This is a genomic window from Umezawaea endophytica, assembly GCF_025061645.1.
In the GTDB taxonomy this organism is placed as follows: domain Bacteria; phylum Actinomycetota; class Actinomycetes; order Mycobacteriales; family Pseudonocardiaceae; genus Umezawaea; species Umezawaea endophytica.
Window position 1 is genome coordinate 56,984 of sequence record NZ_JANYMP010000025.1, and the last position, 55,357, is coordinate 112,340.

Below are 55,357 nucleotides of genomic sequence, written 5' to 3' on the forward strand. Positions count from 1 at the left end.
TTGTCGACAGTCCGCGCTCTGCTGCCCGCTTTGGAGATGGCGGGACTGGCGGAACGGGTCGATTCCGGGTGGAAACGCTCTCATGCCCAGGACAGGTGTGGCGATGCTTGACCAAGGGCCACCGAAGGCGCAGCGTCATGGCCTATGTCCCTGCCGCCGCCCGCACGGACTCGTCGTGTCGACCTCGTCCGGTCGCGTGCCGAGCTGCCCGAGGACGTTCGCGCGGCCCTGGACTCGTACGAGCGTCACCTGGCTTCGGAGCGTGGTCTTTCGCCGCACACGGTGCGTGCTTACCTGGGTGACGTGGTGGGTCTCGTGGTGCACGTGGCCGCGGGGGACTCCGCTGACGCGACCGTCGAGTCGATCGACCTCGCCGCGCTCCGCTCCTGGCTGGCGGCGCAGCTCGCGGCGGGGGCCAGCCGCACGACGATGGCGCGCCGAGCTGCGGCTGCCCGCACGTTCACCGCCTGGGCGACCCGCGCGGGCCTCCTCGCGGAGGACCCCGGACCGCGGCTTTCCGCGCCTCGTCCGCACCGCACGCTGCCCGCCGTGCTGCGCCAGGACCAAGCCGAAGCTGCGATGACCGTCGCAGATTTTGCAGCGGAGAATGGTGATCCGGTTGCGCTGCGTGACCAAGCCGTGGTGGAGTTGCTCTACGCAACGGGCGTTCGAGTCGCCGAGTTGTGCGGTCTCGACCTCGACGACGTGGACTACTCCCTGAGGGTGATTCGAGTTCTTGGCAAGGGCAGTCGCGAACGCGCCGTGCCGTTCGGCGTTCCGGCCGAACGTGCGGTACGGCGTTGGGTGGAACGAGGCCGATCGGCGCTGGTCAGCGCCGATGCGTCGAAAGCGCTGTTCCTGGGGGTCCAAGGTCGACGTCTCGATTCCCGTACCGCCAGGCGGGTTGTTCACGATGTAGTGGGTGCGGTACCAGGTACGGCCCCGCTCGGGCCGCACGGACTTCGCCACTCAGCGGCGACACACCTCTTGGAAGGGGGAGCGGACCTGCGCACAGTCCAAGAACTCCTTGGTCACGCTACGCTCGCAACAACTCAGCTCTACACACACGTCACTGTCGAACGGCTGAAGGCGATCCATGACCGAACCCACCCCCGTTCCTGACGTCGCAGGGGGAGGTTCGCGGACCGCAACCGTGAACTCCCCGACTGCCGCGCACGTCGGAACCACGTCGGAGGCGCACACCCCGGCGGGGACCAACGGTCACCGCATCGACGGTGACCCCCTCCCAAACGGGAGTGCCGTGGCGAACGGCCATGCCGTCATGCTCGCGCCCGCGACGCGCAACGGCTCCCAGCGCCCGGCTCACCCGGCGTCCGAATCACGCACCGCGGACGACGTCGAAGCCGGGATCATCGCCCTCTGGCAGAAGTACGGGAAGTCGCACGAGCAGGTCGTCCGCGACCGACTGGTCCTGCACTACGCACCGCTGGTCAAGTACGTCGCCGGCCGAGTCGGCACGGGCCTGCCCGCCCACGTCGACGTCGGCGACCTGATCCAGTCCGGCATCTTCGGGCTGGTCGACGCGATCGAGAAGTTCGAGTTCGAACGCGGCCTGAAGTTCGAGACCTACGCGATGCAACGCATTCGCGGCGCCATCCTGGACGACCTCCGCTCCCAGGACTGGGTTCCCCGTTCGGTCCGCTCCCGCGCGCGGGACGTGGAACGCGCGCTGGAACGCCTCGGCGGCCAGTTGCAGCGCACACCGACGGACCGCGAACTGGCCGTCGAACTCAAGATCGGCCTCGCGGAACTGCGCGAGCTCTACGCCCAGTTGCAACTCACCAGCGTCGTCGCGCTGGACGAACTGATCGCCGCAGGCCGCGGGGGTACCGGAGCAGGCGCCTCCTTAGCCGAGTCAATACCCGACAACCACGCGGAAGACCCGGTCGCGACCCTCGTCGACCTGGACAGCCGCCGCCAACTGGCCGACGCCATCGCCCAGCTCGCCGAACGCGACCGAGTGGTGGTCACCCTCTACTACTTCGAGAACCTGACCCTCGCCGAGATCGGCAAGGTACTGGGCGTCACCGAAGTCCAGGGTTTGCCAACTGCACACGCGAGCGGTGCTCCGCCTCCGCACCAAGCTCAACGAGCAGACGGACTGACCACCTCCGGTGATCACCGCTAGTCGACTGTGGCCGGAAGCCCACACTTCCGGCCACGACCAGCTCCACCACCGGGAACCACGGAGTTCCCGTCGCGCACCAGGCCTCTGCTCGACCGACCTCGCTTAACCCTTTCGTTCGGCGACTGACGTCGCGCTCGACATCGTGGTTCTGCCTCACCCTTCGTGATCGTGTCCTCGGTTGAGCTGGACGTGCCGAACTTGCCGTGGTGGTGCACGACCAGGTGTTGCCGCAGGTGGGAGTGGTAGCAGGCGGATTCGGCCGGGGGAGACCAGTCTGATCGGGTTGAGGTAGACCTGGCCTCGTCGGGCGCCCCAGTGCAGGCAGGCTGGGATCGGACAGCCCTCGTGACCTGGCAGGAGGGTGCCGAGCGGTTCGCCGCGCCTGATCGGATCGCCGGTGCGGACTGTCGGGCTCACCGGCTCGTACGTCGTGCGCAAGCCGCCGCCGTGAACCACCGACACCACCGGCCGGTCGCCCACCTCCCCTGCGAAGAGCACGGTGCCGTCACCGGCTGCCAGTACCGGCTCACCTGCGGATCCGCCCAGGTCAACGCCTCGATGGCCAGGACCATATGGGGTTGTTGGCGCGCTGAACGCGCGGAGGACGGGGTGCGGTGGCGCGAGTGGCCAGCCGTAGACGCCTCGACGGGCTTGCGCCGAGGTCGGGGGTGCCAGCGACGCCACGAGAACACCGGCCAGCAACGCCACGAGCACGCTGGCCAGCGGGGATGGCAGCACGGACGTGGTCAGCGGCCCGGTCAGCGGTCTGACCGGAGGGTTGGGCAACGGCCCAGACAGTGGCCTGGTCAGAGGGTTGGGCAGCGGCCCGGTCGGCAGCCTGGCCGGAGCCCCGAGCCGTGGGCGAACCACGTCGGACTGGACCGCAGGCCACATCGCTGAGCGAACTAAGTCGGATTGGGCTGCGGGCCACGTCGCGGGGCGAGCCAGGTCGGATTGGGCTGCGGGCCACGTCGCGGGGTGAACCAGGTCGGACTGGACTGGGGGCCACGTTGCGGGGCGAGTCAGGTCGGACTGGACTGGGGGCCACGTTGCGGGGCGAGTCAGGTCGGACTGGACTGGGGGCCACGTTGCGGGGCGAGTCAGGTCGGGCTGGACCGCAGGCCACATGGCCGGGCGAACCACGTCGGGCTGGACCGCAGGACACATCGCTGAGCGAACCACGTTGGACTGGACCGCAGGCCACATTGCCGGGCTAGCCAGGTCGGACTGGGCTGCGGGCCAGGTTGCTGGGCGAAGCGCCGACCTGGCTGTTGGTCGACTTGGTAGTGCGGCAGGCGGGCTGGATGTCAGTCGGGTGGCTAGTCGAGTTGCCAGGTGAACCGTGCTGGACAGTGCGAACCGGACCACTGGCCAATCCGCCAACCCGGTTGTTGGCTGGGCCACTGGCCAAAATGCCGACCTGGTGCTGCGGAGCCGAGCGGGCCGAAGCGGTGGCTCGACCGCCAACGTGACCGCTGGCGAGGTCGTAAGCCGGGCCGTCGACCGACCTGTCAGCCAATGGAGTGTTCGGGCTGCGAGTAGCCGGGCGAGCCGGAGCACTGACTGCTCCGCCAACCCCCCGGCTCGCGGCAAGCGCCGACAACGCCCCACCGCACCCCTAGTCTGGAGCGGTCCGAGCGGGTGGCGGGCGGGTGATGTGCGCATGGGTTCACGGTGCGGTGTGGGCTGTGTCGGTGCCAGCGCGAATATCGGATCTGTGGACAACCACCCGGCCTGTGGACAACCGGAGGCCCCGGTTCGGAGATCGGGCCTCTTCGGCGTACACTTGTTTCACGCCCCGTCTGCGTACGGGACGACTTCGCGTGCCACTGCTGATCCGATCCCTTTCGAGTGTGGTCGAGTCACGGCGTCCGGCGGTCCCAAAGGTCAATTTTCTTCGGGTCTGGACGGCGGCAGGGCACTAGGGCGGTGTGCCATCCCGGCTCGCCGCGACAACCGGAATACGCGCGCCGGCCGGTCCGGTGCGCCTGATCGAAAAGGTGCGAACCCGGCTATGGCCGTCGTCACCATGAAGCAGCTGCTCGACAGCGGCGTGCACTTCGGGCACCAGACCCGTCGCTGGAACCCGAAGATGAAGCGCTACATCTTCACCGAGCGCAACGGCATCTACATCATCGACCTCCAGCAGACGCTGACCTACATCGACCGGGCGTACGAGTTCGTCCGCGAGACGGTCGCGCACGGTGGGTCGATCCTGTTCATCGGCACCAAGAAGCAGGCGCAGGAAGCGATCGCCAGCGAGGCGCTCCGCGTCGGCATGCCGTACGTGAACCAGCGTTGGCTGGGCGGCATGCTCACCAACTTCTCGACGGTGCACAAGCGCCTCCAGCGCCTCAAGGAGCTGGAGTCGATGGAGCAGACCGGCGGTTTCCAGGGTTTCACCAAGAAGGAAATCCTGATGATGAACCGCGAGAAGGACAAGCTGTCCCGCACGCTGGGCGGCATTCGCGACATGGCCAAGGTGCCCTCCGCGGTGTGGATCGTCGACACCAAGAAGGAGCACATCGCCGTCGGTGAGGCGCGCAAGCTGCACATCCCGATCGTCGCGATCCTGGACACGAACTGCGACCCGGACGAGGTCGACTTCCCGATTCCGGGCAACGACGACGCGATCCGCTCCGCGGCGCTGCTGACCAAGGTCGTCGCCGAGGCGGCCGCCGCCGGTCTGATGGCCCGCTCGGGCGCGCGCAACAACGCGGCCGACGGTGACGACAAGCCGGAGCCCGGCATCGACGAGCCGCTGGCCGAGTGGGAGCAGGAGCTGCTGACCAGCACCACCCCCGAGGCCGCGGAGGCCACCCCGGCCGCCGAGACCGCCGAGGCGCCTGCCGAGCAGCCCGTCCAGTCCTGATCCAGCGGGTGCGCCACGCCCGTGTGAACAACGGGCGTGGCGCGCTCAGCACCAACTCGCGCGTAACCCACGTCGGCCCCGGCCGACATCGGACCGCAGAAGGAACGGAAATCGCACGATGGCGAACTACACCGCCGCTGATGTGAAGCGCCTCCGCGAGCTCACGGCCGCGGGCATGATGGCTTGCAAGAACGCGCTCGAGGAGACCGACGGCGACTTCGACAAGGCCGTCGAGATCCTGCGGATCAAGGGTGCGAAGGACGTCGGCAAGCGCGCTGGCCGCACCGCCACCAACGGTCTCGTCACGTCCGAGGACGGCGTGATGGTCCAGGTGCTGTGCGAGACCGACTTCGTGGCCAAGACCGACGGCTTCCAGGAGTTCGCCGCCACGGTCCTCGCGGCCGCCAAGGCTTCCCGCGCCAACGACGTCGCGACCCTGCTGACCAGCGAGATCGACGGCAAGACCGTCGCCACGGTGGTCGAGGAGTACTCGGCGAAGCTGTCCGAGAAGCTGGAGGTCGGCAACGTCGCCGTGTTCGACGGCACCGTCACCACCTACCTGCACCGCCGCTCGGCGGACCTGCCGCCCGCGATCGGCGTGGTCGTCGAGTACACGGGTGACAACGAGTCCGTCGCCGCGGACACCGCGAAGCAGATCGCGGCCATGCGGGCGAAGTACCTGACCCGCGAGGACGTCTCCGACGAGCTGGTCGCCAACGAGCGCCGCATCGCCGAGGAGACCGCTCGCGAAGAGGGCAAGCCGGATGCCGCGATCGCCAAGATCGCCGAAGGCCGCGTGAACGGCTTCTTCAAGGACGTCGTGCTCCTGGAGCAGGCCTCCGTGAAGGAGTCCAAGAAGACCGTCAAGGCAGTGCTGGACGAGGCCGGCGTAGCGGTTACCCGCTTCGCCCGGTTCGAGGTCGGCCAGGCCTGATTCGCGTGAGGGCGGGGTTGCAGCGCATCGCAACCCCGCCTTCGCCGTGTCCAGACCCCCAGCGCCGCGAGGAGGACCTGTGAGCGAAGACGTTGATGGTTACAAGCGCGTGATGCTCAAGCTCGGCGGGGAGATGTTCGGCGGCGGTGACGTCGGCGTCGACCCCGACGTCGTCACCGTCGTCGCCCGCCAGATCGCGGCCGTGGTCGGCACCGGAGCCCAGGTCGCCGTGGTGATCGGCGGCGGCAACTTCTTCCGCGGCGCCGAACTCCAGCAGCGCGGCATGGACCGCAGCCGCGCGGACTACATGGGCATGCTGGGCACCGTGATGAACTGCTTGGCGTTGCAGGACTTCCTGGAGCGCGAGCACGGCATCGACACCAGGGTCCAGACGTCCATCACGATGGGCCAGGTCGCCGAGTCCTACATCCCGCGCCGCGCCATGCGGCACCTCGAGAAGGGCCGCGTCGTGATCTTCGGCGGCGGCGCGGGCATGCCCTACTTCTCCACCGACACGACGGCCGCGCAGCGCGCGCTGGAGATCGGGTGCGAGATCGTGCTCATGGCGAAGGCGGTGGACGGCATCTACACCGCCGACCCCAAGATCGACCCGGACGCGCTGATGTTCGACAACATCACGCACCGCGAGGTGCTGGAACGCGGGTTGAACGTCGCGGACTCCACGGCTTTCAGCCTGTGCATGGACAACAACATGCCCATCATGGTGTTCAACCTCCTCACCGAGGGGAACATCGCGAGGGCGGTGCGTGGTGAGAAGATCGGAACATTGGTGAGCACCCCCGGTGGTCGCCCGTCCTTCTAGACCCGCTGGGTCCGGGCTTCGCGCCCGCCCCGGCTCGCACTAAGGAGTAGCCGTGATCGACGAGACCCTCCTCGACGCCGAGGAGAAGATGGAAAAAGCGGTGTCCGTGGCGAAGGACGACCTCGCGGCCGTGCGCACGGGCCGTGCTTCACCCGCCATGTTCTCGCGCATCGTCGTCGACTACTACGGTTCGCCGACCCCGCTGAACCAGTTGGCGAGCATCGCGATCCCCGAGGCGCGCATGGCCGTCGTCAAGCCGTACGACGCGAGCCAGCTCAACGCCATCGAGAAGGCGATCCGCGACTCCGACCTCGGCGTGAACCCCAGCAACGACGGCTCGATCATCCGCATCGTCATCCCGCAGCTCTCCGAGGAGCGCCGCAAGGAGATGGTGAAGGTCGCGAAGACCAAGGGTGAGGACGCCAAGATCACCATGCGCAACATCCGCCGCAAGGCGAAGGAAGAGATCGAGCGCATGGTGAAGGACGGCGAGTCCGGCGAGGACGAGGGCACTCGCGGCGAGAAGGAACTCGAATCGGTGACGCAGAAGTACGTGCACCAGATCGACGAGCTCGTGAAGCACAAGGAAGCCGAGCTGCTCGAAGTCTGATGGTGACGTGGGAGTCGTGATAGGAGCACAGCAGGTGCCAGGCGGTGGTGAGCAGGACGCGCAGGCGCCGTCCGGCAGCGTGGACGGCGCCAAGAAGCCGTCACGGGCGGGGCGGGACATGCGGTCGGCCATCGCCGTCGGCGTCGGTCTCGGTGCCGTGGTCCTCATCTCCCTGTTCACCGTGCGGCAGGTGTTCATCGCCGTCGTCGCGGCGGCGGTGGCGGTGTCGATCTTCGAGTTGGCGCGTGCGCTGAAGACGAGCGCGGGCATCCAGGTCGCACTGGTGCCCGTGCTCGTCGGCGGCCAGGCGGTCCTCTGGCTGGCCTGGCCGTACGAGCGCGGTGGTGTGCTCAGCGCGTTCGTGATCACCATGCTCGTGTGCCTGGTCTGGCGCTTGAAGGACGGCGCGGACGGCTACCTGCGGGACGTGACGGCGTCGATCTTCACGGTCGCGTACGTCGCCGTGTTCGCGGCGTTCGCGGTGATGCTGGTCGTGCCGGAGGACGGCACGTACCGGGTGATCGCGTTCATCCTCGGCGTGGTCCTGTCGGACACCGGCGGCTTCATCGCGGGTGTCCTCTTCGGCAAGCACCCCATGGCCCCGACCATCAGCCCGAAGAAGTCCTGGGAGGGCTTCGCCGGGTCGATGGTCGCGGGCATGGCGGGCGGCGCGCTCACGGTGAGCCTGCTGCTCGACGGCCAGTGGTGGCAGGGCGTGCTGTTCGGCGCGGCCCTGGTGGTCAGCTCCACCACCGGCGACCTGATCGAGTCGCTCATCAAGCGCGACCTCGGCATCAAGGACATGGGCACGCTGCTGCCCGGCCACGGCGGTCTGATGGACCGGATGGACTCGCTGCTGCCGTCCGCCGTCGTGAGCTGGCTGCTGCTGCACCTGTTCGTGCCGTAGCCGCTCAGTCGTCGTACGGGTCGTCCACGTTCGCGCCGATCTCGTCCTCGGACAGCGGTACGGCGCGGGACGGGTCGACCACCGAGAACGTCGAGCCGTCGTGGTCGCGCACCTCGGTGACGCGGCCGTACGGCGTGTCGTAAGGCTCGACCGTGACCCGCCCGCCCAGTTCGAGCACGCGGTTCGCGACCGAGTCCGCGCCGATCTCCGGCGACGCCGTCAGGTAGATCATCCAGTGCGCGGGCACGGACGGCGGGAACGAGCGGCGCCCCATCCGCTGCCTGCCCAGCACGCTCTCGCCCTCGACCGACCAGACCGTGTAGTCGACGGTGTGCCCGTCGCCGATCTGCATCACGTCGTAGTGGCACAGCTCCCGGAAGAACGCGTCCGCCGTGGCGCCGTCGCGCGTGTTCAGCTCGGCCCACGCGTACGCCCCGTGGCCGGTCGTGCCGAACCGCCAGTCCGGTGGCACGTGCCGGAACCCGAGCACACCACCCGTCGGGTCGCTGATCACGGTGGTCTGCGTGTGGTCGGCCTCCACGCTCGGGTTCCGCAGCACCTGCCCGCCGAGCGCGAACACCTTTTCGGCCGTCGCCCGAGCGTGTCTGGTGTGCAGGAAGAGGGTCCAGTCCGTGTACTGCTCCGGCAGCGCGCGGCCGACCGGCAAGCCCGCGACGGGCACGCCGTCGAGCACCGCGACCGCGTAGCCCTCGTCGTCCTCGTACCGCCAGCCGAAGAGGCCTGTGTAGAAGTCCTTCGCCGCGGCCAGGTCGGTGACGGGCAGCTCGACCCAGCACGGCGCACCGGCGTGCAGTTCGGCGAGAGCGGGGGAGTTCGGCGTGATGGACAAGGACGCCTCCTCAGAAAACACTGTCTTGATCACGCTACGCCGAGGTCGGCTGGAATAGCACCGTCCGATCGACCTGAGCCCTCTATTGTCGTGGAGTGAAGGGATTCGTGCGTGCGGCTTTGGCGGCCGTTCGGCCTGCCGACGTGCTCCCGAGCCCGAACATCTGGCACTGGCCGGAGGTCTACCAGGTCGAGAACCGGGCCCAGGACGCCGACGGCGACCTGTGGCGCGCGCTGCGCGAGGACTGCGACTGGGCTGGGCTGGACGTCGTCGACGTCGGCTGCGGTGACGGGTTCCACCTGCCGGTGTTCGCCGGGTCGGCGCGCACGGTCACCGGGGTCGAGCCGTACGCGCCGCTGGTCAAGCGGGCCAAGGCCCGTGTCGCCGGACTGCCGAACGTCACCGTGCACGCCGGTCCCGCGCAGCGGCTGCCGCTCCCGGACACCAGCGCGGACCTCGTGCACGCCCGCACGGCGTACTTCTTCGGCCCCGGCTGCGAACCGGGGATGCGCGAAGCGGACCGGGTCCTGCGGCCCGGTGGCGCGCTGGCGGTCGTCGACCTCGACGGCGCCGCGGCCCCGTACGGGCCGTGGCTGTGCGCCGACGAACCCCGCTACGACCCGGCCGTGGTGGCGGAGTTCTTCGCGGACAACGGGTTCAGCGTCCGGCACGTGACGGCGCGGTGGGAGTTCACCCGGCGCGAGGACCTGGAATCGGTGCTGCGCATCGAGTTCTCCGCGAAGGTCGCGCAACGCGCCATCGACGAAACGCCCGGTCTGTCGTTCCCCGTCGGCTACCGGCTGCACGTGCGCCGCAAGCCGTCCGGTCTCGTCCTCCCCTGAGGCCGTCCGGGCCGTTCGACCGTAGGATTTCGTTCGTGGAGAACCGGAACGCGAACAGGATCGGACGCCCCGTCGGCGTCATCGGGCTCGGCTGCTGGCAACTCGGAGGCGACTGGGGGCAGGTGGAGGAGGGCGACGGGATCGCACTCCTCCACGCCGCCGCCGACGCGGGTGTGACGTTCTTCGACACGGCCGACGTGTACGGCGACGGGCGCAGCGAGAAGCTGGTCGGCCGGTTCCTGCGGGAACGGGACGACTCCGGCGTCTTCGTGGCGACCAAGATGGGTCGTCGGGTCGAGCAGGTGCCGGAGAACTACACCCGCGAGAACTTCCTCGCGTGGAACGACCGGTCGCGGGCGAACCTGGGTGTGGACACGATCGACCTCGTGCAGCTCCACTGCCCGCCGACGCCGGTGTACTCGACGGACGAGGTGTTCGACAGCCTCGACGAACTGGTGCAGGCGAAGCGGATCGCGGCCTACGGCGTGAGCGTCGAGACGGTCGAGGAGGCGCTGCTGGCCATCGCCCGGCCGAACGTGGTCAGCGTGCAGATCATCCTGAACGCCTTCCGCCTCAAGCCGTTGGAGCGGGTGCTCCCGGCGGCGGCCGAGGCGGGCGTGGGGATCATCGCGCGGGTGCCGCTGGCGTCCGGCCTGCTGTCGGGGCGGTACACCGCCGCGACGACGTTCGGCGAGGACGACCACCGCACGTACAACCGCGGCGGTGAGGCGTTCGACCAGGGGGAGACGTTCTCCGGCGTGCCGTTCGACGTGGGCCTGGAGGCCGTCGAGCGGTTGCGCCCGCTGGTACCCGCGGGCGCGACGCTCGCGCAGTTCGCGCTGCGCTGGATCGTGGACCAGCCGGGTGTCACCGTCGTGATCCCCGGCGCGCGCAACGCCGACCAGGTCCAGGGCAACGTCGCGGCGGCCGACCTCGCGCCCCTCACACCCGAGGCGCTGGCCGAGGTCACGGCCGTCTACGACGAACTGGTGCGGCCGCACGTGCACGACCGCTGGTAGTCACTCTGCGGGGCTGTCGGTGTCCTCTTCGACGTCCAACTCGCCCAGGATCGCGTAGATCTTGCGCCTGGTCTCGTTGAGGACCTCGACGGCCCTGCCCTTCTGCTCCCTGGTGCCCGCGTGCGCCATCTGCTGCATCGCGGACCCGAGGTGCCGCGACGCCGTGCGGAGCTTCGCCGCGACGACGTCGACCTCGTCGTTGACCTGCTCCCACGGGGTCGCGCCCTCGCTCTTCGCGGCCTCCGCCGTGCCCGCCTCGGTGAGCGTGAACAGCTTCTTGCCGCCCGCTTCCTCGGTGGCCGTGATGAGGCCCTCGTCGGCCAGCATCTGGAGCGTCGGGTAGACCGAGCCGGGGCTCGGCCGCCACACGCCGTCCGTGCGCTGGCCCAGTTCCTGGATCATCTCGTAGCCGTGCATCGGCCGTTCCGCCAGCAGCGCCAGCAGCGCCGCGCGGACGTTGCCGCGCCGCTGCCTGCCGCCGTGGTGCGGCCCGCCGCGCCTGCCGCCGCCGCGACCCCACGGGGGGCCGGGAGGGAAGGGCATCTCGGCGTCGGGCGGGAACGGGGGAGGCGGTGGTCCGCCGAAGCCGCCGCCGAAGCCGCGGCGCGGGTCGTCGAACCCGCCGGAACGGTGGTGCCGGTGACCGTGGTGGTCGTGGTTGAAGGGGTTTCGCATCTGACTGCTCCTCGCACTGGTATCGGTAGGTACGAGCTAACGATATATCGGAACGTATCGCGATGCAACGGCGATTATCGGTCAGGGCACCCATCCGGTCGTGGGACACTGGTAGGTGCTATGACTGCCCTCCCCCTCGTCTTCGACGCACCCAAGCGCGGCCTCCCCCCGCGCCACCTGGCCGACCTCTCCGCCGAAGGGCGTCGAGAAGCCGTCGCCGCGCTGGGCGAAAAGCCCTTCCGGGCCGCGCAACTGTCGAACCACTACTTCGGCAGGCTCACGGTCGACCCGGACGCCATGACGGACATCCCGGCCGCCACGCGCGCCGCGCTGGTCGCCGACCTCATGCCGCCGCTGTTCACCGAGATCCGCTCGGTGGCCTGCGACGACGGCACGACCCGCAAGACCCTGCTGAAGGCGCACGACGGCACGCTCGTCGAGAGCGTCCTCATGCGCTACCCGGACCGCGCGACCCTGTGCATCTCCAGCCAGGCGGGCTGCGGCATGGCCTGCCCGTTCTGCGCCACCGGCCAGGGCGGCCTCCAGCGCAACCTGTCGACGGCGGAGATCGTCGACCAGGTCCGCCGCGGCGCCGCGGCCATGCGCGACGGCGAACTGCCCGGCGGGCCGGGGCGGCTGTCGAACATCGTCTTCATGGGCATGGGCGAACCGCTGGCCAACTACAAGCGCGTGATCGAGGCCGTCCACCGCATCTGCGACCCCGCGCCGGACGGCCTCGGCATCTCCCAGCGCTCCGTCACCGTGTCGACCGTCGGCCTCGTGCCCGCGATCCGCAAGATGACCGAGGAAGGCCTGCACGTCCGCCTCGCCGTGTCGCTGCACACGCCGGACGACGAGCTGCGCAACACGCTGGTGCCCGTCAACACCAGGTGGGACGTGGCCGAGGTGCTGGAGGCGGCCCGCGGGTACGCCGACAAGACCGGCCGCCGCGTGTCCATCGAGTACGCGCTGATCCGCGACATCAACGACCAGGGCTGGCGCGCCGACATGCTCGGCAAGAAGCTCCGCAAGTACCTGGGCCCGCTGGTCCACGTCAACCTGATCCCGCTGAACCCCACGCCGGGCTCGAAGTGGGACGCGTCGCCGAAGCCCGTGGAACGCGAGTTCGTGCGGCGGGTCGAGGCGCAGGGCGTGACGTGCACCGTGCGCGACACCCGTGGGCAGGAGATCGCGGCGGCGTGCGGGCAGTTGGCGGCGGAGGGCTGAGTCCTCCGGCTCGGTGACCGGTCCTGAGGGCGTCTTGATGGTCCGACGTGGAATGTCCTCGGGATAGCATCGCCCCGTGGTCGAGTCGTCGAAGCTGGTTGCGGGCAGGTACCGCACGCTGCGGGAACTCGGTCGTGGGGGCATGGGGGTCGTCTGGCTGGCCGAGGACGTGGTCATCGGGCGGCGGGTCGCGGTGAAGGAGTTGCGGACGTCGTCGGCCGTCGAGGCCGAGCGGGTGTTGCGCGAGGCGCGGACGGCTGGGCGGTTGAACAGTCCCAGCGTGGTCGGTGTCCACGATGTGATCATCGAGGCCGGGGTCGCGTACCTGGTGATGGAGCTGGTCGAGGCTCCGACGCTCGCGGACGTGATGCGGCGGCGGGGTGCCCTGCCCGCCGAGCAGGTCGTGGCGATCGGGCTGGACGTGCTCAGCGCGTTGGAAACGGCGCACGCGGCGGGGATCGTGCACCGGGACGTGAAGCCCAGCAACATCATGGTGCTGCCCGGCGGCGGTGCGAAGCTGGCGGACTTCGGGATCGCGCGGGCGATGGACGACCCGCGGCTCACCGCCACCGGCAGCATGATGGGGACGCCCGGCTACATGGCGCCCGAGCTGTTCACCGGCCAGGTGCCGTCGCCCGCGACGGACCTGTGGGCGCTGGGGGCGACGCTGTTCCACGCCGTCGAAGGGCGGTCGCCGTTCCAGCGGGACACGACGGCGGCGACGGTGCACGCGGTGCTGTACGAGCCGCCGGTGTTGCGGGTCGGGTCCGGTCCGCTCGCCGCGGTGATCGCGCGGTTGCTCACGCGCGAGACCGCCGACAGGCCGTCCGCCGCGCAGGTGCGGGAACTGCTGCGCAAGCCCGGTGAGGCGGACACGGTGTTCATCCGGCCGGTCACGGGGTACGCCACGCGGCCGGTGGAAGCGCCGTGGCCCGACGAGCCCGCGGACGAGAAGCCCAAGCGCCGCAAGGTGTTCCTGGTCGCGGGTGCCGTACTGGCTGTCGCCGTGCTGGCCGGGCTGTTCCTGGTCCGGCCCGACGACAAGGACGAGAGCCGCGAGGCGTCACCAGGCCCGGTGAGCACGGCGGCGTCGAGCGGGCCGTCCACATCGACACCGCCCACGACGACACCGCCCACGACGACGACCGTCAGCGAAACCGCCCCGCCGACCACGACCGAGACACCGGTTCCGCCGCCGGAATCCGTTGCGCTGCAACGCTTCCGCAACGCTGAGGGCTTCCACTACTCCGGCACGGACAAGGTCGCGCCCCCGGCCGGGTTCACCGTCGAGGGCGGGATCGGCAAGCTGCTCGCCAACGCCATCCCCGGCACGAAACCGCTGTACTCCTGCGCCATCACCAACTCGCAGGACCGCATGTCGTCGCTCTCGGCGGACTGCGAAGGCCAGTCCGTGCACGGTTTGCTGGGCCACGTCCTGGTCGACCGGCCGACGGACCTGCCCTCGCTGCCGTTGTTCCGCTGCAACTCGGGCGCTCACCACTTCGACTCGGTCGCCGCCGACTGCGAGGGCCAGACCGTCGAGTTCCAGTTCGGCTGGGTCCTCGAGCAGTCGTAGCGGAACCGTCGCACGGTCATCGCGTCCCGCGGACACCGGCCGAGCACGGTGGTCCCATGCGAAGCACACCCCTGCTGGTCGTCGCGGTCCTGGCCGCGCCCCTCCTGAGCGCCGCGCCCGCGCTCGCCGTCGTCGGTGGTACCGAGTCGACGTCGGCGTACGAGTTCGCCGGTTCCTTCCAGCCGGCCTCCCCGAAGCCGCCGCGGCCCGACGGTCACGGCTGCGGTGTGGAAGTGCTTGCGCCGCAGTGGGTCCTGACGGCGAGCCACTGCGCGGGCAAGAACCCGACCGGGGCGAGGAACGGGGTCCCGCGTGGTTGGAAGGTGCGGATCGGGTCGTTGGACACCACCTCCGGCGGTGAGGTCGCGGAGGTCGACCACTACTACCGCCTGGCGACCTCCGGTGACGAAGGGGGTTTCTGGGGCAAGGACCTGGCGCTGCTGCACCTGCGCACGCCGGTCAAGGCCAAGCCCGTGCGGATCGCCTCCACCACCCCGCCGGACGGCACGCCCGCGCGCATCCTCGGGTGGGGCATGACCTGCGCCGACAGCAGTGGTCCCGAGTGCTTCCCCAGCAGGCTGCACGAGGCCGACACCGTCGTGCAGCCCCTCTCGACCTGCACGGCCGCCGCGCCCGTCGGTGAGCTGTGCGTGGGCAGCCGCGACGGCAAGGTGGCCGCGGCCAACATGGACTCCGGCGGGCCCGCGCTGGTCCGCGACGGGGACGAGTGGACGTTGGCGGGCGTGGTCAGCGGCCCCAGCGGTGAGGGCGAGCCGGTGCTGTACACCGACGTCACCAGGCACACCGACTGGATCGACGGCATCGTCTCCGGCACCGACGTGCCGCCGGACGACGTGATCCCGAACGTGGAGGGCACGGTCGGCCTGAACGGCTGCGTCGGCTCGGTGGTCCGCCCGCCGGGCGCCGCGCCGGGGGCCGAGGCGCTGCTGCTCACCAACGGCCACTGCGTCCAGGGCGAACGGCCCGCGCCCGGCTCGGCGCTGGTCGACCAGCCCGCGGACCGCGAGGTCGCCATCGCCGATCGACAGGGGTACCCGCGGGCCACGGCCCGTGCGAACCGCCTGGTGTACGCCACCATGACCGGCACCGACATCGCGCTCTACCGGCTGGACAAGACCTACGCCCAGCTCGCGGCCGAAGGCGCCAAGGTCTTCCGGCTCACGTCCAAGCCCGTGCGCGCGGGTGATCCGCTGACCCTGGTGCGCTCCGGCGGCCGTTCGGACTGCGTGGCCGAGGCCGTGGTCGATCGCCTGCGGGAAGGTGGTTACGAGATGACCCGCTCGATCCGCTACGCCACGACCGCGGGCTGCGCCCCGTCGCAGGGCCACTCGGGGTCACCGCTGCTGGCCGCCGACGGCGTCACGGTCGTGGGCGTGCACAACACCCACAACGTCGCCGGTGCCGTGTGCACCGACGACAACCCCTGCGAGGTCGGGCCGGACGGGACCACGACCGCCGTCCAGGGCCGCGCCTACGGCCAGCAGGTCCACCTGCTCGCGGCCTGCCTGGACCGCGGGACGCGGCTGGACCTGGACCGCCACGGCTGCGCCCTCACCAAGCCCTGAACCCCGCGTGCCCGCCCTCGATCCGGGGGCGGGCTCGGGGCGTCACACGACCTCGTTGAGCTTCCCGGTCGCCACGTCGAACACGAAGCCGCGGATCGAGTCCTTCACCGGGATGTACGGGCTGTTCTTGATCCGCCCGATGGACTGGCGCACGTCGGTGTCCAGGTCGCTGAACGCCTCGGCCGCCCACGACGGCTTCACGCCGACCTCGTCCTGGATGGACTGCTTGAAGCCGTCGTCGGTGAACGTCAGCATCCCGCAGTCGGTGTGGTGGATCAGGATGACCTCCTTCGTGCCGAGCAGCCGCTGGCTGATGGCGAGCGAGCGGATCTCGTCCTCGGTCACGACGCCGCCCGCGTTGCGGATGACGTGCGCCTCGCCCTCGTTGAGGCCGAGCACCCGGTAGACGTCGATCCGCGCGTCCATGCACGCCAGCACCGCCAGGTGCTTGGCCGGTGGGAGGGGGAGGGGGCCGGTGAACCGGTCGGCGTAGGCGGCGTTGTTGGCCAGGAGTTCGTCCGTGACGGACATGGCTGGGCATCCTGTCTGGAGTGGGTGTCCGCTCCGCGGCAACCGGAGCGGTTGGCACGCGAGAGGCCGTGGCCGGGAGTGGACTCCGGGCACGACCTACCGACAGAACTCGTCGAACAGGCGCCCACGCCTGCTAGGCCAAAAGGCCTCCAGCTCCTGCTGCTGCACGGGTGCGAGTCAACTGACCCATGCCCACCTGCGCAACAGTGCCCACCAGGTGAAACAAGTCGCCGAAAAAGGGCTGTAGGACCAGTTCAGCGCACTGGAACCGTTTCCACGTCGGCCGTCACGTCGTACTCGACGCGCGCCGACTGGATCAGGTCGATGTGGTGCTCCGACCAGTCGCGCAGGGCCCTGAGCGGCGCGACCAGGCTCCGGCCGAGCGGGGTCAGCTCGTAGTCCACTCGAAGGGGGACCGTGGGGTACACCGTTCGGGTGATCAATCCGTCGCGGGTCAGCGTGCGGAGGGTCTGGGTGAGCATCTTCTGCGTGATGCCCTCGACCTTCCGCCGCACTTCGCCGAACCGCTGCGGCCCGTCTTCGAGCGCGCCGATCGTCAGCGCGGTCCACTTGCTCGCGACCATGTCCAGCACTTCGCGGCACGGGCACTGCCTGAGGTACACGTCACGGGTGTCAGAGGTGCAAGGTGTGTCCACGATAGTGTTGTACCACGTCATCGCTAGTTTCCCAGAGGTACCTAGGGCAGAAAAAGGTGCCTGATTGCGAATGGGTACCAGGTGGCTGACGATGAACGGCATGAAGGCAATCACGCAGCAGGCGGTCGGTGGTCCGGAAGTACTGGTCGTCTCGGAGGTCGACCGCCCCACCCCGCTGCCCACGGAGGTCCTCGTCCGGGTGCACGCCGCGGGCGTCAACCCCGTCGACTGGAAGACCCGCGCGGGCGGCGGCATGGCAGGAGTACTGGGCGAGCCGCCGTTCACGCTCGGGTGGGACGTGTCCGGTGTCGTCGAGGAGGTCGGGTTCGGCGTCACGACGGTGAAGCCCGGTGACGAGGTGTACGGGATGCCGTGGTTCCCGCGCGCCGCGTCCGCCTACGCCGAGTACGTGACGGCCCCCTCCCGCCAGTTCGCGCTCAAGCCCACGACCCTCACGCACGTCGAGGCGGCGGCGCTGCCGTTGGCCGTGCTCACGGCGTGGCAGGCGCTGGTGGACACCGCGCACGTCGAGGCCGGTCAACGGGTGCTGGTGCACGCCGCCGCGGGCGGTGTGGGGCACCTCGCGGTGCAGATCGCGAAGGCCAAGGGCGCGCACGTGATCGGCACGTCCAGCGCCGAGAAGCACGGGTTCCTGCGGTCCATCGGGGCCGACGAGGTCGTAGACTACCGAACGACCCGGTTCGAGGACGTCGTGTCCGACGTCGACGTCGTCATCGACCTGGTCGGCGGGGACAACGCGATCCGGTCCGTGAAGACGCTGAAGCCCGGCGGGCTGCTGGTGGCGATCCCCAGCGGCTTGCAGGACGGCGTGGCCGAGGCGGCGGTGAAGGCGGGTGTGCGGTCGACGCCGTTCCTCGTCGAGCCGGACGGGGCCGCGCTCGCCGAGATCGCCGCGCTGGTGGACGCCGGGAAGATCCGCGTCGAGATCGAGGCCGTGCTGCCGCTCGCCGACGCGGGCAAGGCGCACGAACTGGGTGAGGCCGGGCGCAGCACCGGGAAGATCGTGCTGTCCGTGGTCGGGTGAGCCTGCTCGGGACGGGCCACCGCGGCCCGTCCCGGAGGAAGTCCTAGCGGCGCCAGGAGGTGCGGCTGCGGACCTGGTCGCGGACCAGCATCGCGATCATCGCGACGCCGATGAGGACCAGGAACAGGTTCTCGGTGCGGCCGTGGTGGTTGCCGATGAGGAGGCCGAAGACGCCGATGGTGGAGGCCCAGCCCGCGATGCGGACGGCCTTCGGGAACGACCCGTGCCAACCCCACTCGGCGGACGGCTCGTCGTGGACGTCGACAGCCGGACGCCTGTCCAGCTCCGAAGACGAAGACACAGCAGCCACGACCTTCCTGATCCGGTGTTACCGGGGGATTTTCGCACACGGGGGCAGGTCGGGCCGGAGGTGGTGGCCAGTGTGACCGGGGTCGCCGCGCCGCGACGTGATCGGTCAACTTTCGTCGTGCGGCGAAGCGACCAACGAGCGCCGACAGGGCGGGCCTGATCTCGTACGTTGGGGGCGTGACTACCGTTGTGCAGCGCTTCCTGCCCGACCTCGTCGGGGTTCGGGAGTGGCCGGTGGCCTTCCTCCGGGACGCGGCCGAGCGGGTTCGGCGGGTGACGCCGTGGCGGGTCGGCTGCGAGGTGTTCGGCCTCGCCTGGGTGCTGCTGCTCGACCTGCTGCCCGGCTGGCTGAGCGACCAGCACCCCGCCGGGTGGGAGCTCGCGGGGATGGCGGTGCTGTTCGCGGCGCTGTACCTGCTGAGGTTGGCGTTCCCCGCGTTCACGCTGCTGGTCGCGCTGCTCGTGGTGTTCGGCACCGACAACGGCGGCGTCACGCTGATGGTGGTCGTGGCGTACTCCGCGGGCCACCGGATCGTGTCGTGGCAGCGGGCGCTGCTGACCGCCGTGTTCGGCCTGGCGCTGCACATGCTCCAGTGGGAGGGCGGGGTCCCCGGCCTCACCGGGTTCTTCGGCTCGTTCGTGATGCTGACCGTCTACGGCATGGTGGTCGCGCTGCCCTTCCTGGTCGGGCGGTACATCGCGCAGCGCAACGCCCTCGTCGCCGCGCTCCAGGAGCGCGAGGAACGGATGCGGCGCGAGCGGGCGATGCTGACCAGGCAGGTCCGGCTGCGGGAGCGGAACCGGATCGCGCAGGACATGCACGACAGCCTGGGGCACCGGCTGAGCCTGATCTCCGTGCACGCCGGGGCGCTCGCGCTCGACGGCGAACTGGGGGACAAGCAGCGGGAGGCCGTCCAGGTCCTGCGCAGCGCCGCGCTGACCGGCATGGAGGAGTTGCGCGGGGTCATCGGCGTGCTGCGGCGGGACGACCCGCCGGAGGAGGACCTGGCGCGGCGGACCGTCGAGGCGATCGACGAGCTGGTCGACGGGGCGCGGCGGGCCGGGGTGCGGGTCAGCCTGGTGCGCGGCGGGCTGGCGTGCCCGCTGCCGTCGAAGGTGAGCCACGCCGCGTACCGGGTGGCGCAGGAGGGGCTGACCAACGCGAACAAGCACGCGCCGGGGGCGAGCGTGCAGGTGACGGTGAAGTACGAGCCGGACGCGCTGGTGGTGGAGGTGCGGAACAACCCGCCGCGGTCCGGGTTCGTCGTCGGCGGTCCGGGTGTTGGCCTGATCGGGCTGGGGGAGCGGGTGCGGGTGGCCGGGGGGCTGCTGCACGTCGGGCCGCTGCCCGCGGGCGGGTTCCGGATCGCGGCCGTGCTGCCGTACGAGGACACCACGGTGGCCGAGGAGCCGGACGACAGCCACGAGGTGCAGGTCGCCGAGGGCGCGATGGCGCGGTCCGGGGTGCGGAAGTGGGCGGGGGTCGGGTCGATCCTCGCCGCCGGGCTGGTGGTGCTCGTCGTCGTCGGCGGCTACACGTGGATCGGCATCCAGCCCGTGACGAACGTGGTGCAGCGGTCGTTCTACGACTCGGTGTACATCGGGCAGCCGGAGGCGGAGGTGCGGGCCCAGTTGAAGAGCGGGACCACGGCCGCCGCGATCGGGGACCTGCGGAACAAGTCGGCGCCCGAACCGCCGGGCTCCTCGTGCGAATACCGTCTGTCGGACCAGCAGACGTACACCTCCGGCGGCCAGTTGGTCCTGCGGTTCTGCTTCGCGGGCGGCAAGGTCGTCGAGAAGAACTCCCACCTGCAGAGGATCTGAGTGAGCGTGATCCGGGTCTTGATCGCCGATGACGAACCGCTGATGAGGGCGGGTATCAAGGCCATCCTCGGCACCGCGGCGGACATAGAGCTCGTCGCGGAGGCCGGTGACGGGCGCGAGGCGGTGCGGATCGCGCTCGAACGGCGCGTCGACGTGGCCGTGCTGGACATCCGCATGCCGCGGATGGACGGGCTGGCCGCCGCCCGCGAGCTGAAGTCGGTGGCGCCGTCCGTGCGGGTGGTGATGCTGACCACCTTCGGCGAGGACGACAACATCGTCCGGGCCCTGTCCGACGGGGCGGCCGGGTTCCTGCTGAAGGACTCCGCGCCGGAGGAACTGCTGCGGGCCGTGCGCGCGGTGCACGTCGGCGAGGCGTACCTGTCGCCGATGGTCACCAGCCGGGTCGTCGGGATGGTGGCGCACGCCGGGCAGCCGCGGCGGCAGGAGGCCAAGCGGCAGGTGGAGGGGCTGACCGAGCGCGAGGTCGAGGTGCTGGCGCTGCTGGGCCTCGGGATGTCGAACGCGGACGTCGGGCAGCGGCTGCACATGAGCGAGGCCACGGTGAAGACGTACGTGAGCAGGCTGCTCGCGAAGCTGGGGCTGACGAACCGGGTGCAGGCCGCGCTGCTGGCCAGGGACGCCGGGCTCGCGGGCTGAGGCCTTGCAGAGGGTGGGTACGCGAAGAGGGCCGCCCCCGGTGGGGACGGCCCTCGTTCACGTGTGTGGGGTCAGGCGTGCGCGCGCCGACCGGTGACCAGTCGGTAGATGCCCAGCAGCACCAGCGAGCCGAGGATGGCCAGCAGCCACGTGCTCAGGTCGAAGAAGTTGTTGATGTCGCTGTTGAACAGCGCGCGGCCGATGAAGCCGCCGAGGATGGCACCGACGATGCCGATCAGCATCGTGACGATGATGCCGCCGGGGTCCTTGCCCGGCATGATCGCCTTGGCAATGGCACCCGCGATAAGACCCAGGACGATCCAGCCCAAGATGCCCACGGGGGCTCTCCTTCCAGCGGGCCGCGATGGGGCTTTTCCCCCGCGGCGTTCGAGGGAGGAGTGCCCTGGTTCTGATCGACCCACTCCTGATTTATCATTCCGTTACCTGAGTACCGCCATGCGGTCCATCAGGTCGCTTCCGGAACAATGGACGGTGATGGACTCCTCCGCGAACTCCCCACGACCGGCGTCGCAGCTCAGCACGGCTCCGCGCTCGGTGCTCCTCCTCGGTTCGACCGGCTCGGTCGGCACCCAGGCGCTCGAAGTGGTCGCCGCCAACCGCGACCGGTTCACCGTCGCGGGCATCGCCGCGGGTGGGGCCGACCCCGCCGCGCTGGCCCGCCAGGCGATCGAGTTCGGCGTCGGCGCGGTCGCGGTCTCCCGCGCCACGGCGGCGGAGGACGTCACGCTGGCCCTGTACGCCGAGGCGCAGCGCCGGGGCTACGCCAAGGGCGAGTTCCGGATGCCGCGCGTCTTCGCCGGGCCGTCCGCCGTGCTCGACCTCATCGACTCGACGCCCGCCGACGTGGTGCTCAACGCCATCACCGGCTCGCGCGGCCTGGAGCCGACGCTGCGCGCGCTGGACACCGGCGCGCTGCTGGCGCTGGCGAACAAGGAGTCGCTGATCGCGGGCGGCTCGCTGGTGCTGAACGCCGCCAAGCCCGGCCAGCTCGTCTCCGTCGACTCCGAGCACTCCGCGCTCGCGCAGTGCCTGCGCGGCGGCCGGGCCGACGAGGTGGACCGGCTGGTCCTCACCGCGTCCGGCGGCCCGTTCCGCGGTCGCACGCGCGCCGAGCTGGCGGGCGTGACCGCGGCGGACGCGATGGCGCACCCGACGTGGGCGATGGGCCCGGTGATCACCATCAACTCGGCCACCCTGATCAACAAGGGCCTGGAGCTGATCGAGGCGCACCTGCTCTTCGGCATCCCCTACGACCGGATCGACGTGGTCGTGCACCCGCAGTCGGTCGTGCACTCCATGGTCGCGTTCACCGACGGCTCGACGCTGGCGCAGGCCAGCCCGCCGGACATGAAGCTGCCGATCGCGCTCGGCCTCGGCTGGCCGGACCGCGTCCCCGGTGCCGCCAACCGGTGTACTTTCGAAGTACCGACGGCGTGGACGTTCGAGCCGCTGGACGACGACACCTTCCCGGCGGTCGAGCTGGCCCGGCACGCGGGCTCGACGGGCGGCTGCCTGCCCGCGGTGTACAACGCCGCGAACGAGGAGGCGGTGGACGTCTTCCTCGACGGCAACACGGCTTTCACCTCCATCGTGGACACTGTCTCGCGAGTGCTCGCCGAGGCGGATGGATGGGCGCACGAGCCCGCGGACGTCGCCGAGGTCTTGGCGGCCGAGGACTGGGCGCGCGCACGGGCACGGGAACTTGTGGCCACTTCGGTGGAGTCTGGAAGGGACTGAACGTGGTCGTCAACATCCTGGGCATCGTGTTGTTCGCGCTGCTCATCGGCGTCTCCATCGCCTTGCACGAGTTCGGCCACCTGCTGACCGCGAAGGCGTTCGGCATGAAGGTGACCCGCTACTTCGTCGGGTTCGGGCCGAAGATCTGGTCGTTCCGCAAGGGCGAGACCGAGTACGGCCTCAAGGCCATCCCCGCGGGCGGGTTCTGCGAGATCACCGGCATGACCGCGCTGGACGAGGTGCACCCGGACGACGCCCCGCGCGCCTTCTTCAGGCAGAAGACGTGGAAGCGCGTCGTGGTGCTCTCGGCGGGCTCGATCACGCACTTCATCGTGGGTTTCGTCGTGCTCTACGTGATGGCCGCGACCATGGGCCTGCCGAACCTCAAGAACGAGCCGATCATCGCGTCGGTCAGCGACTGCGTGCAGAGCGGTCCGACGACGGACGCGTGCGTCGCCGGTTCCCCTGCCCCCGCGAAGAGCGCGGGCATCCAGCCGAAGGACGAGATCGTCGCGGTCGCGGGCCAGGCCACGCCGACCTGGCAGGACCTGCTGGAGAAGACCCAGCAGCGCAGCGGGCCGACCGAGTTCACCGTCCTGCGGGACGGCCAGGAGCTCAAGGTCACGATGGACGTCCCCAAGGTCACCCGCGAGTACCGCAAGAAGGACGGCTCCACCGAGAAGCGCGAGGTCGGCGCCATCGGCGTCGGGTGGATGTCCAACTTCGAGTACAACCCGGTCACCGCGATCGGCGGCGCGACCGCGTTCACCGGCACGATGTTCGCGAACACCTGGGAAGGCCTCCTGCGGTTCCCGGAGAAGATCCCGGCCGTGGTCAAGGCGATCGGCGGCGGCGAGCGCGACCTGGAGTCCCCGGTGAGCGTCGTCGGGGCCAGCAGGCTCGGTGGTGACGCGGCCGAGCAGGGCCTCTGGCAGTTCTTCCTGCTGATGCTCGCCGGCCTGAACTTCTTCGTCGGTGTGTTCAACCTCCTGCCGCTACTTCCACTCGATGGTGGGCACATCGCGGTGAACCTGTACGAACGGGTGCGAGACTGGCTGCGCAGGCTCCGCGGCAAGCCCGCCGGTGGACCCGTGAACTACATGCGGCTCCTCCCGCTCACCTACTTCGTCATCTTCATCGGTGGCGGCATCACGCTGTTGACCGTGACCGCGGACCTCGTCAACCCCATCAGGCTTCCCCAGTGAGAGGTGCTATTCCATGACTGACGGCGTAATGCTCGGTATGCCGGCATTGCCGCCGCCGGTGTTGTCGGAGCGTCGCAAGACCCGGCAGCTCATGGTGGGCTCGGTAGGCGTCGGCAGCGAGTTCCCGGTGTCGGTGCAGTCGATGACCACGACCCTGACGTCGGACGTCAACGCGACGTTGCAGCAGATCGCGGAACTCACCGCGTCCGGCTGCGACATCGTGCGCGTGGCGTGCCCGTCGCAGGACGACGCGGACGCGCTGGCCGCCATCGCGAAGAAGTCGCAGATCCCGGTCATCGCGGACATCCACTTCCAGCCGAAGTACGTCTTCGCGGCCATCGAAGCGGGCTGTGCGGCCGTTCGGGTGAACCCCGGCAACATCCGCAAGTTCGACGACCAGGTCAAGGAGATCGCCGCCGCCGCGAAGGACCACGGGACGCCGATCCGCATCGGCGTGAACGCGGGTTCCCTCGACCCCAGGCTGATGGCCAAGCACGGCAAGGCCACGCCGGAGGCGCTGGCCGAGTCGGCGCTGTGGGAGGCGTCGCTGTTCGCCGAGCACGACTTCCACGACATCAAGATCTCGGTCAAGCACAACGACCCGGTCGTGATGATCCGCGCGTACGAGATCCTCGCGGAGCAGTGCGACTACCCGCTCCACCTCGGCGTCACGGAAGCCGGTCCCGCGTTCCAGGGCACGATCAAGTCCGCCGTCGCGTTCGGCGCGCTGCTCCGCCAGGGGATCGGCGACACCATCCGCGTCTCCCTCTCGGCCCCTCCGGTGGAGGAGGTCAAGGTGGGCATCCAGATCCTCCAGTCGCTCAACCTGCGCCCGCGCAAGCTGGAGATCGTGTCCTGCCCGTCCTGCGGTCGCGCGCAGGTCGACGTGTACACGCTGGCCGAGCAGGTGACCGCGGGCCTCGAAGGCATGGAGGTCCCGCTGCGCGTGGCCGTCATGGGCTGCGTCGTGAACGGCCCCGGTGAGGCCCGCGAAGCCGACCTGGGTGTCGCCTCCGGCAACGGCAAGGGCCAGATCTTCGTGAAGGGGAAGGTCATCAAGACCGTTCCCGAGCACCAGATCGTGGAGACCCTGATCGAGGAGGCCATGCGCCTCGCGGAGGACATGGAACCCGTCGAGGGCTCGGTGCCCGCGGTCAGCGTGAGCTGACGGAACGGTAGGTCCCGGAACGGCCACGCGCACCCCGCGTGGCCGTTCCTCTGTCGAACCCGCCACGGAGCGGGTGCGCCGATACACCGGTCGACGGTGATCAGGCCCCGGTCAGCACGCCAGGAGACCAGACGGGGGCAAGCGCGATCCACCGTTCATCTGGCAGGCTGGGAGACGTGCTCAGGTTGGCCGGTGCGCGGCTGTTGGACGGACGGGACTTGCCCGAAGTGCTCGGGTTGTTGGAGGCCGATCCCGTGGCCTCGTGCATGGTCGCCGCTCGCGTCGAAGTGGCGGGCCTCGACCCGTGGCGCCTCGGCGGCGAGGTGTGGGCCTGCGACCACCGGGCGCTGCGCGGTGCGCGGGTCGACGGCCTCTGCTTCGCGGGCCCCAACCTCATCCCGCTGAGGGGCAACCCCTCGGCCCTGCGCAGCTTCGCCGACCGGGCCAGGCGCCGGGGCCGCATGTGCTCCTCCCTGGTGGGCCCGGCCGAGCAGGTGCTGGGGCTGTGGCAGGAGTTGCAGCCGGACTGGGGTCCCGCGCGGGAAGTCCGCGACGACCAGCCGCTCATGGCGCTGGGCAAGGCGGCCGACGTCGCCCCGGACCCGCTGGTGCGCCCGGTGCGGCCGGACGAGCTGGACCGGTACCTCCCCGCGGCCATCGCCATGTTCATCGAGGAGGTGGGCGTGGACCCCTGCGCCGAGGACGGCGGCACCAGCTACCGGGCCAGGGTCTCCGAACTCATCGCGGGCGGACGGGCGTTCGCCCGGTTCGAGAACGGCGAGGTCGTCTTCAAGGCCGAGATCGGCGCGCTCTCCAGCAAGGTCGGCCAGATCCAGGGCGTGTGGGTCCGGCCGGACCGGCGGGGTCAGGGCATCGGCACGGCGGCCACCGCCACGGTGGCCGACCGGCTGGTCCGGGGGCTGGGCCGGACCGCCAGCCTCTACGTGAACGGCTACAACGACGCCGCGCGGGCCGCGTACCGACGGATCGGCTTCACCCAGGTGGGCCAGTACGCCACGGTGCTCTTCTGACGCGGTGCGGCATACTGCCGCCGTGCGGGTGAACCCTGAGTTGACCGTCGTGTTGAGCGCCCTGCTGGTCGTGACCGGCTGTGGCCTGTTCGAGTCGAGGCCTGGTCCCGACCAGATCACCTCGGACTTCGTGGCCCGCCTCTCCAGCGGTGACACCCAGGCCGCCGCGGCGCTCACGGACGATCCCGGCCAGGCCAAGGACGTCCTGGACAAGGTGCGCACGGCGCTGAAACCCGAGTCGTTGGCCGTCAAGGTCGAGCAGGTCCGCAACGCCGCCGGTGAGGGCTCCACCGCCGAGGCGACCGTCACCTACGACTGGAACGTGGGCCACGGCCACGTCTGGAACTACCAGAGCAAGGTCGAGCTGCGCCGGGACGACGACGACTGGAAGGTCCACTGGCTGCCGTCGCTGGTGCACCCGAAGCTGGCCGCGCAGCAGAGCCTCGCCGTCGCCGAGCTGACCCCGAACCTCGCGCCCGTCCTGGACCGCGACGGGGAACCGCTGCTGGCGCCCGAGGCGGTCGTGTCGGTCCTGCTGGACCGCAAGGAGGCCACCGACCTGCCCGCCGTCACCGCGGCGCTGGCCACCGCGTTGACCCCGTTCGACAAGGCGATCACCCAGCAGTCGATCACCGACGGGGCGGCGGGCGTGCCAGAGGGGCAGGTTTACCAGGTGGCGGCCCTTCGCGATGCGGACTACCAGGCGGTGAAGCCGCAGATCTACGACCTGCCCGGCGTCCGGTTCACCAGCAGGACCAGCCTCCTGCCGCCGGTGAAGAACTTCGGCTCCCAGATCCTCCCCGCCATCCGCAAGTCGGTGGAGGAGCAGGTCGCGGGCCGTTCCGGGTTCCGCGTCTACACCGTGGCCGCGGGCGGTGACGAGCTGGAAGGCCTCTACGAGAAGGCTTCCGAGCCCGCGCAGGCGGTGAAGTCCGCGCTCGGCAAGGCCATCCAGGTCGCGGCCGAGGACGCCGTGGAACCGGTGGCGGAACCCGCGATGCTGGTGGCGATCCAGCCGTCGACCGGCGACGTCCTCGCCGTGGCGCAGAACGGGCCCGCCGACGTCCAGGGGCCCATCGCCCTCACCGGCCAGTTCGCGCCCGGCTCCACGTTCAAGATCGTCTCCGCGGTCGCGGCGCTGGAGGACGGCAAGGTCCAGGGCGACACCCCCGTGCCGTGCCCCGGCAAGACCACCATCGACGGCCGCCGGGTCGTGCCGAACGACCACGACTTCGACAAGGGCACGATCCCGCTGCACAGCGCGTTCGCCTTCTCCTGCAACACGACGTTCGCCGAGATCGCCGCGGCCCTGCCCGCCGACGGCCTCACCAAGACGGCGGGCAAGCTCGGCCTGGGCGTCGACTTCGAGATCCCCGCCATCACCACGATCACCGGGTCCGTTCCCCCCGCGACCGACGTGGTGGAACGGGCCGAGGACGGCTTCGGCCAGGGCAAGGTCCTGGCCAGCCCGTTCGGGATGGCCATGGTGGCGGCCACCGTCGCGAGCGGCAAGCAGCCCGTCCCCTCCCTGCTGCGCGGCCAGGAGACCAAGGTCGACCGACCATCGGAGACCATCCCGCCGACGGTGCTGGAGCCGGTCCGCCAGATGATGCGCGAGGTGGTCGAGGTCGGCACCGCCCAACTCCTCGCCGACCTGCCGGAAGCGCGCGGCAAGACCGGCACGGCCCAGTTCGGCGACGGCGTCAACTCCCACGGCTGGTTCGTCGGCTACAAGGGCGACCTGGCCTTCGCCACCCTCGTGCTGGGCGCCAACTCCTCCCTCCCGGCGGTGGAGGTGACCGGGAAGTTCCTGCGGGCGTTGGGCTGACGTGTAGTTGCCGCCTGGTGGGACGACGTCCTGACCACGTGACACGCGTCCGGTATCGCGCCGTACTGTGGAGGGCATGTCCGTGCGTGCCGTCCTGAAGCCAGGTGAGCTGTCCCCCCGCCGTTCCGTGCCCGCCTCGATAGCCCGCCCCGAGTACGTGGGCAAGCCGGGTCCGACGCGGGGCAACGAGCCGTGGGTGCAGCCGCCCGAGGTGATCGAGGCCATGCGGGTCGCGGGTCGGTTGGGCGCGCAGGCGTTGCAGGAGGCGGGCAAGGTCGTGGTGCCCGGTGTGACCACGGACGAGATCGACGCGGTGGCGCACGAGTTCCTGTGCGACAACGGGGCGTACCCGTCGACGCTCGGCTACCGGGGCTTCCCGAAGTCGTGCTGCACCTCGCTGAACGAGGTCATCTGCCACGGCATCCCGGACTCCACGGTGGTGGAGGACGGCGACATCGTGAACATCGACGTGACCGCCTACATCGGCGGCGTGCACGGCGACACGAACGCGACCTTCCTGGCGGGCAACGTCAGCGAGGAGAACCGGCTGCTGGTCGAGCGCACGCACGAGGCGACGATGCGGGCGATCAAGGCCGTGAAGCCGGGGCGCCAGTTGAACGTGGTGGGCCGGGTCATCGAGGCCTACGCGAACCGGTTCGGCTACGGCGTGGTGCGCGACTTCACCGGGCACGGCATCGGCCGGTCGTTCCACAGCGGCCTGGTGGTGCTGCACTACGACGCGCCGCACGTGCCGACGGTGATCGAGACGGGCATGACGTTCACGATCGAGCCGATGATCACGCTCGGCGGGATCGAGCACGACACGTGGGCCGACGACTGGACGATCACCACCAAGGACAAGAGCTGGACCGCTCAGTTCGAGCACACGATCCTGGTCACCGAGGACGGGGCCGAGATCCTCACAGTCTGCTGAGCAGCGCCACCAGCGCCGCGGCGACCTGCTCCGGGTGGGTCGCCGCCGCCAGGTGGTGCAGGTCCAGCTCGCTGACCGGCCAGCCCAGTTCCGCCGCCGCGGTGGCCGCGTCGGTGTACTCCGCGCTGAGCCTCAGGTACGCCGAGGGGCCCGACCACGGCACGGACGGCCGCTGCTCCTTCAGGAACTCCAGCGGCACCTCTGGCGCCTCCTCCAGGATCTCCGCGAGCTGCGCGGGGTCCGGGATGAGCGCGGGCAGCACCTCCGGCGGGAACCAGCGGTCCCAGCGGGGCATGACGTCCTCGCGGGAGATCTTCCGCATGTGCGCCATCAGTTCCGGCGAGAACGTCTCGCGCCAGCTCCTGCCGGGCGTCGGCAGGTGGGCGTCGAGGTAGACGAGGGCGCCGACCGGGGTCTCCAGCGCGTCGGCGAACGCGGGCAGCAGCGGACCGGCACCGCTGTGGCCCACGAGGACCACCTCGCCGTCGACGTCCGCGTCGTCGACGGCGTCGGCGAACTCGCCGATCATCCGCTGGTGCACGGGCGCGGAGTTGACGCTCACCCGCAGGTCGAGCAGCACCACCGGGTGGCCGTGCGCGGTGAGCGCGTCGGCGAGGGGCCGGAAGGTGGCGGGTCCGAGGAAGGGGCTGTGCACCAGGACCGTGGTGGCGGGAACGTCGACCATGGGGGGAATGATGTCAGTCTGAGCCGGTGGACGGGGGGAGTGCGGTCGTGACGGGTGCGCTGCTGGTGGCCGGGACCACCTCGGACGCGGGCAAGAGCGTCCTGGTGGCCGGGCTGTGCCGCTGGCTGGCGCGCACCGGGGTCCGGGTGGCGCCGTTCAAGGCGCAGAACATGTCGAACAACTCGGTGGTCACGCCCGACGGCGGCGAGATCGGCCGGGCGCAGGCCGTGCAGGCGGCGGCGTGCGGGCTGGAGCCCAGCGTCCGGTTCAACCCGGTGCTGCTCAAGCCCGGCGGCGACCGCACGTCGCAGGTCGTCGTGCTGGGCCGCGCGGTCGGCGAGGTGTCCGCGCTGTCCTACCGCGAGCGCAAGGCCGACCTGCTCCGCACGGTGCTGTCCACTTTGGACTCGCTGCGGAACGACTACGAGGCCGTGGTCTGCGAGGGCGCCGGGTCGCCGACCGAGATCAACCTGCGGGCCAACGACATCGCCAACATGGGGCTGGCGCGGGCGGCGGGCCTGCCGGTGCTGGTCGTCGGCGACATCGACCGCGGGGGTGTGTTCGCGCACCTGTTCGGCACGCTCGCGCTGCTCGACCCGGCCGACCAGGCGCTGGTGACCGGGTTCGTGGTCAACAAGTTCCGCGGCGACCCGGCGCTGCTGGAACCGGGGCTGCACCAGTTGCGGGCGCTCACCGGCCGTCCCGTGTACGGCGTGCTGCCGTGGCGGGAGGAGCTGTGGCTGGACGCCGAGGACTCGCTGTCCTACAGCGCGGACGGCGTGATCGGCAGGCCGCGTCCACCCGTCGGCGAGCAGTGGCTGCGGGTCGCGGTCGTGCGGCTGCCGCGGATCTCCAACGCGACGGACGTGGAGGCGCTGGCGTGCGAACCGGGCGTGTCGGTCCGGTTCGTCACGGAGCCGTCGCGGATCGCGGACGCGGACCTGGTGGTGCTGCCCGGTTCCAAGGCCACCGTGGCGGACCTGGCGTGGCTGCGCTCGACGGGTCTGGCCGACGCGATCACCTCGCACGCCCGGCGCGGTCTGCCGGTGCTCGGGGTGTGCGGCGGGTTCCAGATGCTCGGCGCGCGGATCGAGGACGCCGTGGAGTCGCGGGCGGGCACCGTCGACGGTCTCGGCCTGCTGGACCTCGACGTCCGCTTCGAGCCCGCCAAGACGCTCCACCGGCCGACGGGCACGGCGTTCGACGAGCCCGTCACCGGCTACGAGATCCACCACGGCCAGGTCGCGCGGCGCGGTGACCTCGACACCCTCGTGACGCTGCCCGACGGGACGGGCGAGGGCGTCCTGACCGGGTCGGTCGCGGGCACGCACTGGCACGGCCTGCTGGAGAACGACGGGTTCCGGCGGGCGTTCCTGCGCTGGGCGGCGGACAGGTCGGGCCGGGACGGCTTCAAGCCCGCCGCCGACGTCGACTTCGCCGCGGCCCGCGCCGCCCAGCTCGACCTGCTCGGCGACCTGGTCGCGGACCACCTGGACACCGACGCCGTGCTCCGCCTGCTCGCGAGCGGCGCACCCGCGGGGCTGCCGTTCGTGCCGCCCGGCGCGCCCGCGTGACGCACCAGTTTCCCGAATCGCGCCACCGGGAGATCGACGATCACCACAATGGACGAGTGTGCCCGAGTTGATCTCGGACTAGACAGGAACCTTCGACCGAGGAGGTGGGATGACCGGACAGGACTTCGTCGTCGACACCGCGCGCAGCCTGGTGGAGGACCTCGCGCCGGACGAACTCGCGCTGTTCGAACCCGTCAGCCGGGCGTACCTCCGCGACCCCAAGAAGGTCCTGTCCGACCGCGAGCGGCCGGGCGCGATCCTGGGCTCGGGCATCGACGTCGCCATCGCCCTGCTGTCGCCGGTGGCGCTGGGCGTCGCGACCGCGGTGTACGAGCACCTGCTCGACAAGACCGGTGAGGCGATCGTGGAGCGCGGCGGCAAGCTGGTCAAGCGCCTGCGCCGCTCCAAGGAGGCGCCCGTGATCACCGCGGACCAGCTCGACGGCCTGCGCGCGCTGGCGATCGAGCGCGCCAAGGAACTCGGGGTGGCCGACGACCTGGCCGAGAAGGTCGGCGACACGCTCCGGGCAACCCTCGAACGCGAGCTGTAGTGGAGACGGACAGACCGGAGTTACTGCGCACGCCCTCCGGCACGACGCTGCGCTTCGGCACGCTCGTGGCGCTCGCGCTCGCGACCACCTGGTTCGTCGCGGGCGCGTTCGCCGCGACCTGGCCGCCAAGGACCTTCCTGGACGACGCGAGCTGCCAGGTGCGGGCGGACCTGTACCTGACGTCGACCGGCAGCGTCGACCCCGACGAGTCGAAGTGGGCGGCCTACCGGGACTGCATGTCCGGTTTCTTCGCGCCCCGGCTCGGCTGGCTGGTCGGCGGGGTGGTGCTGCTCCTGCTCGTCGCCACCGCGGTCTACGTCGCCTGGCCGAAGTGGCGGATCCGCCGGTCGGGGCTGGAGCGGCTCGACTCGTTCCCCGCGCTGTGGGCGAAGCTGAGCGGACCGCTGGACGAGCTGGTCGCGCGGGCCGGACTGGCGAAGGCGCCGGAGTTCCGGCTCGACGCGGCGAGCTCGCGGGCGGGTGGGGTGGCGTTCGGCAGCAGCCGCAAACCCGTGGTGTGCCTGGACGCCGGGCTCGTCGCGCTGCTGGATCGCGACCGGGCGGGCTTCGACGCGGTGGTGCTGCACGAGTTGGCGCACGTGCGCAACGGCGACGTGACGACCACCTACGCGACCCTCTCCGCGTGGCGCGCGCTGCTGGCCGTCGTGCTGCTGCCGTACCTGGTCCTCGTCGTGGACCCGTTGCTGGGCTGGGACTTCTCGAACCTCGACTCGCCGGTGACCACCGGCATCGTCGTGCGGGTCGTGCTGCTGGTGGTGCTGGTCTACCTGGCGCGCACGGCGGTGCTGCGGTCCCGTGAGCGCTACGCCGACGCGCTGGTCGCGGTGTGGACGGGCGACGCCGACCCGTACCGGACGCTCCGGGCCGTACCGGACCACCGCCGCGTGCTGCGGTGGGTGGCGATCCACCCGTCGCTGGCCGCGCGGAACGCGGCGATGAGCGATCCGAAGTCGTTGCTGCGCAACGGGTTCCTCGAAGCGCTGGCGAGCGGTGTCGCCGTGCAGCTCGCGTGGTCGCACCTGGTCGACGGGCTGTCGAAGATCGACTGGTACCGGTCGGGCAACGAGTCGTTCCTGGTGATGCGGGTGGTGTGGGGCGTCGCGGTCGCCACGCTGGTGTGCGTGATCGCCTGGCGCGGAGCCGCCTACCTGCGGGCGGGCGGCACCGGGCGGTGGACGTTCCTGCGACCGGGCCTGGGGTTGGGGCTGGGCTTGGTGGTCGGCGTCGAGCTGGAGCTGTCGCAGGCGGGCGTGCTGACCCCGACCAGCCCGCTGTCGGTGCTGGCCGCCGGGGTGCTCGTGCTGGTGACCGTGCTCGTCTGCGGGTGGGCGGGGTTGGTCGCGGTGCGGCTTGGCGACGCCGTGCGGAGCCTGCGCGGCGCGCTGTCGGCCGCCGCCGTCGTCCTGGTGTGCGTGAGCTTCCTCGGCTGGTTCCGGGAGATCACGCTCGCGGGCGTCGTGTGGCGCGACTACCTGGCCGTCGCCTACGACCTGGTGAGCGGGTACGGCCGGGTCGCCGGGGTCGTGGTGGTGCCGTTCCTGCTGAACTCCGACCGGGTCCTCACCGCCGCGGCGGTGGCGGTGCTGTGGCTGGTGCCGTTGCTGCTGGGCCGGGGATCGGCGCGGCTCGGCGTGCTCGCCGGGCTGCTCGGCGGGGCGGTGTGGGGCGTGGTCGCGGTGGTGCTGACGCTCACCGCGGGCTCCACGCCGGAGGCCGCGACGGTGCGGGCGGCGTGGGAACTGGTGGCAGTCTTCGCCGTCCAGGTGTTGGTGGCCGTGGTCGTCGCGCGGCGGTCCGAGGTGGTCACGGCACTGCTCGCGACGTGGGTCGTCGGACTGGTCGGCTGCCTGGGCACCTGGGCGCTGCACCTGGCGGACTGGCAGGTCGACAGCGTGCTGGCCGCGCGGCCGTTCCAGGTGCTGCCGGTGCTCGGCGTGGTGGCGGCCCTGGTGGGCGCGGTGTTCTCGCGGGACGTCGTCGTCCCGCGAGAGGGTTCCGGCCGGGTCGTGGTGGCCTTGGTGCTGGTGGTGTCGGCCGTCGCGGTCGTCTGGTGGCCGAAGGCCCCGCAGGCGGCGCTGCTCCTGCCCGACGCGGGCCCCGAACAGGTCGTCGACGTCGACGAGGCGGTGAACACGTGGGCGTACGGCGGCGGGTTCGACCGGTACACGGCGGTCGTGAACGCCAACGACGCGGTGTTCAAGGCGTTCGCCGCGGAGGATCCCGCGCTGATCCTGGAGACGTGCGACCGGGCCCGCGCGCGGGCCGAGGAGGCGGCGGCGTTCCCCGAACCGCCAAGCCCCGAGGTGGCCAGGACCTGGAAGGCCGGGCTGGCGGCGCTCGTGCCCGGCGCGAGCGAGTGCGTGAAGATCTACCGCGGGGGCGAGGGCGACTCGCAGGTGATGGTGGACGGCTTCAAGGAGGCCATCACCCAGCTCGGGCAGACGCTGACGCTGATCAACCAGGCGAGGGAGGCCGCGACTAGGTGAGCACGAGTTCGCGCTGACGGGGCTTGATCGCGGTGCTCGCCATGCCCGCGATCACCAGCAGCGCGGCCGTGCAGCGGAGCGGCGTCAGCGCCTCGCCGAGGACGAGCCACGCGGACAGCATGCCCGCGACCGGCACCAGCAGCGAGAACGGCGCCACGGTGCTGGCGTCGTACTCGCGCAGCAGGAACCCCCACAGGCCGAAGCCGAGCAGCGTGGAGATCCACGCGACGAAACCGAGCGTCGCCGCACCCGACCAGTCGAACGCCGCCAGCGCGGCCAGGTCCGTGTCGACGCCCTCGACCAGCAGCGACAGCCCCAGCAGCGGCAGGACGGCGACCGCGCTGACCCAGACGATGAAGCTCAGCGCGTCCGGCGGCTTCGCGTAGCGGGTGATCACGTTGGACAGCCCCCAGCAGGCCGCGCCCGCGATCACCAGCGCGAAGGCGCCGAGCGGGCTGCCGACGCCGTAGTCGAGCGCGATCACCAGGATGCCGACCGAGGCGACCCCGATGCCGATCAACTGCGTGCGGCGCGGCCGTTCGCGCAGCAGCGCGGCCGCGAACACCACGGTGAAGATCGCCTGGCTCTGGAGCACCAGCGAGGACAGCCCCGCGGGCATCCCGGCGTCCATGCCGGTGAACACGAAACCGAACTTCGCGACGCCGAGGACCAGTCCGACCGCGACCACCCACTTCCACGCGACCCTCGGCGGGCCGACGAAGAACAGGGCGGGCACGGCGGCTGCGAGGAAGCGGAGGCCGGAGAACAGCAGCGGGGGGAAGTTCTGGAGGCCGATCTTGATGGCGACGAAGTTGACGCCCCAGATGGCCGCGACGAGGACCGCGAGAGCGGCGTGCCGTGGTTTCACCCGTCCGAGTCTGGGAGCCCCGATCGTTAAGCACTAGCGATATCTGCTTCACCCAAGGGTTTAGCATTGCTACATGATGGACCTCGGCAGACTCCGCGCGCTGCACGCCGTCGCGACCCACGGCTCGGTTGGCGCGGCGGCCTCCGTGCTGGGCTTCACGCCCTCCGCGGTGTCCCAGCAGATCGCCAAGCTGGAACGCGAGACCCGCACCACGCTGCTGGAACGCCGAGGCCGCGGCGTCGTGCTGACCGACGCCGCGTACGGGCTCGCCGCCACCGCCGCGCAGGTGCTGGCGCTGGTCGAGGAGGCCGAGGTGACGCTGGAGGAGCAGCGCGGCGCGGCCGTCGGCACGCTGACCATCGGCGCCTTCGCCACGGCCGCGCGCGGCCTGCTGCCGGTCGTCCTGGTCGACCTGATCGCCCACCACCCGGCACTGGACGTCCGCACGGTCGAGCTGGACCCGCCGGTCGCGCTGGAGGCCGTGGCCCGCGGCGAACTGGACATGGCCGTCACCCACGACTGGGTCAACACCCCGCTGGCCGTGCCGGAGTCGTTGTCCCGCACCACGTTGGGCCAGGACTACGCGGACGTGCTGCTGCCCGCGGCGCACCCGCTCGCCGACCGGCCGTTCCTCGTGCCGGACGACCTGGCCGGCCAGCGCTGGATCTGCCAGCCGGAGGGCACGATCTGCCACGACTGGCTGATCAAGACGTTCCGCGGCGCGGGCATCGAACCGGACCTGGCGCACCGGGTCGGCGAGTACGAGACCCAGATCGCCCTGCTGGCGCGCGGCGTCGGCGTCGGCCTGCTGCCCAGGCTCGGCCGGGGCGCGCTGCCGCCGACCGTGCGCGCCGTGCCGCTGCACCCGACGCCGACGCGCAGGCTGTTCGCGGTGTGGCGCGCCCAGGCCAGCAGGAGGCCCGCCATCACCGCCACCCTCGCGTCGCTCAGGGGGTGCTGGGACCAGCGGAGCACCGCGTTGGGCGAGGTCGATCCAGGACTGCTCGACGTGGTTCCGTGACCGGCGCGGTCAGTCGGCGAACCGCACGTCGTGCTCCTCGCCGGGCGCGAGGAAGTCCAGCAGCGCCAACCCTTCCCGCGTGAGCGCGTTTTGGTCCTTTTTGGACACCTTGCGGTACGGCGTGATGGTGAGGACGCCCTTGTCGGCCTTCCAGGTGCCGCTGAGGAACCCGTCGAGCAGGAAACTGGGCGGGAACACGGCGTTCGCCACCGCGCCCCAGCGCTTGCGGTGCTCGTCGCTCATGATCCGCGTCCGGTCGGCGTGCGACAGCAGGACGTTGTCGAAGTCGGGCAGGAACCGTGGTGGCACAGGGGTTTCCGGGTCGGTGAGCACGCCGTCCGGCACGTCCAGCAGCACCCGTCCGGCCTCGTCGCGGTAGGTCGTCAGGTCCAGCCGGGCGATCACCGGCCGCAGGTTCGTCAGCCGCGACCACGCCGTCACGTCGGCGGCCGTCGCGGGCCCGAACGCCGCCAGGTACCGCAGCACCGCCTCGTCCGGGTCGGCCGACGCGGGGATGTCCGTGCCCAGCCACGTCGACGCGACGGCGTTGAGCGGCGCCCCGCCGCGGCCGAACACGCCGCGCGGCGGCACCTGCACCAGCGGCAGCAGGAGCTGGAGCAGGGTGCCCAGCCCGGTGATCCCGTGCCCCGGCCACCGTTCGGTCAGCGCCGCGCCCAGTTGGGCGTTCGTCAGCGGCTGGGCGTCGAGGAGGGGTCTGGCGGCGGCGACCATCGCCGCCAGGTCGACGTCCTCCCGGCCGCGGGCGAAGTTGGCGGTGCCCGTGCGGGTGAGCATGGGTTGCAGCACCGGCCGCAGCCGCACGCAGTCCCGTGCCGTGACGAGGTGCAGGGTGCCGCGCATCAGCGTCGTGCGGACGGCCGTGCGGTCCACCAGCATCGCGCCCACCACGTCGGCGTCGAAGCCCTCCAGCCGCGACCACAGCGCGAGGTACGGCGACGAGGTCGCCTGCGCCTGCAACCCGACCAGGTGCTCGATCGCCTGCGCGGGCGGCAGGTCGTGCCGTTCCAGCAGCAACTGCCTGGCCAGCGTGGTGCGGTTGAGCGTGCGCGTGGTCAGCATCTACGAGCTCCGGAAGAACGCGCGGACGTCCTCGACGAGCAGGTCGGGTTCCTCCAGCGCGGCGAAGTGGCCGCCGCGGTCGAACTCCGTCCAGCGCACGATGTTGTTCGTCTTCTCCGCGATGCTCCGCACCGGCAGCGCGACGTCGTCCGGGAACACGGCGAGCGCGGTCGGTGTCGTCGACGCTTCGACCTCGTTCACGGAACCCAGTGTCTCCTTGTAGATCCGGGCGGACGAGCCGCCGGTGCCGGTGAGCCAGTAGACCATCACGTTGGTGAGCAGGACGTCGCGGTCGACCGCTTCCTCCGGCGCGTCCTCCGATCCGGTCCACTCCTTGAACTTCTCGACGATCCACGCGAGCTGGCCGACGGGGGAGTCGGTGAGCCCGTAGGCGAGCGTCTGCGGTCGGGTGCCCTGGATGCGCTGGTAGCCCGCCATGTCCTCGGCGAACCTCCGGAGCTTGCCGAGCCGGGCCAGCTCGTCCGGGGTGAGGCCGTCCAGGTCGGTGGGGATCGTGATCAGCGAGTTCAGGTGCACGCCGACCACGTGCTCCGCGTCCACGATCCCGAGGTCGCGCGAGATCATCGACCCCCAGTCGCCGCCCTGCGCGCCGTAGCGGTCGTAGCCCAGCCGCGCCATCAGTTCGGCCCACGCGGTCGCGATGCGCCGCACGGTCCACCCGGTGTCCGCGGTCGGGCCGGAGAAGCCGAAGTTGGGCATGGACGGGATGACGAGGTGGAAGTCGCGGGACAGCGGCTCGACCACGTCCAGGAACTCGACGACGGAGCCGGGCCAGCCGTGGGTGACGATCAGCGGCAGCGCGTCCTCGGTGGCGGAGCGGACGTGCAGGAAGTGGATGTTCGCGCCGTCGATGGTCGTCGTGAACTGGGGGAACGCGTTGAGCCGCGCTTCCCAGGCGCGCCAGTCGTAGCGCGTGCGCCAGTGCTCGACGAGGTCCTTCAGGTAGTCGACGGGCACGCCGTCTGCCCAGGCGGTGGCATCGGGTTCAGCGGGCCAGCGGGTGTTCGCGAGCCGGGCCTGGAGGTCGTCGAGTTGCGTCTGCGGGATCTCGATGCGATAGGGCTCCATGGGTTCACACCATAGGGATGATCGCGGACTGTTCCAGTCCGCGACCTCACTCGCCGTGTCGTTGCAGGATGTCCTCCAGGAAACCGCTTGCCTCGGCCGCCGCGCGGATCGGGTCGCGGTCGCGCACGGCGTCCAGCAGGCCCATGTGGGACACCGGCGGGTCGAGGTCCTCGTCCACGGTCGCCGTGATGCTCGCGCGCACGGTTTCGTTCAAACCGCGGTACAGCTCGGTGAGGAGCGTGTTGTGCGACGCTTGGACGAGCAGCCCGTGGAAGGCGGCGTCGTGCTCGATCATCCGCTCCCAGTCCTTGGCGGCCATGGCCGCGTCGCGCTCCGCCAGCAGCGCGGTCAACCTGCGCAGCTCGTCGTCGGTCCGGTGCGTCGCGGCCAGCCTCGCGCCCTCGACCTCCAGCGTGCGGCGCACCTGGAGCACCTCGCGCAGCTCGGTGCCGCACAGCCGCCGCACCGCGCCGGAGATCTCGCTCGTGGCGCGGACGAACGTGCCGTCGCCCTGCCGCACCTCCAGCAAACCCGCGTGGGAAAGCGCTCGCACGGCCTCGCGCACCGTGTTGCGCCCGACGCCGAGAGCCTGCACCAGCTCCGGCTCCGGCGGGATGCGGCGGCCGACAGGCCATTCGCCGCTGCTGATCGCACCTCTCATCTGGTCGATCACCTGATCGACGAGGCCCGCCCGCCGGGTAGTGGCCAATGGCACAGCAAAGTCCTTTCATCCGAACATCCCATGTCTGGGACAGTAGTCGGGTGACGATTCCGCGATCGATACCGTCAAGTGACAACACTGCCACCGATAGTGGTGTTTCCGCGACGGTTCAGGTACACGGAGTGGCTGAACCCGTAGGACGACACCAACGAGTGGCGGTCACCGGGGGCATCCTGTTGGCGGCAGGCGTCACCCTCGCGGCAGCGAACCTGCGACCCGCCGTCACCAGTCTCGCGTCGGTCCTGGGCGACGTCAGGGCCGGGCTCGGCGTCTCGGCGGGCTGGACGAGCCTGCTGACCGCCGTTCCCGTTCTCTGCTTCGGCGCCGCGGCCTTCGCCGCACCGTGGGTGGGCAGGCGGCTCGGCCTGAAGCGAGCGGTCGGCGGCGCCCTCCTCGTGCTCACGCTCGGGTTGCTGCTCCGCGTCGTCGACGGCCCGTTCGTGGTGCTCGGCGGCACGTTCATCGCCTGCTCGGGCATCGCCGTCTGCAACGTCCTCATCCCCGTCGTCGTGAAGGACTCGTTCCCCACGAATATCGGTGTCATCACCGGCATCTACACCGCGTCGATGGCCGCGGGCGCGGGCCTCGGCGCCGCACTCACCCCGCCGCTGGAGGCGTTCTTCGGTAGCTGGCGCCTGGCCGTCGGCACGTGGGCGTTGCTCTCGCTCGCCGCACTGCTGCTGTGGCTGGCCGGCTCCCGCCGCGGCGTCGCGGGCCGCGTCACCGGCCCGCCGCCTGGCCGTTCGCTGCTGCGCAGCCCGCTGGCGTGGGTGATGACGGTGTTTTTCGGCACCCAGGCGCTGCTCGCCTACACCGTGATGGGCTGGCTCCCCGCGATCCTCGGCGACGCGGGCGTCGACCGCACCACCGCGGGCTTCCTGCTCGCCATCACCGTCGTCCTGGGCGTCCCGGTCAGCTTCGTCGTCCCGCCGCTCGCCGCCCGCTGGCGCTCGCAGACCGGGATGGTGGTCGTCCTCGGCGTGCTGCTCCTGCTCGGCGTGCTGGGCCTCGCCTTCGCCCCCGGTGCCCTGCCCGGCCTGTGGGTGCTGCTGGTCGGCCTGGGCATGGGCGGCATGTTCCCGCTCGCCATCGTGATGGTGTCGCTGCGCTCGTCGACCACCGCGGACACCGCCAGGCTGTCCGCGATGACCCAGAGCATCGGCTACCTGCTGGCCGCCACGGGCCCGTTCGCGTTCGGGCTGCTGCGCGACTCGACGGGCGCGTGGACGACCTCGATGGTCGTGCTGGCGGGCCTGGTCGTGCTCCTCACCGCACTCGGCTCCATCGCGGGCCGTCCACGCACGGTGTAGAACGGCCGCATGAGCAAGGAGATCACCGGGCACGAGCCGCGCAGCGACCGCGACGCGATCGTCCGCGCCGGCGCGGGTGGTGAGGTGTTCGTCGTGACCAGCGACGGCGGGCCGTCCGTCCCGCCGGGTCGCCGGACCTTCGTCCCGCGCGCCGAACTGGCGCGTGCCGCCGTTCGTGCGCCGGTGATCGATTCGGCGGCGTTCCGCGCCGACCTGGACGCGCCCTTCCACCGCTGAGCGAGCGGCGGTGCGTGGACGGCCTCGATGACCGCACTCGGCTCCATCGCGGGCCGTCCACGCACCGTCTGACTAGTCCAGCGGCAGGTTCAGCAGGGCGTTCTCGACCAGTTCCGGCATGGCCGGGTGGATCCAGTACTGGCCCTTGGCCATCGTGCGGGCGTCCAGGCCGAAGCTCATGGCCTGGATGAGGGGCTGGATGACGGTCGGGGCCTGCGGGCCGATGATGTGGGCGCCCAGCAGTTCGCCGGTGGTCGGGTCGGCGAGGACCTTGGCGAAACCGGTCTGGTCCTCCATGGCCCAGCCGTAGGCGATCGACGCGTACGCCTGCGTGCCCTTCACGTACCTGACGCCCCGCTCGATCGCCTGCTCCTCGGTGAGGCCGACGGACGCGATCTGCGGTGACGAGAACACGGCCGACGGGACGTACCGGTGGTCCGAGGCGATCGGCGCGTCGGGGTGCAGCAGGTTGTGCCGGACGACCTTGCTCTCGTGGTTCGCGACGTGCTTGAGCTGGTACTCGGAGCTGATGTCGCCGAACGCGTAGATGCCGTCCACGACGGTCTTCTGGTACTCGTCCACGACGATCCGGCCGTCCGGGTGCGTCGTCACGCCGGTCTGCCCCAGGTCGAGCAGGTCGGTGTTCGGGGTGCGGCCGGTGGCGATCAGCAGCGTCTCGGCGTCCACGACCTCCGCGCCGTCCGGACCCTCCAGGTGCAGGCGGAGGCCGCCGTCGACGCGCTCGGCGCGCACGGTCTTGCGCTGCAACCGGACGTCCCACTTCTCGGCGGCGAGCGAGGTGAAGCGCTCGGCGATCTCGCGGTCCTCGTGGCGCAGCAGCAGGTCGGAGCGGGCGATCATCGTGACGCGCACGCCGAACGACGAGAACACGTGCGCGAACTCGTTCGCGACGAACCCGCTGCCCAGGATGATCATGCTCTTGGGCAGCTCCTCGAGCCGCATCACGGTGTCGCTGGTGTGGTAGTCGACCGTGTCGAGGTCCACGACGTCCGGGATGACCGGCCTGCTGCCCGCGCCGATCGCGAACCGGTCGGCGGTGATGACCTCACCGGTGCCGGTGTCGAGCGTCTTCGGGCCGACGAACTTCGCGGTCCCCTGGTAGACGGTCACGTTCGCGTTGTCCTCGGACCGCCAGCGCAGCCCGCCCGCCGAGATGGGGTCGATGCGCCCGAAGATCCGGTCCCGCACGTCCGGCCACCGCACGCCGTCCAGGTGCTCGTCGACCCCGAACTTCGCCGCGCCCTTCGGCGTGGAGGCCACGTCCGCGGTGTGCACGAACATCTTCGTCGGGATGCACCCGACGTTCAGGCAGGTGCCGCCGAACACGCCCTTCTCGACGATCGCGATCTGCTGGTCCGCGAACCGCTCGTCGGGGATCGAGTTCCCGGAGCCGCTGCCGATGATGACGAGGTCGAAGTGCCGCACGATGCCGTCCTGCCTGGTAGGTGAGGGTCCTACTCTCTCAAACGGGCAGGACGGCCGTGCGATTCCCGACTAGTCCTGCCGAAAGACAGGGGTAATGATCGCCCGCGCCAGCGTGTGGAACGCCAGGTTGAAGCTCACCACGGCGGGCGAGGCGTCCCCGTCGACGTCGAGCGCCTCCACGTCCACCGCGTGCACCGCGAAGAAGTACCGGTGCGCCGGGTCACCCTCCGGCGGGGCCGCCCCGCCGAACGCCCGCGTGCCGTAGTCCGAGCGCACGTGGAACGCGCCACCCGGCAGCGTCTTGTCGTCCTCACCCGCACCGGTCGCCAGTTCGGTCACCGACGCGGGCACGTTCACCGCCACCCAGTGCCAGAACCCCGACGGCGTCGGCGCGTCCGGGTCGAAGCACGTCACCACGAAGCTCTTGGTGGCCTCGGGGAAACCGGACCAGCTCAACTGCGGCGAGGTGTTGCCGCCCGCGAACACCTGCGCCTGCGGCAGCGTCTCGCCGTCGCGCACGTCGGTCGACGTCACGCTGAACGACGGCACCACCGGCAGCAGCGAGTAGGGGTCGGGAGCAACGGGGCGCTCAAGGCTCATCGGGTCCTCCACTGGTGATCATCGGTCGGATCGAGCCTAGTGGGGGCACTCGGACGGCGCAGTTTCCGCCGTTCGCCACCAAAGGGACCGCTCAGCGTCTCTAATGGGGAAGCGCTCCTCGGGGCGGAGCGCGTTTTGGCCACGCTTGGGGAGGGGTAGCCATGAAAGCTCGTTTTCGCGCTGTCGTCGTGCTGTTCGCGGCGTTGACCGCTGTCGCGTCGGTGGTGTCCACGGCGTCCGCGACGTCGGGGACGCCGTTGCTGACGAACGTCCGGGTGGGGGCGCACGCGACGTACGACCGGATCGTGCTGGACTTCGCGGGAGCCAGGCCGGGGGACGTGTTCGGGGACGTCGTGCCCGAGCTGTTCTACGACGGTTCCGGCAAGCCCGTGAACCTGCCCGGCACGTACTTCTACCAGGTCGTGGTCCGGCCCGCCGCCGCGCACGACGACAACGGCAACCCGACGTACACGGGGTCGCGAAAGTTCGACACCCCGCAGTTGTCGAACGTCCAGGCGTTCGCGATCACGGGTGACTTCGAGGGCCAGTTGACCGTGGGGCTCGGTTACCGCCGGGCGACCTGGCAGTCGGTCACGGTCCTGGACAACCCGACGCGGGTGGTCATCGACATCGGCGTCTAGCCGCTGGATATCGCACGGGAAGGCCCCGCTCGGCTGACCGAGCGGGGCCTTCGCACGTCGGGACTACGCCGCGACGGTCACCTCGGCGGCTGCGGGCTCCAGGGCGTGGACCAGCACCTCGCGGACGTCCGCGACCAGGTGCACGGTCAGCGCCTCGCGGACCGACTCGGGCACGTCGTCCAGGTCGGGCTCGTTGCGCGCCGGGAGCAGCACGGTCGTGATGCCCGCCCGGTGCGCGGCCAGCAGCTTCTGCTTGACGCCGCCGATCGGCAGGACGCGGCCGGTCAGCGAGACCTCACCGGTCATCGCCACGTCGGCCCGAACGGGTCGGCCCGACAGCAGCGACGCGAGTGCCGTCGTCATGGTGACGCCCGCACTCGGACCGTCCTTCGGCACGGCCCCGGCGGGCACGTGGATGTGCACGCCGCGGTCGGCGAGCGAGCCGACGCCGAAGCCCAGCTCGTCGTCGTGCGACCGCAGGTAGGACAGCGCGATCTGCGCCGACTCCTTCATCACGTCGCCCAACTGCCCGGTCAGCGTGACGCCGCTGGCGCCGGAGTCCTTGGCCGCCAGCGAAGCCTCGATGAAGAGGACGTCACCACCGGCTCCCGTGACGGCCAGCCCCGTCGCCACTCCGGGGACCGAGGTGCGCTCGGCCGATTCCGGCGTGTGCTTTGGCTTGCCGAGGTACCCGCGCAGGTCGGGCACGTCGACGCCGACCGGCAGGACGTCCTCGTCCATCGCGACCTTCGCCGTGACCTTGCGCAGGATCCGCGCGAGGCCGCGTTCCAGTTGCCGCACACCGGCTTCACGGGTGTACTCGCCCGCCAGCTTCCGCAGGGAGTCCTCGGAGATCGTGACCTCCTCGGGCGTCAGACCGGCCTTCTCCAACTGCCTGGGCAGCAGGTGGTCGCGGGCGATCGTGACCTTCTCGTCCTCGGTGTAGCCGTCGAGCTGCACCAGTTCCATGCGGTCGAGCAGCGGCGCCGGGATCGTGTCGAGCACGTTCGCCGTGGCCAGGAACACCACGTCGGACAGGTCGAGGTCGACCTCCAGGTAGTGGTCGCGGAACGTGTGGTTCTGCGCCGGGTCCAGCACCTCCAGCAGCGCGGCCGTCGGGTCGCCCCGGTAGTCCGAGCCGACCTTGTCGATCTCGTCCAGCAGCACGACGGGGTTCATCGTGCCCGCCTCGGTGATGGCGCGGACGATCCGGCCGGGCAGCGCGCCGACGTACGTGCGGCGGTGGCCGCGGATCTCGGCCTCGTCGCGCACACCGCCCAGCGCGACCCGGACGAACTTGCGGCCCATGGCCCGCGCGACGGACTCGCCGAGCGACGTCTTGCCGACGCCGGGAGGACCGACGAGGGCCAGCACGGCTCCGCTGCGACGGCCGCCCACGACGCCCATGCCGCGGTCGGTCCGCCTGCGGCGCACCGCCAGGTACTCGGTGATCCGCTCCTTCACGTCGTCCAAGCCGGAGTGGTCGGCGTCCAGCACGGCGCGCGCGCCGAGGATGTCGTACGCGTCGTCGGTGCGGTCGTTCCACGGCAGCTCCAGCACCGTGTCCAGCCACGTGCGGATCCAGCCGACCTCGGGGGACTGGTCGGAGGTGCGCTCCAGCTTGTCCACCTCGGTGAGCGCGGCCTTGCGGACGTGCTCCGGCAGGTCGGCGCCCTCGACGCGGGCGCGGTAGTCCTGCTCCTCCGTGGCGGGCTTGCCGTCCAGCTCGGCCAGCTCCTTGCGGATCGCGGCCAACTGCTGGCGCAGCAGGAACTCCCGCTGCTGCTTCTCCATGCCCTCCTTGACGTCCTTGCGGATCGTCTCGGCGACGTCCAGCTCCGCCAGGTACTCGCGGCCCCACACCAGCAGCTTCTCCAGCCGCTCGGTGACGTCGCTGGTCTCCAGCAGCCAGACCTTCTGCTCCTCGGTCACGTACGAGGCGTAGCCGGCGAGGTCGGCCAGCGCCGACGGCTCGTCCACCTGCTGCACGGAGTCGACGACCTGCCAGGCGCCCCGCTGCTGGAGGATCGTGGTCACCAGCGCGCGGTACTCGCGGGCCAGCTCGTCGGTGCGCTCGTCGGAGGCGGGGATGTCGGCGACGGTCGCCTCGACCCACAGCGCCGCGCCCGGCCCGGTCGTCCCGGTGCCGATCCGCACGCGCTCGGTGCCGCGCACGACGGCCGCGCGCTCGCCGCCGGACAGCCTGCCGACCTGCTCTATCACGGCCAGCGTGCCGACCTTGGCGTACTTGCCGTCGAGCCGCGGCACCAGCAGCAACTGCGCCTTGGCCCCGCTCTCGGCGGCGGCGGTGGCGGCCTCGACGGCGGCACGGGCCTCGGCGTTGGCGTCCGCGCCGGAAAGCCGGACGGGGACGACCATGCCGGGGAGCACGACCACGTCGTCGAGGGGCAACACCGGAAGTGCCAGAGTCCTGCCCATCAAGTCACCCTCCAAAGTTGAGTCTGACTGGCTCAACCAAGTGGAGCCGCCGAATGTTTCCTCTCGGCGTTCGCTCTGAGCGAGCACCTAGGGTGTCGCAATGCAGAGCCTCGACCTGGACGGCCAAGGACTGACCGAGCTCCCCGACCTCTCGCCCGACCTGTGGGAGCTCAGCGCGTACGACAACGCCCTCACGGCGCTGCCGGACCCGCTCTGGGAGCTGGGCGAACTCCGGATGCTCAACGTCGCGGTCAACCGGATCGGCGAGCTGTCGCCGAAGATCAGCGGGCTCACCACCCTGCACACCCTCGACCTCGGCCACAACGCGCTGACGGCCCTGCCGGATTCCCTCGGCGACCTGACCTCGCTCGACCGGTACCTCTACCTCAGCGACAACCGGCTCACGTCCGTGCCGGAGTCGTTGGGCGGACTGGTCAAGCTGCGCTACCTCAACATCACCGACAACCTGCTGACCTCGCTGCCGTCGACGATCGGCGGTCTGGTCGGCCTGCGGGAACTCCGGCTCTACGGCAACCGGTTGACGGCGCTGCCCGAGTCGATCGGCGACCTCGTCCGGCTGCGGGAACTGCACCTGCGCGGCAACCTGCTGACGGCGTTGCCGGGGTCCACCGGCGGCTTGACCGACCTGCGCGAACTCAGCCTGCGCGACAACCACCTGACCGCGCTGCCCCCGGAGATCGGCGACCTGGCCGCGCTGCGGGTCCTCGACCTGCGGAACAACGCCCTGTCGACGCTGCCGGACGTGCTCGGCGGGCTACCCGCGCTGGAGAAGCTCGACCTGCGCTGGAACAAGCGGCTCACGATGCCGGTGTGGCTGCTCGACCTGGAACGCCGCGGCTGCGTCGTGCTCACCTGACCGCACCTGGACAGGTCCCGACGCGGCGCGGTTGGATCGGATGATCGACATCGTGGTGCGGGGAGGACCGTCGTGGAGCTGTGGGTGCCGTCCTCGGTCGACCTGAGCAGGCCGAGCGTGGCGCGGATGTACGACTACTTCCTCGGCGGCTCGCACAACTTCGCGGTCGACCGCGAGACCGCCAAGGCCATCGAGAAGATCTACCCCGGCATGGCGGGCGCCGCGCGCGCCAACCGCAACTTCCTCCGCCGCGCCGTCCGCTACCTGTGCGCCCAGGGCGTCGACCAGTTCCTGGACCTCGGCTCGGGCATCCCGACGGTCGGCAACGTCCACGAGATCGCCCAGCAGACCAACCCCGCCGCCCGCGTCGTCTACGTCGACGTGGAACCCGTCGCCGTCGCCCACGGCAACGCCCTGCTGGCCGGCAACGACCGGGCCGTCGCCGTCCGCGCCGACCTGCGCGACCCCGACGCGGTGCTGGCCACCCCCGAGGTCCGCGGCGTGCTGGACTTCGACCGCCCGATCGCCGTGCTGCTCGCCTCGGTCCTGCACTTCGTGCCCGACGGCGACGACCCGCACGCGGCCGTGGCGCGCTACCGCGACGCCGTGTGCCCCGGCAGCTACGTGGCCCTCTCGCACGGCAGCCTGGAGGGGATGCCGCAGGACAGCGTCACCAGCGGCGAACGCGTCCGCGCCGTCTACCAGCGCACCGACGCCCAACTGGTCCTGCGCTCCACCGCCGACATCACCCGCTTCTTCGACGGCCTTGACCTGGTCGAGCCCGGAGTGGTGCTGCTGCCGGAGTGGCGTCCGGACTCGGACGACGCGTACATCAGCGCGTACGTCGGCGTGGGGAGGAAACCGTGACGTGCTTGCGCCCGTTCGAGTCTCATGTGGACACGAACGAGTGAGTGGTGCGTCACGCGGATAACGCTGCGTGCGGGACTCTCGACGGAATGGACGACCGGACCATCGGTGTGTCCACGTTGGAGGCGATCCCATGACGCAGCCCCCCGCAGTTCCTCCCGAACCACTACCGCCGTACGGGCAGCAGCCGCAGTGGGGGCCGCCTCCGGGAGGCCAGTACGGCCCGCCTCCGGGGCAGTACGGCCCGCCGCCCGCGCCTCCGCGCTCGAAGAAGCCCAAGCGGTGGCCGTGGATCGTCGTCGGTGTCATCGCGGTGCTCGTGGTGATCAGCGCCGCCAACGACGGCCTGCGGTCGAAGCGGGAACCGGACGCCGCGGCGGGATCGTCCTCGGCCGCCCCGGCCGAACTCGCGAAGGCCCCGACCACCTCGGTCGCACCACCGAGGACGACCACCCGGACGACGACCACCACGACCACCCCGCCGCCACCTCCACCGACCGTCTACACCGGACAGGGCGACGACGTGCTCACCCTGGACCGGCCGAGCGGCCTGAAGATCGTGAAGTTCGAGTGCCCCGCCTGCACGAGCAACACCACGCTCAAGTCCGACGGCTTCGAATCGTTGCTGGTCAACGAAATCGGTGCCTACAGCGGTCTGCGGTGGATGGACATCAGGGACGGCAGCCGCACCACGACGCTGACCGTCGGCGCGGAGGGCGCGTGGACGGTGACCGTCGGCGGGCTCGAACTGGCCCCCTTGGTCGACGGCGTGGCGACGGGCACCGGCGACTCGGTCGTCTTCCTCACCACCAGGTCGACCAAGGCGAAGATCGGCAACGTCGGGGACGGCAACTTCGCCGTCCACGTCGTGTCCCTGAAGGCGAGCAGGGTCGACCTCGCCGTCAACACCATCGGCGGTTACGACGGCACCGTGCCGCTGGCCGGTCCGGCGATCGTCCAGATCACGTCCAGCGGCGACTGGTCGGTCACCCCGTCATGAGCCCGTTGGCCCGTGCGATCCCCCCGATGTCCGCGGGCGTGCCGGACATGATCGTCCGCACGTGCTCCGTCACCAGGTCGACCGGCCAGTCCCACCACGCGGCCCGCAGCAGCAGGTCGATCTCCTCGTCGGAGTACCTGGCCTTCACCGGTTTCGCCGGGTTGCCGCCGACGATCGTGTAAGGCGGTACGTCGGCGACCACGACCGAGCCGCTGGCGATGATCGCGCCGTGGCCGATGGTCACGCCGGGCATGATCATCGAGCGGTAGCCGAACCACACGTCGTTGCCGACGGTGGTGTCGCCCTTCGTCGGGTTGGCCAGCATGAGGTCGACGGTGGACTCCGCCCAGGGGCCGCCGAAGATCGTGAACGGGAACGTGGAGACGCCGCTGGTCAGGTGGTTGGCGCCGGCCATGATGAACGTGGTGCCGGCGGCGATGGCGCAGTACTTGCCGATGACCAGCTTCTCGGCGCCGTAGGAGTAGAGGACGTTGCGGCTCTCGAACAGCGTGGCGTCGTCCGGGTCGTCGTAGTAGCTGTAGTCGCCGACCTCGATGGTCGGGGAGGTGATCAACGGCTTGAGCAGCACGACCCGCGGGTGGTCGGGGAGCGGGTAGAGCTGGTCCGGGCTCGGGGCGATGGGCACGGTGGTCCTCTCAGGCGGGGAGCAGGGCGCGGAGGCCGCGGACGGTGCTGCGGCGGAACGTGGCGAAGTCGTGGCCGCCGGGGGCCTCGTGGTAGTCGACCCGGTAGCCCTTGGCGCGCAGCACGGTCCGCAGGTGGCGGGTGGCGGCGCGCTGGTCGACGCCGGGGGACAGGGGGCTGGGACCCGTCTCCAGGGTGCCCACGTCGAGCCAGAAGCGCAGCGGCAGCAGGGGCGCGTCGGCGTACTGGCGGGTCAGCCACTCGGGCTCGGAGTCCTTGCCCCAGCCCGTTCCGCTGTAGCCCCACCAGTGCGAGCCGGAGCAGGACAGCACGGCCTCGAACACGTCCGGGCGCGTCAGCGCGGCGTGGGCGGCGGCCAGGCCGCCGAGGCTGTTGCCCGCGACGACGGCCCGGTCCGCGACGGTGTGCAGCGAGCGGACGAACGGGACCACGCGGTCGGCCAGCAGCGCCGCGAAGGCGGGGTCGCACGCCATCTCGGCCATCCGGGCCGCCATCCCGCCGGAGTTGTGCACCATCGCCACGACGGCGGGCGCGATCTCGCGGCCCATGAGGTTGTCGAGCGCGGCGGGCAGGTCGGCGACGAGCGGCCAGCACTCGCCGTCGAGCAGCACCACCAGCGGGTACGTCTCGGCGGCGCGGTAGCCCGGCGGTGTGTAGACGGTGACGGTCCGGTCGTCGAGCCGGTGCTCGGTGAGCGCGCCCCGCTCGCCGACGGGGGTGTCGAACCAGTCGACCGGTTCGGCGTCGGGCAGCACCAGCACGGAGTCCCAGTGCGCCCGGTCGGCGGTCCGCTCACCCGCGACCAACGCCATCTGCGGGAACAGGCCGCGCGGGTTGACGGGGTCGGCGAACATCCGGGCGCGCGCCGCGACCATGAGCCGCCCCAGTTCGGCCAGGTCGTCGCGGTCGGCGTCGGGGAACGGGTCGTCGACCAGGTACTGGTAGCAGGCGACCACGTCGGACGGGACGACCGCGTCGAGGTGCCACACCTCCGTGCCCGGTACCCGCCGCATCGGGTGCGACAGCGCGTTCGGGTCGTCGAACACCTGCGCCCGCACGGAGACCTGCCGCTCCGGCCCGATCCAGACGAACGTCACCCGGACGGTGTCGTCCGTGAGCCGGTGGACCAGCGGTCCGCCGGAGTCGGCCAGGTCGGCGCGCAGCCGTTCGGTCGCCCCGACGAGGTCCTGTTCGGCCTCGGCGGTGAAACGAGCGAGTCGGTCCGACATCCGGACAACCTCCCTAATGCAACAAAAGTTGCGTTATTGTGGTCAGGTCCGCCCCGACGACGCAACTGGATATCCGATGAGCACCCGCCCCGGTGGCCGCTCGGCCCGCGTCCGCGACGCCGTGCTGGCCGCGACCTACGCCGAACTGGCCGAGCACGGCTACCCGGCCCTCACCGTCGACGCCGTCGCCACCCGCGCGGGCGTCCACAAGACCACCGTCTACCGGCGCTGGGGCAGCGTCGACGACCTCCTCGCCGACGCGCTCGACCAGACCCGCGACACCCCGTGGGCGCTGCCGGACACCGGCACCGTGGAGGGTGACCTGATCGCCATCACCACCGAGGTCGCCGAGGCGTTCGGCCACCTCGCGGTGCCGACGGCGGTCGTTGCCGCCGCGTTCCAGTCACCCCGTGCTGCCGGCGCCCTCCGCGACTTCTACGCCGCCCGCCAGACCCAGGCGGCGTTGGTGGTCGTCCGAGCGGTCGAACGGGGTGAACTCCCCGCGGACGTCGACCCGGTCGACGTGGTCCGCACGGCCTGCGCGCCGCTCTACTACCGCGTCTTCGTCACCCGCGAACCCGTGGACGTCGCCGTGGCCGAACGCGCGGCCCGTGCCGCGCTGGCCGCCGCCCGCGCGGGCGTGATCTAGCATCCGGACCCGTGGACAAGACGCGATTCGGGTGCTGGCTGGTCGCCGCCGTCGCCGTGGTGCAGACGATCTCGACCCTGCTGTCGCCGCTGGCGGCGGAACTCGTCGCCACCGCCGTGCTGTTCAACGCGGCCGCGGGCTTCTCCACGTTCCTGCTGCTGCGCCGCCCGGACCGCAACCGCTGGCCGCTGGTTCTGTGGACGGCGGGCTTCTTCGGCTGGCACGTCACCGGCCTGGTCACGATGGCGGGCCTCGTGTCGACCGACCTGGACGCCGCGTTCCTCATCGCCTCGCAGCGGGAGTTGTCGGTCGCCTACCAGGTCGTCCTCGCCACGTTGGCGGGCTTCGCCGTGCACATCCTGCTGCCGCGGCCTAGCCCGGCTCGGCGGCGCTGAGCAGCAGCACACCCGCTTCCGGGTCCTCGCTCGGCCGCAGCAGCGAGAACGTCCACGGCCTGCCGTCGACGCACGCGGTCGTCGTGCGGAACGCCCGCACGGACCGGCACTCCCACCAGCACGCCAGCTCGGGCCGCAGCGCCGCGAACCGGTCGAGCAGCTCACGGGTGCGCGGGTCGTCCGGGTGGCGGTCGGCGTGCATGCGGAACTGGCGGAACACGTCCTGCGCCAGCGGTTCCCACCCCGTCACCCGGTCGCGCACGGCGGGGTCGGTGAGCAGCAGCACGAGGTTGCGCTCCGGCAGCCGCCACAGGTCCAGGTAGGCCGGGTTGGCGGTGACCAGGTCGAAGCGCCGGTCCACCGCCGCCGCGGGGCCGGGCCACGCGTCCACGAGGGGGCTCAGCACCGCCGCGAGGTCCACGTCCGAGTCCGCCACGGGCCGCAGCCCGGCCAGCGCCAGCACGTGGCCGTGCGAGTCGGGGTCCAGCCGCAACGCCCGCGACACGGCGTCCAGCACCTGTCGGGACGTGTCCACCCGGCCCTGCTCCAGCCACGTGTACCAGGCCAGGCCCACGCCGGACAGCGCCGCGACCTCCTCCCGCCGCAGACCGGGGGTGCGGCGGCGGGACCCGCCCGCCAGGCCCACGTCGGACGGGGTCAGCCGCTCGCGGTGCGCGCGGAGGAACGCGCCCAGTTCCTGTTTGCTCGCCACGCCCCGAGCCTATGACCGCCGGTAACCGCATGAACCGCTGTCTCGTCCCGTGGACGTCGAGCCCGCACGCTGGACCCATGACCGATCAGCTCTGGCGCCGCGACCCCGACTCGTCCACCCGCGAGACGCCCCGCCCGTACATCCGCGCGTTCGTGCCCCGCGGCGGGCTCGACGCCGCGATCACCTTCTACGAGGAGTTGCAGGGCGTGGAGGTCGACCTGCGCACGCCGTACCCGGAGAAGGGACTGGACATCGCGACCGTCGGCGCGTTCCTGCTGGTCGAGGGCACGGAGGAGGTCCTCGAACCGTTCCGTGCGACGCACGGGACCCTGCTCGTGGCCGACCTCGACGTGTACGAGCAGCGGCTGGTGGAGCGGGGCGCGGAGATCCTGGACGCGCGGATCGACGTGCCCACCGGGTCCGGGCTCACGGCCCGGCACCCGGACGGGACGATCGTGGAGTACGTCCACCACCGGCCCCAGCCGCACGAGCGTTAGCGGTCCAGGAACTCGTCGATCACGGCGAACGCCTTGTCGCGCACGGGTTCGGCGGACAGGAGCAGGTCGTGCATGCCGCCCGCCACGGCCAGCGACGTGACCTGGCCGCCGAGCTTCGGCGCCCAGCGTTCGATGTGCTCCACGTCGAGCACGGTGTCCGTCACCATCGCGCGCTCGGTGAACGCCTTCGCGTGCAGGTGGCTGGCGTCCGAGCGCAGCACCAGCGCGGGCACGCCGACGTCGAGGCCCGCGTGGAGGCGGAAGTGGGCCAGGCGGATGGCCCGCAGCCAGCCCGCGAGCACCGGGAACGCCATGATCGGCTTCCAGGTCAGGTCGAAGTCCCACTCGCCGTGGTGGTCGCGGTGGATGCTCTCGCCGTACACCGGGCCCAGCCCCGGCTTGAGCACGAGCTTCGGGGCGACGCGCCCGACACCGCGCACGACGGTCGTGCCGACGGTCTGCATGATCCACGGCTCGGCGAGGTCGAACCACGGGCTGTTCAGCACGAGCGCGTCGACGACCTTCGCGGCCCGGCGGTCGTGCGCCCACAGGCTGGTGATCAGGCCGCCGGTGGAGTGGCCCATGACCACCAGGCGCTCGTGGCCGTGCTCGGAGCGGATGATCCGCGCGGCCTCGTCCAGCTCCTGGTGGTACTCGTTCAGGTCGGTGGTGAAGTTGGGGGTCTCGCCCGGCTTCAGCGACCGGCCGTACGCGCGCAGGTCGACGGCGTAGAAGTCGTAGCCGAGGGCCGCGTAGTGCTCGGCCACGTGCCGCTGGAAGAAGTAGTCGGCCCAGCCGTGCACGTACAGGATCGCCCCGCGGGTCGCCTCGGGCGCGCGGTGCCGCACGAGGGTCGCGGTCGCGCCGCCCACCGGCAGCGTTCGGGTCTCGAAATCGGCACCAAGCACGTCAGCGGTCATCGGGGCAGTCTGCCCGCTGATAACCCCGTTCCGGCAGGCCGCCGCGCGAATCGTGTCTAACCTGGGGTGATGACCGAGGAGATCGAACGTTCGACGGCCAGGGTGCGCTTCGCGGGGATCAGTCCACGGGCGTACGAACATCCGGCCGACCGCGGCGCACTCGCGCTGCTGCGCGCCGTGCCGGGCATCGGCCCGGTCCTCCAGGCGGTGGCGGGCGCGTTCACCGAACGCGGGGAGCGCCTCGTCTACCTGGCGTCGTCCATCAGGGTCGGCCCCAAGCAGTACCCGAAGCTCGACCGGCTCAGGCTGGAGGCGGCCGCGACGCTCGACGTCGACCCGGTGCCCGAGCTGTTCGTGCAGCGCAACCCGGTGCCGAACGCGTTGACGCTGGGCATCGACAAGCCGTTCATCGTGCTCACCACGGGCCTGGTCGAGCTGCTGGACGACGAGGGCCTGCGGTTCGCCATCGGCCACGAGATGGGCCACGTCCTGTCCGGCCACGCGCTCTACCAGACGATCCTCCAGCGGCTGATGCAGCTCCAGTACAGCCTGGGCTGGATGCCCGCGGGCTACTGGGCGATCCGCGCCGTCATCGCCGCGCTGCACGAGTGGTACCGCAAGACCGAGCTGTCCTGCGACCGCGCGGGCCTGCTCTGCGTGCAGGACCCGGCCGCCGCGCTGCGCGTGCACGTGGCGATGGCGGGCGGCATGGACACCTCGCAGATCGATACGGCGGAGTTCCTGAAGCAGGCCAAGGAGTACGAGCAGGTCGAGGACATCCGCGACAGCGTGCTCAAGCTGGTGAAGACGTGGCCGCTGACGCACCCGCTGGCCGTCGTGCGGGCCGCCGAGTTGCAGAAGTGGGCGGCGTCCGAGCAGTACCGGGAGATCCTGACCGGCACCTACCAGCGCCGCGAGGACGACCGGCCGACCAGCACCTTCACCGACGACATCAAGTCCGCGGCGAAGTCGTACAAGGACTCGATGAACATGTCCGAGGACCCGTTGATGAAGGTGTTCAACGAGTTCGGCGAGGTGCTGGGGAACACGGCGGGCAAGGTCTGGAGCAAGTTCGGGAACTCCCCGAACAACTGATGTTGGGCCGAACGGCCCAGTTTTGTCGGACGTCTGGCCTAGTGTCCTGGGTGTTGTCGGATCGCACCGAGGAGGCCCCGTGGGGGAGATCAAACGACGTTTCGCCGTGGTGATGGCCGGGCTGGTCGGGGCGGTGGCGCTGGTGGCCGCCGCCCCGCCCGCGTCCGCGGACGTGGAGATCGTGGGTGGTGAGCGGGTCTCGGTGGTCGACCACCCGTGGGTGGTGTACCTGACCGACCCGAGCGGGTTCCAGTTCTGCGGCGGCACGCTGGTCGCGCCCACGAAGGTGGTGACGGCGGCGCACTGCACGACGGGGCGGACGGCCCCCGGGTTTCGGGTGGTGGCGGGCCGGGAGGACAAGCGGAGCACCGCGGGCGTGGTGAGCGAGGTGAGCCGCGTGTGGGTGCACCCGGACTACGTGACCGCGGAGAAGGGGGAGGACGTGGCGGTGCTGACGCTGCGGAAGCCCTCGCTGTACGGGGTGCTGCCGGTGGCCGAGGCGCCGGGGGTGTACCCGGCGGGGACGTCCGCCGCGATCTTCGGGTGGGGGCGCGTGAGTGAGCAGGGGAGCACGTCGCGGTACCTGCTCGGGGCGACCGTGCCGGTGACGTCGGATGAGGAGTGCTCGGCGGCGTATGCGCAGTACGACGCTGGGCAGATGGTGTG

The 55,357-nt window shown here is 70.9% G+C and carries 55 protein-coding genes and 1 pseudogene (2 of these 56 cut by a window edge); 37 read left to right on the top strand and 19 right to left on the bottom strand.

Going from position 1 to position 55,357, the window contains the following annotated elements; genetic code table 11:
• From dprA to NZH93_RS37690, 3 genes and pseudogenes are all read left to right on the top strand, one after another.
• Positions 1-111: the 3' portion of a DNA-processing protein DprA gene (dprA, locus tag NZH93_RS37680; protein ID WP_259628075.1), read on the top strand. The gene continues 1,044 nt to the left of window position 1, outside the view; 111 of the gene's 1,155 nt are visible here — the last part of the coding sequence; the start codon falls outside the window, past its left edge; its stop codon occupies positions 109-111.
• A 33-nt stretch (positions 112-144) separates the two neighbouring features.
• A complete protein-coding gene (locus tag NZH93_RS37685) occupies positions 145-1,122 on the top strand; it encodes a tyrosine recombinase XerC (protein WP_259628076.1) in 978 nt (325 codons plus the stop codon).
• Between the two features lie 160 nt (positions 1,123-1,282).
• Positions 1,283-2,126, top strand: a pseudogene (locus NZH93_RS37690) (FliA/WhiG family RNA polymerase sigma factor).
• Between the two features lie 176 nt (positions 2,127-2,302).
• Here NZH93_RS37690 and NZH93_RS50990 read toward each other — a convergent pair.
• Positions 2,303-3,814, bottom strand: a complete 1,512-nt coding sequence (locus NZH93_RS50990) for a M23 family metallopeptidase (RefSeq protein WP_308214288.1) — start codon at positions 3,812-3,814, stop codon at positions 2,303-2,305.
• Between the two features lie 349 nt (positions 3,815-4,163).
• Here NZH93_RS50990 and rpsB point away from each other — a divergent pair, with 349 nt between their 5' ends.
• From rpsB to NZH93_RS37720, 5 genes are all read left to right on the top strand, one after another.
• On the top strand, positions 4,164-5,021 hold the full coding sequence (rpsB, locus tag NZH93_RS37700) for a 30S ribosomal protein S2 (protein ID WP_259628078.1): 858 nt from the start codon (positions 4,164-4,166) through the stop codon (positions 5,019-5,021).
• A gap of 118 nt (positions 5,022-5,139) precedes the next feature.
• Entirely contained in the window at positions 5,140-5,955 is an 816-nt protein-coding gene (tsf, locus tag NZH93_RS37705) for a translation elongation factor Ts (RefSeq protein WP_259628079.1), read from the top strand.
• A gap of 112 nt (positions 5,956-6,067) precedes the next feature.
• Positions 6,068-6,778 (top strand): UMP kinase, encoded by a 711-nt coding sequence (gene pyrH, locus NZH93_RS37710; RefSeq protein WP_259628168.1) that lies wholly within the window; start codon positions 6,068-6,070, stop codon positions 6,776-6,778.
• Positions 6,779-6,830: 52 nt separating this feature from the next.
• Positions 6,831-7,388: a ribosome recycling factor gene (gene frr / locus NZH93_RS37715; RefSeq protein ID WP_259628080.1), complete on the top strand. Its 558-nt coding sequence runs from the start codon at positions 6,831-6,833 to the stop codon at positions 7,386-7,388.
• 34 nt (positions 7,389-7,422) lie between these two features.
• Positions 7,423-8,295: a phosphatidate cytidylyltransferase gene (locus tag NZH93_RS37720; RefSeq protein ID WP_372506975.1), complete on the top strand. Its 873-nt coding sequence runs from the start codon at positions 7,423-7,425 to the stop codon at positions 8,293-8,295.
• A gap of 4 nt (positions 8,296-8,299) precedes the next feature.
• On the opposite strand, the gene NZH93_RS37725 is transcribed toward NZH93_RS37720, so the two are convergent.
• Positions 8,300-9,145 carry a VOC family protein gene (locus NZH93_RS37725; RefSeq protein ID WP_259628081.1) on the bottom strand — a complete coding sequence of 282 codons (846 nt, stop codon included), beginning with the start codon at positions 9,143-9,145 and terminating at the stop codon, positions 8,300-8,302.
• Positions 9,146-9,240: 95 nt separating this feature from the next.
• Here NZH93_RS37725 and NZH93_RS37730 point away from each other — a divergent pair, with 95 nt between their 5' ends.
• Entirely contained in the window at positions 9,241-9,987 is a 747-nt protein-coding gene (locus tag NZH93_RS37730; RefSeq protein ID WP_259628082.1) for a class I SAM-dependent methyltransferase, read from the top strand.
• Between the two features lie 35 nt (positions 9,988-10,022).
• Positions 10,023-11,006, top strand: a complete 984-nt coding sequence (locus tag NZH93_RS37735) for an aldo/keto reductase (RefSeq protein WP_259628083.1) — start codon at positions 10,023-10,025, stop codon at positions 11,004-11,006.
• Here NZH93_RS37735 and NZH93_RS37740 read toward each other — a convergent pair whose 3' ends face one another.
• Positions 11,007-11,681, bottom strand: coding sequence for a PadR family transcriptional regulator (locus NZH93_RS37740; protein WP_259628084.1), 675 nt, complete (start codon positions 11,679-11,681; stop codon positions 11,007-11,009).
• Between the two features lie 120 nt (positions 11,682-11,801).
• On the opposite strand from NZH93_RS37740, the gene rlmN reads away from it, so the two are divergent.
• The 3 genes from rlmN (at position 11,802) to NZH93_RS37755 (ending at position 16,070) form a co-directional block, all read left to right on the top strand.
• On the top strand, positions 11,802-12,908 hold the full coding sequence (gene rlmN / locus NZH93_RS37745; RefSeq protein WP_259628085.1) for a dual-specificity RNA methyltransferase RlmN: 1,107 nt from the start codon (positions 11,802-11,804) through the stop codon (positions 12,906-12,908).
• 76 nt (positions 12,909-12,984) lie between these two features.
• Positions 12,985-14,484: a serine/threonine-protein kinase gene (locus NZH93_RS37750; protein ID WP_259628086.1), complete on the top strand. Its 1,500-nt coding sequence runs from the start codon at positions 12,985-12,987 to the stop codon at positions 14,482-14,484.
• Between the two features lie 56 nt (positions 14,485-14,540).
• A complete protein-coding gene (locus NZH93_RS37755) occupies positions 14,541-16,070 on the top strand; it encodes a trypsin-like serine protease (RefSeq protein WP_259628087.1) in 1,530 nt (509 codons plus the stop codon).
• Positions 16,071-16,112: 42 nt separating this feature from the next.
• On the opposite strand, the gene NZH93_RS37760 is transcribed toward NZH93_RS37755, so the two are convergent.
• Positions 16,113-16,601: a beta-class carbonic anhydrase gene (locus tag NZH93_RS37760; RefSeq protein WP_259628088.1), complete on the bottom strand. Its 489-nt coding sequence runs from the start codon at positions 16,599-16,601 to the stop codon at positions 16,113-16,115.
• A gap of 254 nt (positions 16,602-16,855) precedes the next feature.
• Positions 16,856-17,185, bottom strand: a complete 330-nt coding sequence (locus tag NZH93_RS37765; RefSeq protein WP_259628170.1) for a winged helix-turn-helix transcriptional regulator — start codon at positions 17,183-17,185, stop codon at positions 16,856-16,858.
• A 172-nt stretch (positions 17,186-17,357) separates the two neighbouring features.
• Between NZH93_RS37765 and NZH93_RS37770 the strand changes: the two genes are divergently transcribed.
• On the top strand, positions 17,358-18,302 hold the full coding sequence (locus NZH93_RS37770) for an NADP-dependent oxidoreductase (protein ID WP_259628089.1): 945 nt from the start codon (positions 17,358-17,360) through the stop codon (positions 18,300-18,302).
• A 43-nt stretch (positions 18,303-18,345) separates the two neighbouring features.
• Here the strand turns inward: NZH93_RS37770 and NZH93_RS37775 are convergent, their stop codons facing one another.
• Positions 18,346-18,603: a DUF2631 domain-containing protein gene (locus NZH93_RS37775; protein ID WP_259628171.1), complete on the bottom strand. Its 258-nt coding sequence runs from the start codon at positions 18,601-18,603 to the stop codon at positions 18,346-18,348.
• 185 nt (positions 18,604-18,788) lie between these two features.
• Here NZH93_RS37775 and NZH93_RS50245 point away from each other — a divergent pair, with 185 nt between their 5' ends.
• Positions 18,789-20,435, top strand: a complete 1,647-nt coding sequence (locus tag NZH93_RS50245; RefSeq protein ID WP_308214289.1) for a sensor histidine kinase — start codon at positions 18,789-18,791, stop codon at positions 20,433-20,435.
• Between the two features lie 6 nt (positions 20,436-20,441).
• Complete coding sequence (locus NZH93_RS37785; RefSeq protein WP_259628090.1) at positions 20,442-21,092, top strand: response regulator; 651 nt, start codon at positions 20,442-20,444, stop codon at positions 21,090-21,092.
• A 71-nt stretch (positions 21,093-21,163) separates the two neighbouring features.
• Here NZH93_RS37785 and NZH93_RS37790 read toward each other — a convergent pair whose 3' ends face one another.
• Positions 21,164-21,430 (bottom strand): GlsB/YeaQ/YmgE family stress response membrane protein, encoded by a 267-nt coding sequence (locus NZH93_RS37790; protein WP_259628091.1) that lies wholly within the window; start codon positions 21,428-21,430, stop codon positions 21,164-21,166.
• 157 nt (positions 21,431-21,587) lie between these two features.
• Here NZH93_RS37790 and dxr point away from each other — a divergent pair, with 157 nt between their 5' ends.
• From dxr to map, 6 genes are all read left to right on the top strand, one after another.
• Complete coding sequence (gene dxr / locus NZH93_RS37795; RefSeq protein WP_259628092.1) at positions 21,588-22,850, top strand: 1-deoxy-D-xylulose-5-phosphate reductoisomerase; 1,263 nt, start codon at positions 21,588-21,590, stop codon at positions 22,848-22,850.
• A gap of 2 nt (positions 22,851-22,852) precedes the next feature.
• Positions 22,853-24,055: a M50 family metallopeptidase gene (locus tag NZH93_RS37800; RefSeq protein ID WP_259628093.1), complete on the top strand. Its 1,203-nt coding sequence runs from the start codon at positions 22,853-22,855 to the stop codon at positions 24,053-24,055.
• Between the two features lie 13 nt (positions 24,056-24,068).
• The gene (gene ispG / locus NZH93_RS37805) at positions 24,069-25,223 is read left to right on the top strand and encodes a flavodoxin-dependent (E)-4-hydroxy-3-methylbut-2-enyl-diphosphate synthase (protein ID WP_259628094.1); all 1,155 of its coding nucleotides are present in this window, start codon (positions 24,069-24,071) and stop codon (positions 25,221-25,223) included.
• A gap of 176 nt (positions 25,224-25,399) precedes the next feature.
• The gene (locus NZH93_RS37810) at positions 25,400-26,254 is read left to right on the top strand and encodes a GNAT family N-acetyltransferase (RefSeq protein ID WP_259628095.1); all 855 of its coding nucleotides are present in this window, start codon (positions 25,400-25,402) and stop codon (positions 26,252-26,254) included.
• Positions 26,255-26,276: 22 nt separating this feature from the next.
• Entirely contained in the window at positions 26,277-28,082 is a 1,806-nt protein-coding gene (locus NZH93_RS37815) for a penicillin-binding transpeptidase domain-containing protein (protein ID WP_259628096.1), read from the top strand.
• A 76-nt stretch (positions 28,083-28,158) separates the two neighbouring features.
• Positions 28,159-29,016, top strand: a complete 858-nt coding sequence (gene map, locus NZH93_RS37820) for a type I methionyl aminopeptidase (protein WP_259628097.1) — start codon at positions 28,159-28,161, stop codon at positions 29,014-29,016.
• Here map and NZH93_RS37825 read toward each other — a convergent pair.
• On the bottom strand, positions 29,003-29,701 hold the full coding sequence (locus tag NZH93_RS37825; protein WP_259628098.1) for a hypothetical protein: 699 nt from the start codon (positions 29,699-29,701) through the stop codon (positions 29,003-29,005). The genes map and NZH93_RS37825 overlap by 14 nt on opposite strands.
• Before the next feature lie 47 nt (positions 29,702-29,748).
• Between NZH93_RS37825 and NZH93_RS37830 the strand changes: the two genes are divergently transcribed.
• The 3 genes from NZH93_RS37830 to NZH93_RS37840 all read left to right on the top strand — a co-directional run bounded on the left by NZH93_RS37830 (position 29,749) and on the right by NZH93_RS37840 (position 34,332).
• Positions 29,749-31,275, top strand: coding sequence for a cobyric acid synthase (locus tag NZH93_RS37830; RefSeq protein ID WP_259628099.1), 1,527 nt, complete (start codon positions 29,749-29,751; stop codon positions 31,273-31,275).
• Positions 31,276-31,384: 109 nt separating this feature from the next.
• Complete coding sequence (locus NZH93_RS37835) at positions 31,385-31,825, top strand: hypothetical protein (protein ID WP_259628100.1); 441 nt, start codon at positions 31,385-31,387, stop codon at positions 31,823-31,825.
• Positions 31,825-34,332, top strand: a complete 2,508-nt coding sequence (locus tag NZH93_RS37840; RefSeq protein ID WP_259628101.1) for a M56 family metallopeptidase — start codon at positions 31,825-31,827, stop codon at positions 34,330-34,332. The genes NZH93_RS37835 and NZH93_RS37840 overlap by 1 nt, the downstream gene beginning before the upstream one ends.
• Here the strand turns inward: NZH93_RS37840 and NZH93_RS50995 are convergent.
• Entirely contained in the window at positions 34,325-35,200 is an 876-nt protein-coding gene (locus NZH93_RS50995; protein WP_259628102.1) for an EamA family transporter, read from the bottom strand. The genes NZH93_RS37840 and NZH93_RS50995 overlap by 8 nt on opposite strands.
• A gap of 73 nt (positions 35,201-35,273) precedes the next feature.
• On the opposite strand from NZH93_RS50995, the gene NZH93_RS37850 reads away from it, so the two are divergent.
• Complete coding sequence (locus tag NZH93_RS37850; RefSeq protein WP_259628103.1) at positions 35,274-36,221, top strand: LysR family transcriptional regulator; 948 nt, start codon at positions 35,274-35,276, stop codon at positions 36,219-36,221.
• Between the two features lie 9 nt (positions 36,222-36,230).
• Here the strand turns inward: NZH93_RS37850 and NZH93_RS37855 are convergent, their stop codons facing one another.
• Genes NZH93_RS37855 through NZH93_RS37865 form a run of 3 tightly spaced genes read right to left on the bottom strand, consistent with a single transcriptional unit; the run spans position 36,231 to position 39,105 of the window.
• A complete protein-coding gene (locus NZH93_RS37855) occupies positions 36,231-37,301 on the bottom strand; it encodes a winged helix DNA-binding domain-containing protein (RefSeq protein ID WP_259628104.1) in 1,071 nt (356 codons plus the stop codon).
• A complete protein-coding gene (locus tag NZH93_RS37860; protein ID WP_259628105.1) occupies positions 37,302-38,390 on the bottom strand; it encodes an epoxide hydrolase family protein in 1,089 nt (362 codons plus the stop codon).
• 46 nt (positions 38,391-38,436) lie between these two features.
• Complete coding sequence (locus tag NZH93_RS37865; RefSeq protein WP_259628106.1) at positions 38,437-39,105, bottom strand: FadR/GntR family transcriptional regulator; 669 nt, start codon at positions 39,103-39,105, stop codon at positions 38,437-38,439.
• Positions 39,106-39,263: 158 nt separating this feature from the next.
• Between NZH93_RS37865 and NZH93_RS37870 the strand changes: the two genes are divergently transcribed.
• Positions 39,264-40,421, top strand: coding sequence for an MFS transporter (locus NZH93_RS37870; protein WP_259628107.1), 1,158 nt, complete (start codon positions 39,264-39,266; stop codon positions 40,419-40,421).
• Positions 40,422-40,430: 9 nt separating this feature from the next.
• Entirely contained in the window at positions 40,431-40,658 is a 228-nt protein-coding gene (locus NZH93_RS37875; RefSeq protein ID WP_259628108.1) for a prevent-host-death protein, read from the top strand.
• A 72-nt stretch (positions 40,659-40,730) separates the two neighbouring features.
• Here NZH93_RS37875 and NZH93_RS37880 read toward each other — a convergent pair whose 3' ends face one another.
• The gene (locus NZH93_RS37880; RefSeq protein WP_259628109.1) at positions 40,731-42,104 is read right to left on the bottom strand and encodes a mycothione reductase; all 1,374 of its coding nucleotides are present in this window, start codon (positions 42,102-42,104) and stop codon (positions 40,731-40,733) included.
• A 69-nt stretch (positions 42,105-42,173) separates the two neighbouring features.
• Positions 42,174-42,704 (bottom strand): YbhB/YbcL family Raf kinase inhibitor-like protein, encoded by a 531-nt coding sequence (locus NZH93_RS37885; protein ID WP_259628110.1) that lies wholly within the window; start codon positions 42,702-42,704, stop codon positions 42,174-42,176.
• 161 nt (positions 42,705-42,865) lie between these two features.
• Here NZH93_RS37885 and NZH93_RS37890 point away from each other — a divergent pair, with 161 nt between their 5' ends.
• Positions 42,866-43,345: an AMIN-like domain-containing (lipo)protein gene (locus tag NZH93_RS37890; protein WP_259628111.1), complete on the top strand. Its 480-nt coding sequence runs from the start codon at positions 42,866-42,868 to the stop codon at positions 43,343-43,345.
• 63 nt (positions 43,346-43,408) lie between these two features.
• Here the strand turns inward: NZH93_RS37890 and lon are convergent, their stop codons facing one another.
• Positions 43,409-45,784, bottom strand: coding sequence for an endopeptidase La (gene lon, locus NZH93_RS37895; protein WP_259628112.1), 2,376 nt, complete (start codon positions 45,782-45,784; stop codon positions 43,409-43,411).
• A gap of 100 nt (positions 45,785-45,884) precedes the next feature.
• Between lon and NZH93_RS37900 the strand changes: the two genes are divergently transcribed.
• The 3 genes from NZH93_RS37900 to NZH93_RS37910 all read left to right on the top strand — a co-directional run bounded on the left by NZH93_RS37900 (position 45,885) and on the right by NZH93_RS37910 (position 48,528).
• The gene (locus NZH93_RS37900; protein ID WP_259628113.1) at positions 45,885-46,661 is read left to right on the top strand and encodes a leucine-rich repeat domain-containing protein; all 777 of its coding nucleotides are present in this window, start codon (positions 45,885-45,887) and stop codon (positions 46,659-46,661) included.
• Positions 46,662-46,733: 72 nt separating this feature from the next.
• Complete coding sequence (locus NZH93_RS37905) at positions 46,734-47,528, top strand: SAM-dependent methyltransferase (RefSeq protein ID WP_259628114.1); 795 nt, start codon at positions 46,734-46,736, stop codon at positions 47,526-47,528.
• 133 nt (positions 47,529-47,661) lie between these two features.
• Positions 47,662-48,528, top strand: coding sequence for a hypothetical protein (locus tag NZH93_RS37910; RefSeq protein WP_259628115.1), 867 nt, complete (start codon positions 47,662-47,664; stop codon positions 48,526-48,528).
• On the opposite strand, the gene NZH93_RS37915 is transcribed toward NZH93_RS37910, so the two are convergent.
• Complete coding sequence (locus tag NZH93_RS37915) at positions 48,515-49,168, bottom strand: CatB-related O-acetyltransferase (RefSeq protein ID WP_259628172.1); 654 nt, start codon at positions 49,166-49,168, stop codon at positions 48,515-48,517. The two genes, NZH93_RS37910 and NZH93_RS37915, sit on opposite strands and share 14 nt — an antisense overlap.
• A 16-nt stretch (positions 49,169-49,184) precedes the next feature.
• Positions 49,185-50,423 carry an alpha/beta hydrolase-fold protein gene (locus tag NZH93_RS37920; RefSeq protein ID WP_259628116.1) on the bottom strand — a complete coding sequence of 413 codons (1,239 nt, stop codon included), beginning with the start codon at positions 50,421-50,423 and terminating at the stop codon, positions 49,185-49,187.
• A gap of 76 nt (positions 50,424-50,499) precedes the next feature.
• On the opposite strand from NZH93_RS37920, the gene NZH93_RS37925 reads away from it, so the two are divergent.
• Both NZH93_RS37925 and NZH93_RS37930 read left to right on the top strand, forming a co-directional pair.
• Entirely contained in the window at positions 50,500-51,072 is a 573-nt protein-coding gene (locus NZH93_RS37925) for a TetR/AcrR family transcriptional regulator (protein WP_259628117.1), read from the top strand.
• Positions 51,073-51,083: 11 nt separating this feature from the next.
• Positions 51,084-51,467, top strand: a complete 384-nt coding sequence (locus NZH93_RS37930) for a hypothetical protein (RefSeq protein WP_259628118.1) — start codon at positions 51,084-51,086, stop codon at positions 51,465-51,467.
• Here NZH93_RS37930 and NZH93_RS37935 read toward each other — a convergent pair.
• On the bottom strand, positions 51,445-52,179 hold the full coding sequence (locus NZH93_RS37935) for a helix-turn-helix domain-containing protein (RefSeq protein ID WP_259628119.1): 735 nt from the start codon (positions 52,177-52,179) through the stop codon (positions 51,445-51,447). The genes NZH93_RS37930 and NZH93_RS37935 overlap by 23 nt on opposite strands.
• A gap of 77 nt (positions 52,180-52,256) precedes the next feature.
• Between NZH93_RS37935 and NZH93_RS37940 the strand changes: the two genes are divergently transcribed.
• Positions 52,257-52,676: a VOC family protein gene (locus tag NZH93_RS37940; protein WP_259628120.1), complete on the top strand. Its 420-nt coding sequence runs from the start codon at positions 52,257-52,259 to the stop codon at positions 52,674-52,676.
• Here NZH93_RS37940 and NZH93_RS37945 read toward each other — a convergent pair.
• Positions 52,673-53,596 carry an alpha/beta hydrolase gene (locus tag NZH93_RS37945; protein ID WP_259628121.1) on the bottom strand — a complete coding sequence of 308 codons (924 nt, stop codon included), beginning with the start codon at positions 53,594-53,596 and terminating at the stop codon, positions 52,673-52,675. The genes NZH93_RS37940 and NZH93_RS37945 overlap by 4 nt on opposite strands.
• Positions 53,597-53,665: 69 nt before the next feature.
• Between NZH93_RS37945 and NZH93_RS37950 the strand changes: the two genes are divergently transcribed.
• Together NZH93_RS37950 and NZH93_RS37955 are read left to right on the top strand one after the other, a co-directional pair.
• Complete coding sequence (locus NZH93_RS37950) at positions 53,666-54,691, top strand: M48 family metallopeptidase (RefSeq protein ID WP_259628122.1); 1,026 nt, start codon at positions 53,666-53,668, stop codon at positions 54,689-54,691.
• Between the two features lie 79 nt (positions 54,692-54,770).
• Positions 54,771-55,357 carry the 5' portion of a S1 family peptidase gene (locus NZH93_RS37955; RefSeq protein ID WP_259628123.1) on the top strand. Its footprint extends 190 nt past the window's final position, so only the first 587 of its 777 coding nucleotides appear in the window; its start codon is at positions 54,771-54,773; its stop codon lies beyond the right edge, outside the window.

What these genes read in the sequence shown, in the direction of transcription:
- NZH93_RS37875 (WP_259628108.1), top strand. Translation starts at nt 40,431, where the DNA reads ATGAGCAAGGAGATCACCGGGCACGAGCCGCGCAGCGACCGCGACGCG.
- NZH93_RS37920 (WP_259628116.1), bottom strand. Translation starts at nt 50,423, where the DNA reads ATGTCGGACCGACTCGCTCGTTTCACCGCCGAGGCCGAACAGGACCTC.
- lon (WP_259628112.1), bottom strand. Translation starts at nt 45,784, where the DNA reads ATGGGCAGGACTCTGGCACTTCCGGTGTTGCCCCTCGACGACGTGGTC.
- dxr (WP_259628092.1), top strand. Translation starts at nt 21,588, where the DNA reads ATGGACTCCTCCGCGAACTCCCCACGACCGGCGTCGCAGCTCAGCACG.
- map (WP_259628097.1), top strand. Translation starts at nt 28,159, where the DNA reads ATGTCCGTGCGTGCCGTCCTGAAGCCAGGTGAGCTGTCCCCCCGCCGT.
- rlmN (WP_259628085.1), top strand. Translation starts at nt 11,802, where the DNA reads ATGACTGCCCTCCCCCTCGTCTTCGACGCACCCAAGCGCGGCCTCCCC.
- NZH93_RS37770 (WP_259628089.1), top strand. Translation starts at nt 17,358, where the DNA reads ATGAAGGCAATCACGCAGCAGGCGGTCGGTGGTCCGGAAGTACTGGTC.
- NZH93_RS37940 (WP_259628120.1), top strand. Translation starts at nt 52,257, where the DNA reads ATGACCGATCAGCTCTGGCGCCGCGACCCCGACTCGTCCACCCGCGAG.
- NZH93_RS37755 (WP_259628087.1), top strand. Translation starts at nt 14,541, where the DNA reads ATGCGAAGCACACCCCTGCTGGTCGTCGCGGTCCTGGCCGCGCCCCTC.
- NZH93_RS37835 (WP_259628100.1), top strand. Translation starts at nt 31,385, where the DNA reads ATGACCGGACAGGACTTCGTCGTCGACACCGCGCGCAGCCTGGTGGAG.
- NZH93_RS37685 (WP_259628076.1), top strand. Translation starts at nt 145, where the DNA reads ATGTCCCTGCCGCCGCCCGCACGGACTCGTCGTGTCGACCTCGTCCGG.
- rpsB (WP_259628078.1), top strand. Translation starts at nt 4,164, where the DNA reads ATGGCCGTCGTCACCATGAAGCAGCTGCTCGACAGCGGCGTGCACTTC.
- NZH93_RS37860 (WP_259628105.1), bottom strand. Translation starts at nt 38,390, where the DNA reads ATGGAGCCCTATCGCATCGAGATCCCGCAGACGCAACTCGACGACCTC.
- NZH93_RS37950 (WP_259628122.1), top strand. Translation starts at nt 53,666, where the DNA reads ATGACCGAGGAGATCGAACGTTCGACGGCCAGGGTGCGCTTCGCGGGG.
- NZH93_RS37740 (WP_259628084.1), bottom strand. Translation starts at nt 11,681, where the DNA reads ATGCGAAACCCCTTCAACCACGACCACCACGGTCACCGGCACCACCGT.
- NZH93_RS37885 (WP_259628110.1), bottom strand. Translation starts at nt 42,704, where the DNA reads ATGAGCCTTGAGCGCCCCGTTGCTCCCGACCCCTACTCGCTGCTGCCG.
- NZH93_RS37765 (WP_259628170.1), bottom strand. Translation starts at nt 17,185, where the DNA reads ATGGTCGCGAGCAAGTGGACCGCGCTGACGATCGGCGCGCTCGAAGAC.
- NZH93_RS50990 (WP_308214288.1), bottom strand. Translation starts at nt 3,814, where the DNA reads ATGCGCACATCACCCGCCCGCCACCCGCTCGGACCGCTCCAGACTAGG.
- NZH93_RS37910 (WP_259628115.1), top strand. Translation starts at nt 47,662, where the DNA reads ATGACGCAGCCCCCCGCAGTTCCTCCCGAACCACTACCGCCGTACGGG.
- NZH93_RS37890 (WP_259628111.1), top strand. Translation starts at nt 42,866, where the DNA reads ATGAAAGCTCGTTTTCGCGCTGTCGTCGTGCTGTTCGCGGCGTTGACC.
- NZH93_RS37850 (WP_259628103.1), top strand. Translation starts at nt 35,274, where the DNA reads ATGATGGACCTCGGCAGACTCCGCGCGCTGCACGCCGTCGCGACCCAC.
- tsf (WP_259628079.1), top strand. Translation starts at nt 5,140, where the DNA reads ATGGCGAACTACACCGCCGCTGATGTGAAGCGCCTCCGCGAGCTCACG.
- pyrH (WP_259628168.1), top strand. Translation starts at nt 6,068, where the DNA reads ATGCTCAAGCTCGGCGGGGAGATGTTCGGCGGCGGTGACGTCGGCGTC.
- NZH93_RS37900 (WP_259628113.1), top strand. Translation starts at nt 45,885, where the DNA reads ATGCAGAGCCTCGACCTGGACGGCCAAGGACTGACCGAGCTCCCCGAC.
- NZH93_RS37925 (WP_259628117.1), top strand. Translation starts at nt 50,500, where the DNA reads ATGAGCACCCGCCCCGGTGGCCGCTCGGCCCGCGTCCGCGACGCCGTG.
- NZH93_RS37825 (WP_259628098.1), bottom strand. Translation starts at nt 29,701, where the DNA reads ATGGTCGACGTTCCCGCCACCACGGTCCTGGTGCACAGCCCCTTCCTC.
- NZH93_RS37760 (WP_259628088.1), bottom strand. Translation starts at nt 16,601, where the DNA reads ATGTCCGTCACGGACGAACTCCTGGCCAACAACGCCGCCTACGCCGAC.
- NZH93_RS37855 (WP_259628104.1), bottom strand. Translation starts at nt 37,301, where the DNA reads ATGCTGACCACGCGCACGCTCAACCGCACCACGCTGGCCAGGCAGTTG.
- NZH93_RS37945 (WP_259628121.1), bottom strand. Translation starts at nt 53,596, where the DNA reads ATGACCGCTGACGTGCTTGGTGCCGATTTCGAGACCCGAACGCTGCCG.
- ispG (WP_259628094.1), top strand. Translation starts at nt 24,069, where the DNA reads ATGACTGACGGCGTAATGCTCGGTATGCCGGCATTGCCGCCGCCGGTG.